The sequence below is a fragment of the Streptomyces sp. MUM 2J genome, assembly GCF_022414535.1.
Classification (GTDB): Bacteria; Actinomycetota; Actinomycetes; order Streptomycetales; family Streptomycetaceae; genus Streptomyces.
This window is the reverse complement of record NZ_JADWYM010000024.1, coordinates 1-57671: the sequence shown is the minus strand read 5'-3', so window position 1 is coordinate 57671 and position 57671 is coordinate 1. Positions and strand designations below refer to the sequence as shown.

The following is a 57671-nucleotide window of genomic DNA, read 5'->3' as shown; positions in this document are numbered from 1 at the left end:
GGGCACCACCCCCCAGACCTGCGACATGTGCCGTGGCCGCGGTGAGGTCTCCCAGGTCACCCGGTCCTTCCTGGGCCAGGTCATGACCTCGCGGCCCTGCCCGCAGTGCCAGGGCTTCGGCACCGTGGTGCCCACGCCCTGCCCGGAGTGCGCCGGCGACGGACGGGTGCGGTCGCGGCGGACGCTGACCGTGAAGATCCCCGCCGGTGTCGACAACGGCACGCGGATCCAGCTCTCGGGCGAGGGCGAGGTGGGCCCGGGCGGCGGCCCCGCCGGTGACCTGTACGTCGAGATCCACGAGCTGCCGCACGCGGTGTTCCAGCGCCGCGGCGACGATCTGCACTGCACGGTGACGATCCCGATGACCGCGGCGGCGCTCGGCACCAAGGTGCCGTTGGAGACGCTGGACGGACTGGAGGAGGTCGACATCCGGCCCGGTACCCAGTCCGGCCAGTCCATCCCGCTGCACAACCGGGGCGTGACCCATCTGCGCGGCGGCGGCCGGGGCGACCTGATCGTCCACGTCGAGGTCCAGACGCCGAACAAGCTCGACCCGGAGCAGGAGCGGTTGCTGCGCGAACTGGCGAAGCTGCGGGGCGAGGAGCGGCCCCAGGGGCAGTTCCAGCCGGGTCAGCAGGGGTTGTTCTCCCGGCTGAAGGACGCGTTCAACGGGCGCTGACCCGCACACCGGTGGCGCCGGCCCGGAGACGGGCGGCTGCCGGCCGCGGCAACGAGGACGAAGGGGAACGGGCACCGGCCACCGGTGCCCGTTCCCTGTCCGTTCCCTGTCCGTTCCGCCGGCCGGATCCGGTCGCCTCCGGCGCCGGTCCCGCGCCCGCGGTCCCGCCCTCCGGCAGCGCTCCCGGTCCACTCCGGCGCCCGTTCCCCCGTCCGCCGCGGGGCCCATTCCGGTGTCCTATGACAAAGGACGGCCGGTTTCGGACTTGTTCGCCGCACGTGACACCATGCCGTCATGTCCTCCGCACTGACCGATCTCTTCCCCCATCCGATCGTGCAGGCCCCCATGGCGGGCGGCGTCTCCGTCCCCCAGCTCGTCGCCGCGGTCTGCGAGGCGGGCGGGCTCGGCTTCCTCGCCGCCGGCTACAAGACCGCCGACGGCATGTACCAGGAGATCAAGCAGCTGCGGAGCCTGACCGGCCGTCCCTTCGGCGTGAACCTCTTCATGCCGCAGCCCGAATACGCGGAGTCCGGGACGGTCGAGCTCTACGCCCAGCAACTGGCCGGGGAGGCCGGCTGGTACGAGACCGAACTCGGCGACCCCGAGAGCGGACGCGACGACGGCTACGACACCAAACTCGCCGTGCTGCTGGACAACCCCGTGCCGGTGGTGTCGTTCCACTTCGGCGTCCCCAGCCCCGGGGCGCTGGAGTCGCTGCGCCGGGCCGGCACCTTCACCCTCGTCACCGCGACCACGGCCGAGGAGGCGCTCGCCGTGCAGCGGGCCGGTGCCGACGCGGTGATCGTGCAGGGCGTCGAGGCCGGCGGCCTCCAGGGCGCCCACCGCGACGACCCCGAGGCGGACGCCGGTGGCATCGGCCTGCTGTCCCTGATCGCCCAGGTCCGCGAGACCGTGAGCATCCCTCTCGTCGCCACCGGCGGCATCATGCGCGGCAGCCAGATCGCCGCCGTGCTGGCCGCGGGCGCGAGTGCCGCCCAGCTCGGCACCGCGTTCCTCGTCACGCCCGAGTCCGGCGCGCCCGCCGTGCACAAGCAGGCGCTGACCAACCCGCTGTTCGCCCGCACGGAGTTGACGCGCGCGTTCTCCGGCCGCCCGGCCCGCGGACTGGTGAACCGGTTCCTGCGCGAGCACGGCCCGTACGCGCCGGCCGCCTACCCGGAGGTCCACCACCTGACCTCGCCGATCAGGAAGGCCGCCGCCAAGGCCCGCGACGCGCAGGGCATGGCGCTGTGGGCCGGACAGGGCCACCGCATGGCCCGGGAGCTGCCCGCCGGGCAGCTCGTGGACGTCCTGGCCGGCGAACTCGCCGCTGCCCGGACAGCGTTGTCGAGGGAGATCTGAGATGACCGCGCCGGTGTTCGTCGCCGACCGGCTGCCCGACGGGGCCGGTCGCGGATTCGTGCTGGACGGGCCCGAGGGGCGGCACGCCGTCTCCGTCAAGCGGCTGCGGCCGGGCGAGACCGTGGTGCTGACCGACGGGGCGGGGCGCTGGGCCGAGGGAGAAGTGGCCGCGGCCGAGGGCAAGGACCGGCTCGTCGTCGATCTCGGCGCGGTACGCGAGGAGCCGCAGGAGTCCCCGCGCATCACCGTCGTGCAGGCGCTGCCCAAGGGAGACCGGGGCGAGCTGGCCGTCGAGACGATGACCGAGGTCGGCGTCGACGCGATCGTGCCGTGGGCCGCCGCCCGCTGCATCACTCAGTGGAAGGGCGAGCGCGGGCTCAAGGCACTCGGCAAGTGGCGCTCCACCGCCCGCGAAGCGGGCAAGCAGTCCCGCCGGGTCCGGTTCCCCGAGGTCGCGGACGCGGCGGGCACCCGGCAGGTCGCCGCCCTCCTCGCGGAGGCGGACTTCGCCGCCGTCCTCCACGAGAGCGGCGACCGGCCGCTCGCCTCCGCGCCGCTGCCCGCGCTCGGCTCGATCGTGCTCGTCGTCGGGCCGGAAGGGGGCGTCGCCGAGGAGGAGTTGGCGCTGTTCGAGGAGGCCGGTGCGCTGCCGTACCGGCTGGGGCGCAGCGTGCTGCGCACGTCGACGGCCGGTACGGCCGCCGCCGCGCTGCTGCTCGGCCGCACCGGTCGCTGGGACTGACGCGCCGGGGGAGGACGAGCGGGGAGGACGAGCGTGGCACGAGGGACCGCACCACAAGGGACCGCACCACAAGGGCCGTTGTGTGCGGGCCGCCCCGTCGCGCGGCCCGCGCCGAGGACCGCAGGCCCTCTACCCCGGCGGCCCGGTCGGTGGCAGGCTGCCCTCCATGGCGGCATTCAGGCGCATTCGGCAGCGGCAGCGCGCCGCGCGGGCCGCCGCCGCGGCGGCGTTCGCCGCGGTGGCCCTCGGCGGCGCCACGGCGTGTGATCCGGGCGGGGTGAGCGCAGCGACCGTCGCGTACACCACCGACCGGACCGCGACGGCGGAACTGCAGCGGCAGCACACCGGTGTGCGCTGGCTCAACTGCACGTCCGGCTACGGCTCCCACGGTGCCACCCCCTCGGCGGGCACGGCCACCGTCGCCACCGTCGACTGCCAGGGCAGGACCGACGACGGCCGGGACATCGTCGTCACCGGCAGGGTCACGCGGGCCGTCTCCGGGTCCTGCGTGCGCGGGGACCTCGTCGCGAAGGTCGGCGGCAAGCAGGTGTTCCACGTCGGCGGGCTCGGCACGTGCGACACGACGCCCTCGCCGGTCGGTCCGCCGCCCGGCGGCGGTCAGCCGGGGCGGCCGGGGCAGCCCACGGTGACGGTGACCGTCACCCGGACCCTCTGGTGCCAGCAGGACCCGCAGTGCCACCCCGTCGAGGGGAAGTGATCCGTTCCCCTGTGCACGGGCGCCTGCGCTGCATAGGGTGATCGCGTGACACAGTCGCCCGCGTCCTACCTCAGGTTTCCTCATCTGCACGGCGAGTTGGTCGCCTTCACCGCCGAGGACGACGTCTGGCTCGCGCCCGTCGCCGGCGGACGTGCCTGGCGGGTCAGCGCCGACAACGTGGCCGTGACCCTGCCGCGCATCTCGCCCGACGGAACCACCCTCGCCTGGACGTCCACCCGCGACGGCGCCCCCGAGGTGCACGTCGCCCCGGTCGACGGCGGCCCCGCCAGGAGGCTGACCCACTGGGGCAGTTGGCGCACCCAGGTGCGCGGCTGGACGCCGGACGGCCGGGTCCTGGCCCTCACCACCCACGGTCAGACCAGCCTGCGCCGCACCTGGGCGCACGCCGTGCCGTTGGACGGCGGGCCGGCCGAGCGGCTGCCGTACGGCCTCGTGGGCGACGTCGCCCACGGCCCGCACACCGTGCTGCTGTCCGCCGGCGGCCGGGAGGCCGCCCACTGGAAGCGCTACCGGGGCGGCACGGCGGGCAAACTGTGGATCGACCGGGAGGGCGAGGGGGACTTCGCCCGCCTGCACGAGGAACTCGACGGGAACCTCGAATGCCCGGTGTGGGTGGGGGAGCGGATCGCCTTCCTGTCCGACCACGAGGGCACCGGCGCGCTGTACTCGTCCCTGGCCGACGGGTCCGACCTGCGGCGGCACACCCCCCTCGACGGCTTCTACGCCCGCCACGCCTCCGGCGACGGGAGCCGCGTCGTCTACGCGTCCGCCGGCGAGCTGTGGATCCTCGACGACCTCGACGGCGCCGAGCCGCGTGTGCTGGACGTCCGGCTCGGCGGGCCCCGCGTCGACCAGCAGCCCTACCCGGTCGCCGCCGCCCGCTGGTTCTCCTCGGCGTCGCCCGACCACACCGCCCGCGGCAGCGCCGTGTGCGTGCGCGGCGGTGTCCACTGGGTCACCCACCGGTCCGGCCCGGCCCGGGCGCTCGCCGCCGAGCCCGGCGTACGCGCCCGCCGGCCCCGCGCCTTCCGCGCCGGGGGCGAGGAGTGGGTGGTGTGGGTGACCGACGCCGAGGGCGACGACGCGCTGGAGTTCGCGCCCGCCGCCGGGCTCGCCCCCGGTGCGACCCCCCGCCGGATCGCCGCCGGGCAGCTCGGCCGGGTGCTCGACCTGGCCATGGCGCCGGACGGCAGCCGGGCAGCGGTCGCCAGCCACGACGGGCGCGTCCTGCTCGTCGAGCGGGAGAGCGGCGAGGTGCGGGAGGCCGACCGCAGCGAGGACGGCGACGCCTCCGGGCTGACTTTCTCGCCCGACTCCGGATGGCTGGCCTGGGCGCACCCCGGGCCGCGTCCGCTCAGCCAGCTCAAGCTCGCCAACACCACCGACCTGTCGGTCACCGAGGCGACCCCGCTGCGGTTCCACGACTACGCTCCCGCGTTCACCCTCGACGGCAAGCACCTCGCCTTCCTGTCCTCGCGGTCCTTCGACCCGGTCTACGACGAGCACGTCTTCGACCTGGCCTTCGTCGAGACGTCCCGGCCGCACCTGATCACCCTGGCCGCCACGACGCCGTCGCCGTTCGGTCCGCAGCGGCACGGGCGGCCCTTCGACTCGCCCGACAAGGACGAGAACGCGGAGGGCGAGGGCACCCCGGCCACCCGGATCGACCTGGAGCAACTCGCCGACCGCATCGTGCCGTTCCCGGTGGAGGCCGCCCGCTACTCCAACCTGCGGGCCGCCAAGGACGGCGTGCTGTGGCTGCGGCACCCGGTGCGCGGAGTACTGGGCTCGTCCCGGGCCACCCCGCAGGACCCGGACCCCAAGACCGAGCTGGAGCGTTACGACCTCGCCCAGCAGCGCATCGAGCATCTCGCCGCCGACGCGGACCACTTCGAGGTCAGTGGCGACGGCAAGCGGCTGCTGCTGTGGGCCGACGACCGGCTGAAGGTCGTCCCCAGCGACCGGCGGGCCTCCGGCGACGAGGACAGCGACACCAACATCACCGTCGACCTCGGCCGCGTCCGCCACCTCCTCGACCCGGCCGCCGAGTGGCGGCAGATGTTCGAGGAGACCGGGCGGATCATGCGGGACAACTTCTGGCGCGCCGACATGGGCGGCGTCGACTGGGACGGCGTCCTCGACCGCTACCGGCCGGTGCTGGCGCGCGTCGCCACCCACGACGACCTCGTCGACCTGCTGTGGGAGGTGCAGGGCGAACTCGGCACCTCGCACGCCTACGTCATCCCGCGCGGCAGCACCGGCAACGGCCCCCGGCAGGGGCTGCTCGGCGCCGACATATCCCGGCACGAGGACGGTCACTGGCGCATCGACCGGATCCTGCCCGCGGAGACCTCCGACCCCGACGCCCGCTCCCCGCTCGCCGCTCCCGGCGTCGCGGTGCGGCCGGGCGACGCGATCGTCGCGGTCGGCGGCCGGCCCGTCGACCCGGTGACCGGGCCGGGGCCGCTGCTGGTCGGTACGGCGGGCAAGCCGATCGAGCTGACCGTCTCGCCGTCCGGGGGCGGCGAGGCCCGCTACGCCGTCGTCGTGCCGGTCGCCGACGAGGAACCGCTGCGCTACCACGCCTGGGTCGCCGACCGCAGGGCCTACGTCCACGAGACGTCCGGCGGCCGGCTCGGCTACCTGCACGTGCCCGACATGCAGGCGCCCGGCTGGGCGCAGATCCACCGCGACCTGCGGGTGGAGGTGGCCCGCGAAGGGCTCGTCGTCGACGTCCGCGAGAACCGCGGTGGCCACACCTCCCAGCTCGTCGTCGAGAAGCTGGCCCGGCGGATCGTCGGCTGGGACGTGCCGCGCGGCATGCGCCCCTTCAGCTATCCGCAGGACGCGCCCCGCGGGCCGGTCGTCGCCGTCGCCAACGAGTTCTCCGGGTCCGACGGAGACATCGTCAACGCCGCGATCAAGGCGCTCGGGCTCGGCCCGGTCGTCGGCACGCGGACCTGGGGCGGCGTCATCGGCATCGACAGCCGGTACCGGCTGGTCGACGGCACGCTGGTGACCCAGCCGAAGTACGCCATCTGGCTGGAGGGCGTGCAGTGGGGCGTGGAGAACCACGGCGTGGACCCCGACGTGGAGGTCGTGCAGCGGCCCCAGGACTACGCCGCGGGGCGGGACGCGCAACTGGACGAGGCCGTGCGGCTGGCGCTGGCCGCGCTGGAGGAACGCCCGGCGAAGGTGCCGCCCGCACTGCCGTGACCGGCTCGGCCGGGCGGTGGGCCGCTGCCGATACGATGCCCCCGTCAGAGATCCGCCCCGCGTGAGGAGGCACCCGCATGGCGGGCGAGCCACAGGACGACTGCCTGTTCTGCAAGATCGTCGCAGGCACCATTCCCGCGACGATCGTGCGTGAGACGGAGACGACGGTCGCCTTCCGGGACATCAACCCCCAGGCACCGACCCACGTCCTGGTGATCCCCAAGGCGCACTACCGCAACGCCGCCGAACTCGCCGCCCACGCCCCCGAGCTCGCCGCGGACGTGCTGCGCGAGAGCGGGTCGGTCGCCGACGAGGACAAGCTGGACAGCTACCGCGTCGTCTTCAACACCGGCAGCGGCGCCGGGCAGACGGTCTGGCACGCGCACGCCCACGTCCTCGGCGGCCGTGGCCTGAACTGGCCTCCCGGGTAGGCGCCGTGTCCGTACGCGAGCTCGTGGTCCTCGGCACCGCCAGCCAGGTCCCGACCCGGCACCGCAACCACAACGGCTACCTGCTGCGCTGGGACGGCGAGGGCTTCCTGTTCGACCCCGGTGAGGGCACCCAGCGGCAGATGCTGCGGGCCGGGGTCGCCGCCCACGACATCAACCGGATCTGCGTCACGCACTTCCACGGCGACCACTCGCTCGGCCTCGCGGGCGTCATCCAGCGCATCAACCTCGACAAGGTGCCGCACCCGGTCGCCGCCCACTACCCGCTCTCCGGCCGGCGCTTCTTCGACCGGCTGCGATACGCCACCGCCTACCGTGAGACGGTGCGGATCGACGAGGCCCCGGTCGCCACGGACGGCGTGATCGCCCGGACCGGCGGGTACAGCCTCACGGCCCGCCGCCTCTCCCACCCCGTCGAGTCCTACGGCTACCGGCTCACCGAGCCCGACGGGCGCCGCATGCTGCCCGGCCGGCTCGCCGCCCACGGCATCGCGGGACCGGACGTCGGCCGTATCCAGCGCGAGGGCCGGCTGAACGGCGTCGCGCTGGAGGACGTCAGCGAGGCCCGGCGCGGACAGCGGTTCGCGTTCGTCATGGACACCCGGCTGTGCGACGGCGTGCACGAGCTGGCCGAGGGCTGCGACATGCTCGTCATCGAGTCGACGTTCCTCGACGAGGACGCCGAGCTGGCCGAGGAGTTCGGGCACCTCACCGCCGGGCAGGCCGCCGCGGTGGCACGGGAGGCGGGCGTGCGGCACCTGGTGCTCACCCACTTCAGCCAGCGCTACACGGATCCGGACGAGTTCGAGCGGCAGGCCCGGGCCGCCGGCTTCGAGGGCGATGTGACGGTGGCTCACGACCTGCTACGGGTGCCGGTACCGAAACGCAGGTGAATCGCCCGTAGCATGCTTTGATGCCCATCCCGAAAGCCGAACTGCACCTCCATGTCGAAGGCACACTGGAGCCGGAGCTGGCCTTCGAGCTGGCCGCCCGCAACGGCATGCGCCTGCGGTACGCCGACACCGGGGAACTCCGCGCGGCGTACCGGTTCGAGGACCTCCAGTCCTTCCTTGACCTGTACTACGAGCTGCTGTCCGTCCTGCGCACCGAGCAGGACTTCGCCGACCTCGCCGACGCCTACCTCGCGCGGGCCGCGGCGCAGGGGGTGCGGCACGCGGAGATCTTCTTCGACCCGCAGGCGCACACCCGGCGCGGCGTGGACATCGGCACCGTCGTCGAGGGACTGTGGCGGGCGCTGGGCGGCAGCGAGCAGAACCACGGCGTGTCCACCCGGCTCATCCTGTGCTTCCTGCGCGACGAGTCCGCCGATTCGGCCATGGAGACCCTCCTCGCGGCCCGGCCCCACCTGGACCGCATCACCGGGGTCGGGCTGGACTCGGCCGAGGCCGGGCATCCGCCGGCGACGTTCCGCGAGGTGTACGAGGCCGCCGCCGCGCTCGGGCTGCGCCGCGTGGCGCACGCCGGCGAGGAGGGCCCGCCCGCGTACATCACCGAGGCCCTGGACGTCCTCGGGGTCGAGCGCGTCGACCACGGCCTGCGCTGCCTGGAGGATCCCGCTCTGGTCGAGCGGCTGGTGCGGGAGCGGGTCCCGCTGACGCTGTGCCCGCTGTCCAACGTGCGCCTGCGCGTGGTGGACACCCTCGCCGAGCACCCCCTGCCCGCCCTGCTCGACGCGGGCCTGCTGTGCACGGTCAACTCCGACGACCCCGCCTACTTCGGCGGCTACGCGGGCGACACCTTCGACGCCGTACGGGACACCCTCCACCTCACCGAGGACCGGCTGCGCGAGCTGGCGCGCAACTCCTTCCTCGCGTCCTTCCTGGACGACGACGAGGAGCGGCGGGCCCGGTGTCTCGCCGAGGTGGAGGCGTACACGTTCTGAGGTCCTGCCGCCACGGAGCCCCGCGGGGCCCGGGGCCGCGGGCCGAGGGCGGCAGGCGGCGGCAGGGCCGTAGTCCGCCGTACGGGCGGCCTCCGCCACCCCGGTGGTGCAGACTGACTGCAACCGCACCACGCCAGGGAGCGCATCGTGACCGCGTCCGCCTCGCCCCCGGGGACCGGAAAGGACCCCGCCGCACCGGATCCCGCCCCCAGGACGGCCAGGAGCCCCGCCGCCCGTAGACCTGTCGGAAAGGGCCCCTCGCCCATCACCCGGGGACCGCACCGCCAGGCCGAGGTCGACCCCCTCGCCGCCCTGCGCACGCCCGCCGACCCGCCCTGGGACGTCTACCTGACGGGCACGGTCTTCCTCGACATCATCTTCACCGGGCTCGACTCCGCACCCGTGCGCGGGACCGAGTCCTGGGCGCGGGGCATGGGATCCAGTCCGGGCGGCGTGGCCAACATGGCGACGGCGCTCGCCCGCCTCGGCCTGCGCACGGCGCTGGCGGCGGCCTTCGGGGACGACCACTACGGCGACTACTGCCGGGATGCCCTGGAGCAGGGTGAGGGGATCGACCTGGCGCAGTCCCGCACGGTCCCCGGCTGGCACTCCCCGGTCACCGTGTCCATGGCCTACGAGGGCGAGCGCACGATGGTCTCGCACGGCCACGAACCGCCCCCCGAGGAACCGGCTCCCGACTGCCCGCCCCGCGCCCGCGCCGCCGTCGCCTCGCTGGTGCCGGGCGAGCGGGCGCCGTGGATCGCCCAGGCCGCCGCCCGGGGCACCCGCATCTTCGCCGACGTCGGCTGGGACGACACCGGGGCGTGGGACCTCGCCGGGCTCGCCGACCTCGAACACTGCGAGGCGTTCCTGCCCAACGCCGAGGAGGCGATGCGGTACACCGGGGCCGACAGCCCCCGGGCCGCCGCCCACGCCCTCACCGAGCACGTGCCGCTCGCGGTCGTCACCCTCGGCGCGGACGGCGCCTACGCGGTGGACCGGCGCACCGGCTGCACGGCCGAGGTCCCGGCGATCGCGGTCGAGGCGCTGGACCCGACGGGGGCGGGAGACGTCTTCGTCGCCGGATTCGTCACCGGTACCCTCGCGGGCTGGCCGCTGGCGGACCGGCTCGCGTTCGCCGGCCTGACCGCGGCCCTGTCGGTCCAGGAGTTCGGCGGTTCGCTGTCGGCGCCCGGCTGGTCGGAGATCGCCGCGTGGTGGCGCAAGGTGCGGTCGCTGGACCGCCAGGACCCCGCCGCCCTGCGCCGGTACGCCTTCCTGTCGGCGCTGGTGCCGCTGGAGCGGGCCCGGCCCTGGCCGCTGCGCAGGGCGGTGCCGACGATCGGCTTCCGGAGCTCGGTCTGAGCCCGCTCCTCACCGAAAAGCCCTACGGCGTTGTGGGTCCTCCGTCGTACCCTGGATAGCGCGAGGCCGCTCTCAGCTACGCGGCCGTGACGAGGAGGAAGCGCAGGCCTACAGCGCCGGCCCATGACTCAGACACCCACAGCTCACACCCCCGCGCAGGGACCGGCACGAGCCCAGATCACCGTTCCCGCCCAGCACCCCATGGTCACCGTGCTGGGTTCCGGCGACTCGCTCCTGCGCGTGATCGAGAAGGCCTTCCCGGGGGCCGACATCCATGTCCGGGGCAATGAGATCAGCGCGGTCGGCGATCCCGCGGAAGTCGCCCTCATCCAGCGCGTGTTCGACGAGATGATGCTGGTGCTCCGCACCGGGCAGCCGATGACGGAGGACGCAGTGGAACGCTCGATCGCCATGCTCAAGGCGAGCGAGAACGGGGAGGGCCCCACGGAGACACCGGCCGAGGTGCTCACGCAGAACATCCTGTCCTCGCGCGGCCGTACGATCCGCCCCAAGACCCTCAACCAGAAGCGCTACGTCGACGCGATCGACAAGCACACGGTGGTCTTCGGCATCGGCCCGGCCGGCACCGGCAAGACCTACCTGGCGATGGCCAAGGCGGTGCAGGCGCTGCAGTCCAAGCAGGTCAACCGCATCATCCTGACCCGCCCCGCGGTCGAGGCGGGTGAGCGGCTCGGCTTCCTGCCCGGGACGCTCTACGAGAAGATCGACCCGTACCTGCGCCCGCTGTACGACGCCCTGCACGACATGATCGACCCGGACTCCATCCCGCGGCTGATGGCGGCGGGGACCATCGAGGTCGCGCCGCTGGCGTACATGCGGGGCCGCTCGCTCAACGACGCCTTCATCATCCTCGACGAGGCCCAGAACACCAGCCCCGAGCAGATGAAGATGTTCCTCACCCGCCTCGGGTTCGACTCGAAGATCGTCGTCACCGGTGACGTGACGCAGGTCGACCTGCCGGGCGGCACCAGGTCCGGTCTGCGGCAGGTGCAGGAGATCCTGGAGGGCGTCGAGGACGTCCACTTCTCCCGGCTCTCGTCCCACGATGTCGTACGGCACAAGCTGGTCGGCCGTATCGTCGACGCGTACGAGAAGTACGACAGCACGCACGGCACCGAGAACGGCACGCACCAGGGCGGCCGGAGGAAGTCCGGGCACAAGGGGAAGTAGACAAGCACAGCACCATGTCGATCGACGTCAACAACGAGTCCGGTACCGAGGTCGACGAGCAGGCGATCCTCGACATCGCCCGCTACGCGCTCGCGCGCATGCGTATCCACCCCCTCTCCGAGCTGTCGGTGATCGTCGTGGACACCGGTGCCATGGAGCAGCTGCACCTGCAGTGGATGGACCTGCCCGGCCCGACCGATGTCATGTCCTTCCCGATGGACGAGCTCCGGCCGCCGTCCAAGGACGACGACGAGCCCCCGCAGGGCCTGCTCGGCGACATCGTGCTGTGCCCGGAGGTCGCCACCAAGCAGGGCGCCGACGCTCCCACGCAGCACACCATGGACGAGGAGCTGCAACTGCTCACCGTCCACGGTGTGCTGCACCTGCTGGGCTACGACCACGAGGAGCCGGACGAGAGGGCCGAGATGTTCGGCCTCCAGGCCGCCATCGTGGACGGCTGGCGCGCCGAGCGGGGCCTGACCGGCCCGTCGCCGGCACCGACCCTCTCGTAGGCCGGCCATGAGCCCGCAGATCGTTCTCGGCGCGATCGCACTGGTCGTGGTCGCCTGGCTCGCCGCCTGCGCGGAGGCGGGCCTGGCCCGCGTCTCCAGCTTCCGCGCCGAGGAGGCGGTGCGCTCCGGCCGTCGCGGCAGCGCCAAGCTCGCCCAGGTCGCCGCCGACCCCACCCGCTACCTCAACGTGGCGTTGCTGGTCCGGGTCGCCTGCGAGATGGCCGCCGCCGCGCTGGTCACCTACGCCTGCCTGCAGGAGTTCGACGGCACCACCGAGGCGCTGCTCGTCGCCATCGGCGTCATGGTGCTGGTGTCGTACGTCGCCGTCGGCGTCTCCCCGCGTACCATCGGCCGCCAGCACCCGCTGAACACCGCGACGGCGGCGGCGTACGTGCTGCTGCCGCTGGCCCGTGTGATGGGTCCCATCCCGTCGCTGCTGATCCTCATCGGCAACGCGCTCACCCCCGGCAAGGGCTTCCGCCGCGGCCCCTTCGCCTCCGAGGCGGAACTGCGCGCCCTGGTCGACCTCGCCGAGAAGGAGTCGCTGATCGAGGCCGAGGAGCGCCGCATGGTGCACTCGGTGTTCGAGCTGGGCGACACCCTGGTGCGCGAGGTGATGGTCCCGCGCACCGACCTCGTCGTCATCGAGCGGTACAAGACGATCCGGCAGGCCCTCAGCCTCGCCCTGCGCTCCGGTTTCTCCCGCGTACCGGTCACCGGCGAGAGCGAGGACGACATCGTCGGGATCGTGTACCTGAAGGACCTGGCCCGCAAGACGCACATCAGCCGGGACGCGGAGTCCGAGCTGGTGTCCACCGCCATGCGTCCGGCGTTCTTCGTGCCCGACACCAAGAACGCGGGCGACCTGCTGCGGGAGATGCAGAAGGAGCGCAACCACGTCGCCGTCGTCATCGACGAGTACGGCGGCACCGCGGGCATCGTCACCATCGAGGACATCCTGGAGGAGATCGTCGGCGAGATCACCGACGAGTACGACCGGGAGCTGCCGCCGGTGGAGAGCCTCGGCGAGAACCGCTACCGGGTCACCGCCCGCCTCGACATCGGCGACCTCGGCGAGCTGTACGGCCTGGAAGCCTATGACGACGAGGACGTGGAGACCGTGGGCGGACTCCTCGCCAAGGAGCTGGGCCGGGTGCCGATCGCCGGGGCGTCCTCGGTGGTCGAGCTGCCCGACGGGCGGGAGTTGCGGCTGACCGCGGAGGCCGCCGCCGGCCGCCGGAACAAGATCGTGACGGTGCTGGCCGAGCCGGTCGGCCCGGCCTGGGCTCCCCGCGAGGAGGTGATCGCCGAGTGACCCCCACGGAGCTGCGCGCCCTGTGCCTGTCCTTCGACGCCGCGGTGGAGGACTTCCCGTTCAACCCGAAGACCTCGGTCTTCAAGGTGCAGGGCAGGATGTTCGCCCTGGCGGACCTGGCCGCGCGGCCCCTGAAGGCCAACCTCAAGTGCGACCCCGAGGACGCGATCCGGTTGCGCTCGGTGCACCCGGACCTGATCGTCCCCGGCTGGCACATGAACAAGCGGCACTGGAACACCGTGACCGTCGACGGCGCGCTGCCGGACCTCCTGGTCCGCGAGCTCGTCGAGGACTCCTACGACCTCGTCGTGGCCGGCCTGCCCCGTGCCGACCGCCTCCGCCTGGACCGCCCCTGACCCGGCGGGCGCCGCACCGGCCGTGACCGCGCGCCGACGTCGCGGGCGGCGGGTTCGGTCACAGCACAGGAGGACGGTGCGGAGGCCGTCACGGCCGGTCGAGGCCGAAGCTGTCCGCGAGTGAGTCCATCTGGACCGTGAGCAGGGTGCCTCCGTCGTGGCCCATGCCCCGGAACTGCCCGGAGACCTCCAGGCCCACGGCACCGTGCAACTGGGTCCAGGCGAGCACGGCTCCGGCCAGGGCCGTGCCCTCGCCGCCCGCGCCCACTCCGCTGCGGGCCCACGCGCCGACCGCGGCGTCCTCGGCCGCCCACTGCGCCATCTGCCGCACCAGCGGCCGCATCGCCGCCGCCGGTTCGGCCCCCTCGAAGCAGGCCAGGAACGGCCCGAGCACCGCCCGCGCACCGTCCAGGGTGTCCGGGGGAGCCGTGTAGCCCGGCACCGGTGTGCCTTCGATCAGCAGGTAGCGGTGCGGCTCCGCCACCGCCCAGGTGCGCACCGCTACCGCCAGGGTCTGCAGGCGTGCCCGGCGCGTCCCGTCCGCGGGGTACGCGCGGGCCGCGGCGTCGACCGCGGCACCGAGATCGGCGTACGCGTCCCGGATCAGGTCGCTCAGCAGGGCGTCCCGGCTGTCGAAGTAGCGGTACAGGGCGGGGCCGGATAGGCCGACCTCCTTGGCGATCCGGGTCAGTGCCACGGCCGCCGTCCCTCCCTCGGCGAGCTGTGCCAGCGCGATCTGCTTGATCTCCGCGCGTGTCTGTTCCCGGTAGCGGGCTCTCGGGCCGGATGCGCCGGCGGCCATGGGCGTCTCCCCTCTCCTGTGCGCGACACATCCTAAGTGGACGATGAACCACCCACTGTTGCTACACATCATCCTGATAATTATAGTCTCTAACTGAAGCGATTGACCATCACCGTCCGGTCGCCGCAGCGGGGCACGCCGTGGCGAGCGAGCGGGAATCTGCCCAGGGAGTCCAGCCATGTCCTCTGCCGCCGCACACCCCCGCGCCCTGCACGCCGTCCTCGGATCCGGCCCGGCGGGAACCGCGCTCGCCCGCGAACTCGTGCGCCGTGGCCACGCCGTACGCCTCGTCGACCGCACCGCCGGAGGGACGGACATCGAGGGAGTCGAGCGCCGTGCCGCCGACGTCAGCACCGCGGACGGGGCGCGGCGGGCCGTAGCGGGGGCCGATGTCGTCCACCACTGCGTCAACGTCGGCTACCACCTCCAGGTCGAGGTGATGCCCCGCATCCAGGAGGCCGTCCTCGGCGCCGTCGTGGACGCGGGCGCCCGCCTGGTCGTGCTCGACACCCTCTACCCCTACGGCGAGACCGGGGGAGCGGTGATGACCGAGGAGAGCCCCTGGAAGGCCACCAGCGCCAAGGGCCGGATGCGGGCCGAACTCGACGAGCGGTACCTGACCGCCCACCGCGAGGGGCTCGCCCGGGTCGTCCTCGGCCGCTCCGCCGACTTCGTCGGCCCCGGCGTGCTCAACTCCAGCCTCGGAGCGGCGGTCGTCCCCGGCGCGCTGACCGGCGGGCAGGTGCTGGGCCTGGGCGACATCGACCTGCGGCACAGCTACACCTACATCGGCGACGTCGCGGCCGGCCTCGCCACCCTGGGCGAGCGTGAGGAGGGCGACGGCCGCGTGTGGCACCTGCCGACCGTCCCGGCGGTCAGCACCCGCGAGGTCTTCGGCATGATCGAGGAGCGCGTGGCCCGGCCGCTGGAGATCGTCGTCCTCGAAGAGCCCCGCCCCTTCGGCCCGTTCGACGAGCGCTTCATGGCCGAGTACGCCGAGATGTTCTACCAGCACATCGAGCCGCAGATCGTGGACTCCTCCGCCTTCGAGCGCGCCTTCGGCATCACCCCCACCCCCCTGGGGACGGCGCTGGACGCCACGCTGGCCTGGTACCGCACATGGCTCACCGAACGCTGACGGCCCGTCCCCACCGGCGCCCCGGAGGAGCGGGGCCGACGCTCGGCCCCCGGGCCCCTGCCGTGGCCGGGACGTGGCCCGTGGCGCCGCCGACGGCGGCTGCACCGCGCTCCGTCCGGCCTCCGTATGCTCGGATCATGACCGACAGCAACGCGCTCGACCCCGAGGACCGCAAGATCGTCACCCTGGCCCGTTCGGCCCGTGCCCGCAACGGTGTGCCCGAGGGGGCGGCCGTGCGCGACGACACCGGCCGCACCTACGTCGCCGGCACCGTCGCCCTGGACTCGCTCCGGCTCAGCGCGCTCCGCACGGCGGTCGCCATGGCGGTGGCGTCCGGGGCGCAGTCGCTGGAGGCGGCGGCCGTGGTCACGGAGGCGGAGTCGGTGCCCGCGGACGACCTGGCGGCCGTGGCGGACCTGGGCGGGACCGCCACGCCGGTGCTGGTGGCCGGGCCGGACGGACAGGTACGGCAGACCCGCACGGCCGGCTGACCGACGGCCGGCCGATCCGCCGTCCCGCACCGCGCGGACGGCGGACCCGAAAGGCGCGGCTCCTACAGGGCGTCGGGGCCGCGCTCGCCCGTCCGGACCCGGACGACCGTCTCGACCGGCAGCGCCCACACCTTCCCGTCGCCGATCTTGCCGGTCTGCGCGGCCTTCACGATCGCGTCGATGACGTCGTCGGCCCGTGCGTCCTCCACCACGACCTCGATGCGCACCTTGGGCACCAGGTCCACCCGGTACTCGGCACCGCGGTACACCTCGGTGTGGCCGCGCTGACGGCCGTAGCCGCTGGCCTCCGTGACGGTCAGGCCGTTCACGCCGAGGTCCTGGAGTGCCGTCTTCACCCCGTCGAGACGGTGCGGCTTCACGATCGCGGTGATGAGCTTCATGCCTGGGCGTCGACCTTTCCGTTTCCGGGCCGCGTGGGGACCTTCTGCGCGGTGGCGAGGGCGGAGGAGCTGACCGGGACGCCGTGATCGTATGCCGTCTCGGCGTGCACCGTAAGGTCCGGGCCGGTCTGCTCCGCCTCCTCGCTCGCGCGGAAGCCGCACACCCTGTCGACGAGCCTGCCGGGGCCGTAGGTGACGGAGAAGGCGTAGACCCCCACCACGGCCACCGCCACCAGCTGCTTGCCCGGCTGGGCGAGCCCGCCGCCGTGGAGGAGGCCCGCGGCGTCGCCGCGTACGGGTTACCGGAACCTCACAGCGGGGGCCGGCGGGGTCCGTGGTGCGGCGCGGGCTCGGGGATCAGGGAGAATGGGCGGCATGAGCGTTCGTACCCAGTCATCCGAGCAGCCCGCCGAGGGCCGGGGCTCCTCCCGCGCCGTCGACGCTGCGGGGGAGCACCGCGCCGGCTTCGCCTGCTTCGTCGGTCGCCCCAACGCGGGCAAGTCCACCCTCACGAATGCTCTGGTCGGGCAGAAGGTGGCGATCACCTCCAACCGGCCGCAGACGACCCGGCACACGGTGCGGGGCATCGTGCACCGGCCGGACGCCCAGCTGATCCTGGTGGACACCCCGGGGCTGCACAAGCCGCGGACGCTGCTGGGCGAGCGTCTCAACGACGTCGTGCGCACCACGTGGGCCGAGGTGGACGTGATCGGCTTCTGCCTGCCCGCCGACCAGAAGATCGGGCCCGGCGACCGGTTCATCGCCAAGGAGCTCGCCGGGATCAGGAAGACCCCGAAGGTGGCCGTCGTCACCAAGACGGACCTGGTGGACTCCAAGGCGCTCGCCGAGCAGCTCATCGCGATCGACCAGCTGGGCAAGGAACTGGGCATCGACTGGGCGGAGATCGTCCCGGTGTCGGCGGTCGGGGACAAGCAGGTGGAGCTGCTGGCCGACCTGCTGGTCCCGCTGCTGCCCGAGGGGCCGACGCTCTACCCCGAGGGCGATCTGACCGACGAGCCCGAGCAGGTCATGGTGGCCGAGCTGATCCGGGAGGCGGCGCTGGAGGGGGTGCGGGACGAGCTGCCGCACTCCATCGCGGTCGTCGTCGAGGAGATGCTGCCGCGGGAGGACCGCCCGGCGGACAAGCCCCTCCTGGACATCCACGCCAACGTCTACATCGAACGCTCCAGCCAGAAGGGCATCATCATCGGCCCCAAGGGCAAGCGCCTGAAGGAGGTCGGGATCAAGTCCCGCCGCCACATCGAGGCGCTGCTGGGCACCCCCGTCTTCCTGGACCTCCATGTGAAGGTGGCCAAGGACTGGCAGCGGGACCCGAAGCAGCTGCGGAAGCTGGGCTTCTGACCCTCGGGGCGCGCCCGCAGCCGTCCGGCACGCGGGCGCCCCGCCCGGGGCCGCGTCCCCCGCCCGGGGCGGACGGCTGCGGCCGGGCGGGCCCTCAGGCCGTACCCTGCCTGCCGCACCTCTTCACGCCTGGGCCCGCAGCACCTCCCGCAGCCAGGTGTACGACGCCTTGGGGGTGCGCTCCTGGGTGCCGTGGTCGACGTGCACGAGTCCGAAACGCCGCGCGTACCCCTCCGCCCACTCGAAGTTGTCCATCAGCGACCAGACGAAGTAGCCGCGCACGTCGACACCGGCCGCCATCGCCCGGTGCAGGGCGCGCAGGTGTCCGTCGAGGTAGGCGATGCGGTCCTGGTCGTCGATGCCCTCGCCGCTGCAGCCGTTCTCGGTGATCACCACGGGCGGCAGGCGGTCGCCGTAGCGCTCAGCGAGGCCGGTGAGCAGTTCGGTGAGTGCCTCCGGCACCACCGGCCAGCCGAAGTCGGTGACCGGGACGCCCTCGATCTCCCGGACCGTGAAGGGGAGTTCGGCCGGCATCCGGACCCCGCCGAAGTCCGTCTCGGTGCCCTGCGGGGCACCCACCCGCGTCGGTGCGTAGTAGTTGACGCCGTACCAGTCGATCGGCTCGGCGATGACCTCCAGGTCCGCCTGTACGTCGCCGGGCATGAGTTCGCCGATGCCCTCCGGGTACGCGCCGAGGATCAGCGGCTCGGCGAACAGGCGGTTGAGCAGGACGTCGTAGAAGGCCGCCGCCTCGACGTCCGCCGCCTCGCCGGACGCCGGCCAGGTCGGCCCGTGCGAGTTGGCGATCCCGATCTCCGCGGCCCCGGCGGCGCGCAGCGCCCGTACCGCCAGGCCGTGGGCCAGCAGCTGGTGGTGGGCGACCGGCAGTGCGTCGAACAGCAGACGCTTGCCGGGCGCGTGCACGCCGAGGGCGTGGCCCAGCAGGGTGTGCTCGGCGGGCTCGTTGAGGGTGATCCACTGCGGCACGCGGTCGCCGAGCCGGGCGGCCACCGCCGTCACGTGGTCGGCGAACCGGGACGCGGTGTCCCGCTCCAGCCAGTCCAGTTCGGCGGGCAGCTCCCAGTGGAAGAGCGTCGGCGTCGGGCGGACGCCCGCCGCGCACAGCTCGTCGACCAGGCGGTCGTAGAAGTCCAGGCCGCCCGGGGAGGCGGCCCGAGCCCAGGAGACGGAGAAACGGTAGGCGTTCACGCCCAGGTCGGCGAGCAGCGCGACGTCCTCGCGGTAGCGGTGGAAGTGGTCGCAGGCGACGGCGGCCGTCGAGCCGTCCTTCACCCGGCCCGGTACGGCCGTGAAGACGTCCCACACGGACGGGGCGCGCCGGTCCGCGGCCCCTTCGATCTGGTGGGCCGAGGTCGACACACCCCACAGGAAGCCGGGCGGGAACTGAGGCATCGGATCCATGCGCGGATCATCCGTACCGACGGTAACCCGCGTCAACGCCCGTGCGTGAAAACCCCGTCGGCTGCCGGCCTACGCCCCTTCCCGGAGCACCCGCGAGATCAGCGTGCGCTGTTCCTCCGTCAGGCCCGGGTCGGCGGTGTACACCGTCCGCCCGTCCACCGTGATCTCGTAGCCGAAGCCGTCCGGTACCCCGGCCGGCGGCGTGCCCCGGCCGGCGGCGAGGGCCTTCTCCGCCAGGGCCTGCCACTCGGGGGCGTCGGGGCGGCCGGAGGTGTCCACCTCGGCGCACCGCTCGATGCCCGCGAACCCGCCCGTGCGCTTCACCTGAATCCGCATGGGTCCCTGTCTAGTACCGAACGGCGTCCGGCGCACCCCGCCTACAGGGCGGGCACCCCGACCTGCTCCCAGGCCTTGCGCACCGCCTCGTGCTCCGCACCGCCGTCGCCGTAGGCCTCGCGCGCGGCCTTGAGGGTGAGCGTGGCGAAGTCGGCGAACATCGCCTGCGGGGGCAGTTCGCCGCCGGTGAGGACGTCGTACCAGATCTTCCCCGCCCGCTCCCAGGCGTGGCCGCCGAGCCGCGAGGCGACGAGGTAGAAGGCGTGGTTGGGGATGCCGGAGTTGATGTGGACGCCGCCGTTGTCGCGACCGGTGTGCACGTAGCCGTCCATCGTCGCGGGCTGCGGGTCCTTGCCGAGGACGTCGTCGTCGTACGCCGTGCCCGGCTCCTTCATCGAGCGCAGCGCCCTGCCGGTGACGCGCGGGGCGAGCAGGCCGGCGCCGATGAGCCAGTCGGCCTCGGCGGCGGTCTGGCCCAGCGAGTACTGCTTGATCAGTGAGCCGAAGACGTCGGACATCGACTCGTTCAGGGCGCCGGGCTGGCCGTAGTAGGTGAGGTTGGCGGTGTACTGGGTGACGCCGTGGGTCAGCTCGTGGCCGATGACGTCGATCGGCAGGGTGAAGTCGAGGAAGATCTCGCCGTCGCCGTCGCCGAAGACCATCTGCTCGCCGTTCCAGAAGGCGTTGTCGTACCCCTCGTCGTAGTGGACCGTGGCGTCCAGGGGCAGGCCGTCGCCGTCGATGGAGTGGCGGCCGTAGGCCGTGAGGAAGAGGTCGAACGTGGCGCCGAGGCCGGCGTAGGCCCGGTTGACCGTGGCGTCCTGGCCGGGTTCGTCGCCCTCGCCGCGGACCCTGGTACCGGGCAGCCCGGTGCGGTGCTCCGCGTCGTAGACCGTGCGCAGCGGACGGTCGGACGGTGCCTTCGCCGCCGGTGCGGCGGCGAGGGTGAACTCGGCGGTGACGCGGCGCCGGCCGCGCAGCTCGCTGTCGCGCATCAGGGTCCGCCGGGCGGGACCGGAGAGTGCGGTGTCGTCGTGCCGGGCCAGTCTGTCGAGGACGTGCGGCGGGACGACGGTGCAGAAGACGGGCTCGAAGCCCCCGTGAGTCGTCATGCCCGGCACCTTTGCACTGCGTGATGACACTGTCACTACCTGGCACCATGATTGGTGAAATACCGGGACAGCGGGCGCCACGCTCCGTGATGATGTGGTATTGCGCACCTTTTGTCCGGTATGGGTGTCCGGTCCCGCATACTGATACAGCCCCCCGCATCCGGGACGGCTCGGCTAGCATGCGGAGCATCATGCGTTACGGGCTGCTTCTTCTTAGCTGCCGCGGCGAGGGCCTGTAGACGAGGCCGACTCCCTCCCCGCGGAGCTTGGCGTTGCGTCGTCGGCCGTCCACTCGGACACCTGAGGAGCCTTCGCACCATGGCGAACCGCCAGCAGCCCAGCCCGATGCCGGTCCACAAGTACGGCCGCTACGAGCAGGTCGACATCCCCGAGCGCACCTGGCCGAACCGGCGGGTCACCGCAGCCCCCCGCTGGCTGTCGACCGACCTGCGCGACGGCAACCAGGCCCTGATCGACCCGATGTCCCCCGAGCGCAAGCGCCGGATGTTCGACCAGCTGGTCAAGATGGGGTACAAGGAGATCGAGGTCGGCTTCCCCGCCTCCGGCCAGACCGACTTCGACTTCGTGCGCTCCATCATCGAGGAGGAGGGCGCGATCCCGGAGGACGTGACGATCTCCGTCCTCACCCAGGCACGCGAGGACCTGATCGAGCGGACCGTGGAGTCCCTGAAGGGCGCCCGCCGCGCCACCGTCCACCTGTACAACGCCACCGCACCGGTCTTCCGCCGGGTGGTCTTCCGTGGCTCCAAGGACGACATCAAGCAGATCGCCGTCGACGGCACCCGCCTGGTGATGGAGTACGCCGAGAAGCTGCTGGGCCCGGGGGCCGATGGCACGACGTTCGGCTACCAGTACTCGCCGGAGATCTTCACCGACACCGAGCTGGACTTCGCGCTGGAGGTCTGCGAGGCGGTCATGGACGTCTACGAGCCCGGTCCGGGCCGCGAGATCATCCTCAACCTGCCCGCCACCGTGGAGCGTTCGACGCCGTCCACGCACGCGGACCGCTTCGAGTGGATGCACCGCAACCTCTCCCGCCGCGAGTACGTCTGCCTGTCCGTCCACCCGCACAACGACCGCGGCACGGCCGTCGCCGCCGCGGAACTGGCGCTGATGGCCGGCGCCGACCGCATCGAGGGCTGCCTGTTCGGGCAGGGTGAGCGCACCGGCAACGTCGACCTGGTCACCCTGGGCATGAACCTGTTCTCGCAGGGCGTCGACCCGCAGATCGACTTCTCCGACATCGACGAGATCCGCCGTACGTGGGAGTACTGCAACCAGATGGAGGTCCACCCGCGCCACCCGTACGTGGGCGACCTGGTCTACACGTCCTTCTCCGGCTCCCACCAGGACGCCATCAAGAAGGGTTTCGACGCCATGGAGGCCGAGGCGGAGGCCAAGGGCGTCACCGTGGACGACATCGAGTGGGCCGTGCCGTACCTGCCCATCGACCCCAAGGACGTCGGCCGCTCCTACGAGGCCGTCATCCGCGTCAACTCCCAGTCCGGCAAGGGCGGCATCTCCTACGTCCTGAAGAACGACCACAAGCTGGACCTGCCGCGCCGGATGCAGATCGAGTTCTCCCGGATCATCCAGGCGAAGACGGACGCCGAGGGCGGCGAGATCACGCCGAAGGAGATCTGGGCGGTCTTCCAGGACGAGTACCTGCCCAACCCGGACAACCCGTGGGGCCGCATCCAGGTGAGGACGGGTCAGTCCACCACCGACACCGACGGCGTGGACACCCTCACCGTCGAGGCCACCGTCGACGGTGAGGACACCGTCCTGACCGGCACCGGCAACGGTCCGATCTCGGCCTTCTTCGACGCGCTGGAGTCCGTCGGCGTCGACGTACGCCTGCTGGACTACCAGGAGCACACGATGAGCGAGGGCGCCTCCGCGCTCGCCGCCTCCTACATCGAGTGCGTCGTCGACGACAAGGTGCTGTGGGGCATCGGCATCGACGCCAACACCACGCGTGCCTCGCTGAAGGCGGTCGTCTCCGCCGTCAACCGCGCGGCCCGCTGACCGCGCCGCCCCGGAGTTCCGGTGCCCCGGCTGCCGGTCGCGGCGGCCGGGGCACCCCCGTGCGGGTGCCCCGCGGCGCCGGGCGGAGCGCCGTTTCTCGGCCACCCGGCACCGCAGGTCACGAACAGGTCTCGTCCGGGGTGCTGACTCGCCCTCGCAGATGTGGCTAACATCACGCAAGCGCGGCGATGTTGCCGCCACGTTTCGCGGGAGGTGCGACGTGCTGCCAGGACGGGGACGAAACGGCCGTGCCGCCAGGTTTTCGCGCATCCTGGGCACCCGTACCGCGTGGACGCCCCTGGGCGACGGCGAGTTCTTCTGCCCCGGCTGCGGAGGTGACCGCAACTACCAGCGGCTCACCGGACGCCGGCGCCTGACCTTCCTGGGCGTACCCGTGCTCCCGCGCGGCGAGACCGGGCCGGTCGTCGAGTGCGCCTCCTGCCACCGCCACTTCAGGCCCGACGCCCTCGACCACCCCACCACCACCCGCTTCTCCGCCATGCTCCGCGACGCCGTCCACACCGTCGCCCTCGCCGTGCTCGCCGCGGGCGGTACGTGCTCGCCCGCGGCCCTGGAGGTCGCCGCGAGCGCGGTCCGCGCCGCCGGCTTCGGCGACTGCACCCGTCAGCAGCTGGCCGCGCTCGTCGAGGCGCTGGCCGCGGACACCGGCCGGGTCCTCGGCTCCTCCTGCGGCGCCGGACTGGCCATAGAGCTCCACGAGGCCCTCGACCCGCTCGCCCCGCACCTCGCCCCCGTCGGCCGCGAATCGATCCTGCTCCAGGGGGCCCGCATCGCCCTCGCCGACGGCCCCTACACCCCCGCCGAACGCGAGGTCCTCGCCACCGTCGGCACCGCCCTCACCATCCGCGCCGACGACGTCCCCCGCCTGCTGGAAGCCGCGCGGACCCCGTCGTAGCCGTCCGTCGGCCGCCCGCCGCGGTGGCGGCGCACCCGCCCGTCGGCGTGAGACGTGCCGAGCCCCGGCGGTGCCCGCCGGCGTCCTTGCGCGCCCCTGCCGCCCGAACAGCACGGAGACCGCCAGGGCCGGGGCCCGGGCCCGCTCACCGCCGGGGCCCACGCCATCCGCATCACGGCGGACTCCGGGCCGGGAGCCCGACCAGCCGGTGCTCCTGGCCCACGAGTCGGGGCCGGTGCCCCGGGCGGCGCCCAGAGTGCCGCGCAGGTCCCCTTCGCGCGAACGCCTACGCGTGCGGGCGGTCCCGGAGGACGGTCAGGGCAGGGTCTTCTCGTAGCTCTCGTCCTGGTCGGAGTCGTAGACGAGCTTGCCCGCCGTGTCGTAGCCCTTGACGTGCGGGGCCCGGGTGACCTGCCGGCCGAGCGTGCCGGCCGCCACGAACCAGCCGTGGTCGAGTGCGGCGTCGCTGCTGCCGTCGCCGTAGTCCACCGTCACCTTGGCCACCGACGGCTCCACCGTGCCGATGAGCCCCCAGCGGAACGGCAGCTTCCAGTGACCCTTGTCCAGGACGGACTGCTGGTAGAGCTTGCCGCTGTTGATGTCGGCGTGGACCGGCTGGGCGGTGTCGCCGGCCGTGCCGCCGACACTGGTGTTCAGGCCCTGCGCCGCACCGTCGCGGATGGTGCAGATCAGCCGGGTCTGCCGGGGCTGCTCCTTCACGGCGACGACGAAGAAGCCGTCGCCCGGTGCGTTGGAGTCGCCGGTGCTGTGCATCGCCAGGATGATCCGGTAGTCGGACGCCTTGCCGAGGCCGTCGTCCGCGGGGGCGGCGCTGCCCATGGGCAGCGCCTTCTCCCTCTTCTCGTCGTAGTCCAGGCACTGCTGCAACCCGTGCGCGGCCTGCGCGAAGCCGATCCCGTCCAGCAACTGCCCGTCGGTGGCGGGCCGCGCCGGCCCGGCCGGTGCCGCGGGCGTGGCCGGGGGCGCGGAGGTCGCCGTGCGCTGCGCGGCGCCGGCCGTCGGCCGGGGTGCGGCGGTGTCCGAGCCGCCCCGTTCCGCACCGCCCAGCGCATACGCCCCCACCGGCAGCGCACCGAGGGCGACCAGCGCCGCGCCCGCGATCGCCACGCGCCGCCTCCGCTCGGAGACGCCCCGCCGCCGGATCGCCGGATACGGCACCGGCGAGGGCTGGATCGTGTACGCGTCCTCGGCGAGCAGGTCGCGCATCCGCTCCTCCACGTCCCACTCCTGCTCCCCGCTCACCTGGTACCTCCCCGTCCGCTCGCCACGGCCCCGCCCGTCAACTGGACGAGCCCCGGATACGTACGCAACTTCGCCAGCCCCTTCGAGGCCTGGCTCTTCACCGTCCCCGGCGAGCAGCCGAGCACGCCGGCGACCTCCGCCTCGGACAGGTCCTCCCAGTACCGCATCACCACCACGGCCCGCTGCCGCGGCGGCAGCCCGGCCAGTGCCGTCATCAGCGCACTGCGCTCGGCGGCCCACGAGGTCGCCTCGTCGTTCCCCGCCCTGTCCGGCGGAGCCGCGGTCAGCGACTCCTGGACCCGCCGCTTGCGGAAGCGGTCGCTGTTGCAGCTGACGAGCATCCGGCGCACGTACGCCTCGGGGTTGTCGGCGCGCGCCACCCGCCGCCACGACCGGTACGCCTTCGCCAGCGCCGTCTGCGTCAGATCCTCGGCGTGGTGGGCGTCGCCCGTGAGCAGATAGGCGGTCCGCACCAGGTGCGACCAGCGCGCCTGGACGAATTCCTGGAATCGAGTCTCCAGTTCGGCCTGCATCAAGAACCCTCCTCGCCCCCCAGACCACCGGTCGCGCCGATTCGGTTGCCCGGATCGCGGGACCGGTTCCGGCCGCAGGACGAGCCGGCGCGCCCCGGCGGCCGTGTCCGCGAGTCGGTACGGGTTCCCGGCCACGGTGGCCCGGCGGCGGTGCCGGGGCCCGTTCCATGGACTGCGGTGCTCTTCGGGAGCGGGTGTCCGGGCATCCGCCGCACGGCGCAGGTCGGTGCCCCGCCGTGAGAGAGGAAGCGTTCAGGGGCACAGCTCGCATACCGCATCCTTTCGTCCGGACGGGCAGGGGAGGCGGTGCGGTACGGGAGAATGGGGTCATGAGCCTGTTCCGCGACGACGGCATCGTGCTGCGCACCCAGAAGCTGGGTGAGGCGGACCGGATCATCACGCTGCTCACACGCGGGCACGGGCGGGTGCGGGCCGTGGCCCGGGGAGTGCGGCGCACCAAGTCCAAGTTCGGGGCGCGGCTGGAGCCGTTCTCCCACGTGGACGTGCAGTTCTTCGCGCGCGGCAGCGAGCTGGTCGGACGCGGGCTCCCGCTGTGCACGCAGAGCGAGACCATCGCTCCCTACGGTGGCGGGATCGTGGCGGACTACGCGCGGTACACCGCCGGCACGGCCATGCTGGAGACCGCGGAGCGGTTCACCGACCACGAGGGGGAACCCGCGGTCCAGCAGTACCTGCTGCTCGTGGGCGGTCTGCGCACCCTCTCCCGTGGGGAGCACGCGCCGCACCTCGTGCTCGACGCGTTCCTGCTGCGGTCGCTCGCGGTCAACGGGTACGCCCCCAGCTTCAGCGGCTGCGCGAAGTGCGGTATGCCCGGACCCAACCGGTTCTTCTCGGTGGCCTCGGGAGGCTCCCTGTGCGTGGACTGCCGGGTGCCCGGTAGCGTCGTACCGTCGCCGCAGACGCTCGAACTGCTCGGCGCGCTGCTCACGGGGGACTGGGAGACCGCGGACGCGTGCGAGCCGCGGTACGTCAGGGAGGGGAGCGGACTGGTGTCCGCGTACCTGCACTGGCACCTGGAGCGCGGGCTGCGGTCGCTTCGGTACGTGGAGAAGTAAGGCACGAGGGAGACGAGAACGACATGGTCGTACGCCAGTTCCTGGGACGGCAGCGCCGGGAGTACAGGACGCCGGAGCCGCACCCGTCCGGCGCGCGGGCGCCCAAGCTCCCCGGTGAGCTGGTCCCCAGCCACGTGGCGATCGTCATGGACGGCAACGGCCGCTGGGCCAAGGAGCGCGGTCTTCCGCGCACCGAGGGGCACAAGGTCGGCGCCGAGCGCGTGCTGGACGTGCTGCAGGGCGCGATCGAGATCGGTGTCGGGGCGATCTCGCTGTACGCCTTCTCCACCGAGAACTGGAAGCGGTCGCCGGACGAGGTGCGCTTCCTGATGAACTTCAACCGCGACTTCATCCGCAAGACCCGCGACCAGCTCGACGAGCTCGGCATCCGGGTGCGCTGGGTGGGCCGGATGCCCCGGCTGTGGAAGTCGGTCGCCAAGGAACTGCAGATCGCGCAGGAGCAGACCAAGGACAATGACCGGCTCACCCTGTACTTCTGCATGAACTACGGAGGGCGCGCGGAGATCGCCGACGCGGCGCAGGCGCTCGCGGAGGACGTGAAGGCAGGGCGCCTCGACCCCTCCAAGGTGAACGAGAAGACGTTCGCGAAGTACCTCTACTACCCGGACATGCCGGACGTCGACCTGTTCCTGCGGCCGAGCGGCGAGCAGCGCACGTCCAACTACCTGCTGTGGCAGAGCGCCTACGCCGAGATGGTGTTCCAGGACGTGCTGTGGCCCGACTTCGACCGCCGTGACCTGTGGCGGGCGTGTGTGGAGTTCGCCTCGCGCGACCGGCGGTTCGGCGGGGCGATCCCCAACGAGGAGCTGCTGGCGATGGAGGGCGGGCCCACCGGCTGAGCCGCCCGCCCGGCGGCCCGTCCCACCGGGCGTCCGCCGGTACCCGGCGGTTCAGCCCCGGCGGGCGTCCGTGCAGTTCGCGCAGTCCGCGCAGGTGCCGAAGATCTCCACGGTGTGGGCCACGTTGACGTACCCGTGCTCCGCCGCGATGGCCTCCGCCCACTTCTCCACCGCCGGGCCCTCGACCTCGACGGCCTTGCCGCAGCTGCGGCAGACCAGGTGGTGGTGGTGCTCGCCGGTGGAGCAGCGGCGGTACACGGACTCGCCCTCGGAGGTGCGCAGGACGTCGACCTCACCGGCCTCGGCGAGGGACTGCAGCGTGCGGTAGACCGTCGTCAGACCGACCGAGTCGCCCTTGTGCTTGAGCATGTCGTGGAGTTCCTGCGCGCTGCGGAACTCGTCGACCTCGTCGAGGGCTGCCGCCACGGCGGCACGCTGCCGAGTGGCGCGGCCCTTCACGGGCGGTCCAGCGGTCGTCACCGGTTGCCTCCTCACATGTCTGCGCCTGCCGGGCCATTGTGCCAGTCCGGCTCAGGCCCGGTCAGGCACCGACCTCGTCACCCGCGCTCCGGGTGGCCGGAATCGCGCACTCCGCCGCTTCCCGTGCGGGTGGTGCGGCGGATGCGGCCCGGGCGCGGCGGCGCGCCAGCGGGGCGGCCAGTGCGCTGAGGGCGACGAACGCGGCGATCGTCAGCAGCACGATCGTCGCGCCGGGCGGCACGTCCTGGTAGTACGACGTGACGGTGCCGCCGATGGTCACCGTGACGCCGAGGGCCACGGCGATGACGAAGGTGGCGGCGAAGCTGCGGGTGAGCTGCTGGGCGGCGGCGACCGGGACCACCATCAGCGCGGACACCAGGATCAGGCCGACGACCCGCATGGCGACGGTGACGGTGACGGCCGCGGTGACCGCGACGAGCAGGTTCAGTGCCCGCACCGGCAGGCCGGTGACCCGGGCGAACTCCTCGTCCTGGCTCACCGCGAACAGTTGCCGCCGCAGTCCCAGGGTGACCACGATCACGAACGCGGCCAGGATCGAGATGGCCGTCACGTCCGAGGGCGAGACGGTGGACAGCGAGCCGAACAGGTACGAACTGAGGTTGGCGTTGGACCCGCCCGGCGTGAGGTTGACCAGCATCACGCCGCCGGCCATGCCGCCGTAGAAGAGCATGGCGAGGGCGATGTCGCCGCGGGTCCTGCCGTACCAGCGGATCAGCTCCATGAGGACGGCGCCGAACGCGGAGACGGCGGTCGCCATCCACACCGGCGAGGTGTTCAGCAGAAAGCCGAGGCCGACGCCGGTCATGGCGACGTGGCCGATGCCGTCGCCCATCAGCGGCTGGCGGCGCTGCACGAGGTAGATGCCGATCGCGGGGGCGGTGACGCCGACGAGCACGGCGGCCAGCAGCGCCCGCTGCATGAAGGCGTAGTCGAGGAGTTCCATCAGCTCAGCAGTCCCGTGCGGAGGGGTTCGGCGCCGGCCGGCGCGTGCGGGTGGACGTGGTCGTGGCCGGGCAGCGCGTGCTGGCCGACGGCCTTCGGCGGCGGCCCGTCGTGCACGACGCAGCCGTCGCGCAGAACCACCGCACGGTCGATCAAGGGCTCCAGCGGGCCCAGCTCGTGCAGGACGAGCAGGACGGTCGCGCCCGCGGCGACCTGCTCGCGCAGCGTCCGGGCGAGCACCTCCTGGCTGGCCAGGTCGACGCCGGCCATCGGTTCGTCCATGATCAACAGTTCGGGCTCGGCGGCGAGCGCGCGGGCGATGAGCACGCGCTGGTGCTGGCCGCCGGACAGGGCGTCGACGGGGTCCTTCGCCCGGTCCGTCATGTCCACCAGTTCCAGGGCGCGCCGGACCGCGTCCTGGTCGGCCCTGCGGAACAGCCCGAACCGGGTGCGCGACAGGCGGCCCGAGGAGACGATCTCGGTCACCGTCGCCGGGACGCCGCCGGAGGCGGTGGTGCGCTGCGGGACGTAGCCCACGCGCGCCCAGTCGCGGAACCGGTGCCGCGGGGTGCCGAACAGGTCGATCTCGCCGCCGCTCACCGGCACTTGGCCGATGACGCTGCGCACGGCCGTCGACTTGCCGGAACCGTTCGCGCCGAGCAGTGCGACGACCTCGCCGCGGGAGACCGTGAGGTCGATGCCGCGCAGGACGGGGCGTGAGCCCAGTTCGGCGCGGACGCCTTGCAGGCGTATGACGGGCTCGCTCACGCGGTCCTCCTTGCGGTCGGCGTTGTGCTCCCTGTGGTCCCTCTGGTCCCTGCGGCCCCCGTGCTCCACCGTGATCTCCGTGGAGGTCACTTGGCGCCCAGGGCGGTCTGCAGGGCCTTGAGGTTGGCCTGCATGACCTCGATGTAGTCGTCGCCGCGGGACGCGTCGGTGATGCCCTCGACCGGGTCGAGGACGTCGGTCCTCAGGTCCGTGTCCTCGGCGATGGTCCGGGCGGTCTTGTCGCTGACGAGGGTCTCGTAGAAGACGGTGGAGACACCGTCGGCCTTCGCCATGCTCTCCAGGTCCTTCACGCGCGCGGCGCTCGGCTCGGACTCGGGGTCGAGGCCGGAGATGGCCTCCTCGGTGAGGCCGTAGCGCTCGGCGAGGTAGCCGAAGGCGGCGTGGGTGGTGACGAAGACCTTGGTGCGGGTGTTCGCCAGTCCGGTCCGGAAGCTCGTGTCGAGGTCCGCCAGCTTCCGGAGCAGCACGGAGGTGTTCTTCCGGTAGTCGGCCGCGTGGTCGGGGTCGGCCTTCTCGAAGGCGCTGCCGACGCCCTTGGCGACCTCCGCGTACTTCACCGGGTCGAGCCAGATGTGCGGGTCCTCGCGTCCCTCTTCGTCGCCGTGCTCGTGGTCGTGTGCGGCGGCGTGACCGCCGACCTCGTTGCCGTGCTGCTCCAGTGTGGTCAGGGTCGCCGCGTCGATCTTCGTGCCGGTGCCGGACTGGGCGACGGCCTTGTCGACGGCGGGCTGCAGGCCCCGGAGGTAGAGGACGGCGTCGGCCTTCTCCAGCCGCACGATCTGCCGGGCGCTGATCTCCAGGTCGTGCGGCTCCTGGCCGGGCTCGGTGAGGCTGGTGACGTGCACGTGGCTGCCGCCGATCTGCTCGGCGAGGTAGGCCATCGGGTAGAACGACGCGACGACGTCGAACGTGCCCGCGGTGCCGGCGGCTGCGCTGTCGGTGGAGCAGGCGGTGAGCGTGGTCGCGCCGAGGGCGGCGACGGCGGCGGTGGCCAGTGCGGGTATGAGGCGTCGTCGAGCGTTCATGACACTCATTTTCAACGAAACTGGAAACCGTTGTCAACAAGCTTCGGGGTGCGGCCCGGTTCGCAGGGGCGATTTGGTTGAGGGGGAGCATGCGCCGGTACCCTGAAGCATTCGCTCTGAAGCGTCTCGCTTCAACGCCCGTCGTCGTAATGAAGAGAGCACCGTGGCCGCCGACAAGATCGACACCATCGTCAGCCTGAGCAAGCGCCGTGGCTTCGTATTCCCCTGCAGTGAGATCTACGGCGGACAGCGCGCCGCCTGGGACTACGGTCCGCTGGGTGTCGAGCTCAAGGAGAACATCAAGCGCCAGTGGTGGCGCTACATGGTGACGTCGCGCGAGGACGTCGTCGGTATCGACTCGTCCGTCGTCCTGGCCCCCGAGGTCTGGGTCGCCTCCGGCCATGTCGCCACGTTCACCGACCCCCTCACCGAGTGCACCTCCTGCCACAAGCGGTTCCGCGCTGACCACTTGGAGGAGGCCTACGAGGAGAAGAAGGGCCGCGCCCCCGAGAACGGCCTGGCCGACATCAACTGCCCCAACTGCGGCAACAAGGGGCAGTTCACCGAGCCCAAGCAGTTCTCCGGCCTGCTCTCCACCCACCTCGGCCCCACTCAGGACTCCGGCTCCATCGCCTACCTGCGGCCCGAGACCGCACAGGGCATCTTCACCAACTTCGCCCAGGTGCAGACCACTTCGCGCCGCAAGCCGCCGTTCGGCATCGCGCAGATGGGCAAGTCGTTCCGCAACGAGATCACGCCGGGCAACTTCATCTTCCGCACCCGCGAGTTCGAGCAGATGGAGATGGAGTTCTTCGTCAAGCCCGGCGAGGACGAGACGTGGCACGAGTACTGGATGGAGCAGCGCTGGAACTGGTACACGGGCCTGGGCCTGCGCACTGAGAACATGCGCTGGTACGACCACCCGAAGGAGAAGCTCTCCCACTACTCCAAGCGCACCGCCGACATCGAGTACCGCTTCCAGTTCGGCGGCAGCGAGTGGGGCGAGCTGGAGGGCGTCGCCAACCGCACCGACTACGACCTCTCCTCCCACGCCAAGGCCTCGGGCCAGGACCTGTCCTACTTCGACCAGGAGGCCGGCGAGCGCTGGACTCCGTACGTCATCGAGCCCGCGGCGGGCGTCGGCCGCACCATGCTGGCCTTCCTCCTCGACGCCTACGTCGAGGACGAGGCGCCCAACGCCAAGGGCAAGATGGAGAAGCGCACCGTGCTGCGCCTGGACCACCGCCTGGCCCCGGTGAAGGTGGCGGTGCTGCCGCTGTCCCGCAACCCGGAGCTGTCGCCGAAGGCCAAGGGCCTCGCGCAGGCGCTGCGCCAGCACTGGAACATCGAGTTCGACGACGCCGGCGCCATCGGCCGCCGCTACCGCCGCCAGGACGAGATCGGCACGCCGTACTGCGTCACCGTCGACTTCGACACCCTGGACGACAACGCCGTGACCGTGCGTGAGCGTGACTCGATGAAGCAGGAGCGGGTCTCGCTGGACCAGATCGAGGCCTACCTGGCCGGGCGCCTGATCGGCGCCTAGTCCCGCCCGCCGGTCGGCCCCCGGTACGGGATCCGCTGTGGATCCCGTACCGGGGGCCGCGGTGTGTCCGGGGTGGTCCGGCTCTTCGTCCCGGCCCTCCTCCGCGCGCCCCGCCCCGGACCGTGCGTCTCCCGGGGCCGAGGCGGACGGGCCGCCCCCTGCGGAACGCGGACGGGCCGCCCCCCTGTGGAAAGGGAGCGGCCCGTCCCGGTGTTCTCCGTGCGGCGGAGTCCGGGGGTCAGAACAGCAGGCGGTAGGTGTTCCAGCCGCCGTTGCCGATCTTCACGCGGGACTGGAACGGGGCGGCGGCGTTGCCGGTGCCCTTGTAGAGCCACAGCGCGCCGTCCTTGTCGCGGGCGATGAGGTCGGTGATGCCGTCGATGTCGATGTCACCGACCGAAACGATCCCGTTGTAGACCCACCAGCCACCGCCGATGCGGGTGCGGGACTCGAACGGCGCCTTGTAGTCGCCGGTGCCCTTGTAGAGCCACAGGACGCCGGAGGTGTCCTCGGCGACGATGTCGTCCTTGCCGTCGCCGGTGAGGTCGCCCTTGCCCGCGATGCGGCTGTAGGTGTTCCAGCCGCCGCCGACCCGGTAGCGGCTGGTCACCTTGCCGTTTCCGTAGCCGAGGTACAGCCACAGCACGCCGTCGTCGTCGCGGGCGATCAGGTCGTCCGCGACGGCGCCGCCGAGGTTGCCGGCCGAGAGCAGGCGGTTGTAGATGTTCCAGCCGTGGCCCACCTGGACGGGGTCGACGTCCGTGTCGAGCCAGCTGTAGAGGTTGCCGTTGGTGACGTGCCAGATGCCGTCGGCCGAGCCGTCGTTGTCGTGGTCGACCTGAGTGATGAAGCGGGTGTACTTCCAACCGTCGCCCACGTCGACGCGGGCCGTGAGGCCGCCGTTGCCGTCCAGGCCGTAGGCCCACATGTCGCCGTTGTTGTCGACCCCGTACAACGGGTTGACCTGGGCGTCCTCGGCGGTGGCCGCGGTGGTGGACGTGCTGAACCGCTCGGGGCCGGACGTCTTGCCCTGGGTGCCGAGGGGGTGGAAGGAGGGCCCGGTGCCGTCGGCGGCGAAGGCGCTGGTCCCGGTCACCGCGAGAGCGGCGGTCAGCGCCGCAGCCGTGACGCGCGCCAGCGTCTGACGCACGTTCGTGCCGGAGCTCTTGGCCACGTGTGTCTCCAGATGGTTCGAGGAACGGACCGAGGGCCGGGGGTGCCCCGCCCTCAAGATCCACTGATGCTCCATCATCCCCGCAGGTGTCCATTACATGTCAATTGCATTTACGTTCGGCATACGAAGCGGTACGGAAGCGGGACGAAGGCGCAACGAGGGCGCGTACAACCTTTTCGGCCGTCATGTGTCCTGGGCGCCGAGAGGGTTGACAAGGGACGGCTGACAGCTATGGAAATCTGTCACCCCGGCTGGAGGCCCTGTTCCGGGCCGAGCGGAGCGAGGCCGGCGAGGGTCCGGAGCTGTTCGCCACGTACATGGTCCCGGTCGGGGAGAACGGCACGGCCGTCGCCAACAGATCGCCGGCCTGATCGCCCAGCTGACCCGGGTCGTCCGCGCGGGCGTCGACGCCGGTGCCTTTGCCACCGCCGACCCCGACCGGACGACCCGGGCCGTCTTCCGCGCCGCCGGACGTTTCCACGACCCCTGCCGTGCGCGTGTGGGGGAGAGGCCGGACGTGTCGATCTGCGGCATGACGCCTCCCGCGGCCGTCGTGCGACTGCCGATGTGCGCAGCAAGGAGTGTGCAGCAAGCCCGCCGCCGGCGGGCCCGGTTCGGCCGGGCGGTGTCCGGGCCGCGCCCCGTGTCAGCCGATGGCGCGCGGCAGCCGCAGACTGAGCAACCCCGTCAGGACCACCCCGGCCAGCTGCACGCACAGGGCCGTCAGCAGGGCGTCCCGCATCCCGATGTGCGGGGTCAGGGAGAGGAAGAGGGTGCCGACGGTCGCCACGCCCAGGGCGAGTGCGGCCTGCTGCGTGGTGCTCATCACGCCGCTGCCGACGCCTGCCCGGGCGGGCGGCACCTCGGACAGGACGACCCGGTAGAGGACGGGCAGTTGCAGCGCCTGCCCGGCGCCCGCCACGGCTCCGCCGGGCAGCAGCGCGACGACCCCCAGGTCCGGCCAGGACCACCGGGCGGCCAGCGCGATCAGCGCCAGGCCGGCGCCGTGGAGCACCGCACCCGCGGTGATCACCCGGGTCCCGTGGCGGGCGACCAGACGGGGCCCGGCCAGCGAGACGAGGAAGAAGGCGACGGCGAGCGGTGCCAGGGCGAGACCGGCCCGGACCGGGCCGAGGCCCGCGCCCTGCTGGAGGGCGACGGCCATCACGAACATGAAGCCGCTGAAGCCGATCGAGAACGGCAGGATCATCACCAGCCCGCGGCGCAGCGTCAGCAGTGCCAGCAGCCTCGGCGGCACCAGCGGAGTCCGTCCGGCGCGGTCGGCCCGGCGCTCCACCGCGAAGAACGCGCCCGTCGCCAGGGGGAACGCGGCCAGCGACAGCCACGTCCACAGCGGCCAGCCCGCGGCCCGCCCCTCGGTGAGCGGGGCCAGCAGGACCAGCAGGGCCACGGCCAGCAGCACGGTGCCGGGACCGTCGACCGGCTCCGGCGCCTGCGAGCGGGTCTCCGGAACGGTCCGGGCGGCGAGCACCAGCCCGAGCAGCACGACCGGCACGTTGACCAGGAACACCAGCCGCCAGCCGTTGCCCCACAGGTCGGCGGCGACCAGCAGCCCGCCCAGGATCTGGCCCGCCACCATGGACAGGCCGGCCGTCGCTCCGTAGAGGCCCATGGCCTTGGCGCGGCGCTGCCCTGACGTCGCCGCCTGGATGGTGGCGAGGACCTGCGGCAGCATCGCGGCGGCCGTGGCGCCCTGCGCGACGCGGGCCGCGACCAGGCTCCAGGCGTTCGGGGCGAGCCCGCAGGCCAGCGAGGCCAGGCCGAAGGCGGCCATGCCGCCCAGGAAGAGCCGGCGCCGCCCGAACAGGTCGCCGAGGCGCCCGCCGAGGACGAGCAGGACGGCGTAGGCGACGCCGTACCCGGCGACGACGAGTTCCAGGACGCTCTCGCCGGTCCCCAGGTCCCGGCCGATGGTGGGCAGGGCGACGTTGACGATGAAGAAGTCGACGAGGGGGAGTGCTGCGCCGAGCAGCACGGTGAACAGCCCGGGGCCGCCCAGTTCCGGTGGCGACGGGTGCGGGCGGACGGGACGTGAGGTGGCAGTTTCGGTCACGGCTTCGAGCCTGCTCCGCCGCCGAAGGGGGTACCAGAGTGCCGTTGTCCTGGTACAAGAAGTACCTGGCAACAGGATGCGGGCGGCGGCACCCTGGAGACATGACGATCCTGGCCCAGGAGACGCAGCCCGACGGCGCGGCGTCCCACAGCACCGAGATCCGCCGCCACGAGCTGGCCGCCTTCCTGCGCAGCCGCCGTGAACGGATCGCCCCCGAGCAGGTCGGCCTGCCTCGCGGGCGCCGGCGCCGCACGCCCGGGCTGCGGCGCGAGGAGGTCGCCCAGCTCTCCGCGGTCGGCGTCACCTGGTACACCTGGCTCGAACAGGCCCGGGACATCCAGGTCTCCGTCCAGGTCCTGGACGCCCTGGCCCGCGCGCTGATGCTGGACGGCGGCGAACGCGCCCACCTGTTCCAGCTGGCGGGGGCGGTGGACCCCACTCCGGCGCGCAGCTGCCCGTCGGTGACGCCGGCGGTGCGGGCGGTGCTGGAGCAGCTGGAGCCGTTGCCGGCCCTGGTCCAGAACAGCCGGTACGACATCGTCGCCTACAACCGCACGTTCAGCCTGCTGCTGTGCGACCTGGACGCGGTGCCGCCGGAGGACCGGAACTGCCTGATCCTGTCCTACACCGACGACGACTGGCGCTCCTCGCTCGTGCACCTGGAGGAGACCCAGCGGCTGATGGCCGCCCGCTTCCGCGCCGCGATGGCGGGCCATCTCGGCGAACCGGGCTGGAAGATGCTGCTGAAGCGGCTGCGCGAGCAGTCCGCCGACTTCCGCGAGTACTGGGACCGCCACGAGATAGCCGTCCACCGCTCCCGGCTGAAGGAGTTCCGCAACCGCTACGTCGGGCGCGTCACCGTCGACCACACCGACCTGTGGCTCAACCCCGAGCTGGGCGCGCGGATGGTGACCTACGTCCCCGCGGACGAGGAGTCGCGACGCAGGCTGGAGAGGCTGCACGCGATCGCCCTGGAGAGGGAGGAGTCCGGTGGTCGACGCCCCGGCACGGGCACGGGCCCACGCACTACTCTCCACAGTGCGACTAACTAATGGCTCGTCCAGGGTCGTGGTCGTGGGGCGTGGGACCGATGGGTCAGAATGGGGGGATGCCCGCGACCGCCTCGCCCCTGAAGATCGGCCCCCACTCCGTCCGGCCCCCCGTCGTGCTCGCGCCGATGGCGGGGATCACCAACGCGCCCTTCCGCACCCTGTGCCGGTCGTTCGCCGAAGGCGGATCGTTCGGCGGACGCGCAGCGCAGCACGGCGCCGGCGGCGGCAAGGGCCTCTTCGTCAGCGAGATGATCACCACCCGGGCGCTGGTCGAGCGCAACGACAAGACCATGCAGCTGATCAGGTTCGACGCCGCCGAGCAGCCGCGCTCGATCCAGCTCTACGGCGTCGACCCGGCCACGGTCGGCAAGGCCGTCCGCATGATCGTCGAGGAGGACCTCGCCGACCACATCGACCTGAACTTCGGCTGCCCGGTACCGAAGGTGACCCGCAAGGGCGGCGGCTCGGCCCTGCCGTACAAGCGCAACCTGCTGCGGGCCATCCTGCGCGAGGCCGTGGGCGGGGCCGGCGACCTGCCGGTGACGATGAAGATGCGCAAGGGCATCGACGACGACCACCTCACCTACCTCGACGCCGGCCGCATCGCCGTCGAGGAGGGCGTCACCGCCGTCGCCCTGCACGGCCGCACCACCGCCCAGCACTACGGCGGCACCGCCGACTGGGACGCCATCGCGCGGCTGAAGGAGCACGTGCCGGAGATCCCGGTGCTCGGCAACGGCGACATCTGGTCGGCCGACGACGCGCTCAGGATGGTCCGCGAGACCGGTTGCGACGGCGTCGTCGTCGGCCGCGGCTGCCTGGGCCGGCCGTGGCTGTTCGCCGACCTGGTCGCCGCCTTCGAGGGCCGCACCGGGGAGTACGCGCGGCCCACCCTGCGCGAGGTCGCCGACGTCATGGTCCGGCACGCCACGCTGCTCGGCGAGTGGATCGGCGACGAGTCCCGCGGTGTCATCGACTTCCGCAAGCACGTCGCCTGGTACCTCAAGGGCTTCGCCGTCGGCTCCGAGATGCGCAAGCGGCTCGCGGTCACCTCCGGCCTGGAGGAGCTGCGGGCCGGCCTGGACGCACTCGACCTCGACCAGCCCTGGCCGACCGGCGCCGACGGGCCCCGCGGCCGTACGTCCGGCAACAACCGGGTGGTGCTGCCGGACGGCTGGCTGAAGGACCCCTACGACTGCGCCGGCGTCGCGGAGGACGCGGAGCTGGACACCTCCGGGGGCTGATCAGCCCCCGGACGGATGCGGCACGGAGCCGTACGCCGTCAGGAAGCGGTCGCGGAAGGCGTTCATCTTCCACACCGGGGCGTCATGGGCCGGACGCAGGCCGTCCGTCCAGTTCCACCCGGCGATCTTCTCCAGCACCTTCGGATCCTTGGCGACGATCGACACCGGCACGTCCCGGCTGGCGTGGTTGCCGCTGACCCGCGCGATCGGCTGGTGGTCGCCCAGGAAGACCAGGACGGTGTCGTCGGTGCCGTAGCGCTGGATCCACTGCACCAGGCTGGTCACCGAGTACTCGATCGACTTGCCGTACTCCTCCTTGGAGCGCTGCGAGTCGGTGATGATGTCCTTCGGGTCGTTGCCCGCCTTCGCCATGGGGCCGAAGATCCGGCCGTCACCGAGTTCGTCCCAGCCGACCAGCTTCGGGATCGGCGCCCACGGCTGGTGGCTGGAGGTCAGGATGAGTTCCGACATCAGCGGCTTGTCGCGCTTGCGGCCGTGCTCCAGCTGCTGGAACCGTTCCAGCGCGTACTGGTCCGGCATCGTCGACCAGCTGAACTTCGGGCCGTGGTAGCCCAGGTGGAAGGCGTCGTAGACCTTCTGCAGGCCGTAGAACTTCTGCTCCGGCCACCCCTTCTGCACGCCCGGCATCACGCCGACGGTGTCCCACGCACCGGTCTTCTGGAAGGCCTTCGTCAGGGTCAGATGGTCGCCCGCGGTGACGGTGCGGTAGCGGCTCTGGTTGTCGATCCACAGACCCGACAGGAACGTCGAGTGCCCCAGCCAGCTGCTGCCGCCGTATGTCGCCGACGTCAGCCAGCCGCTCTTGGCGTGGAAGCCCGCCTCCGCCAGGGCCTGCGTCTGTGCGTCGAGGGTGCGGTCGACGCCCGGGGCCGTCACCGGGTCCTCGATGGCGCTGCGGCCGTAGCTCTCGATGAACGTGAAGATCATGTCCTTGCCGCGCAGGTCCGGCACGAGCTGGTCGGGAGGGGTGGCGCCGAAGACGTCGGCCTTGGCCTCCCTCGCGAACGCCCGCTCGTCGCGGATCGTCGCGCGCACCGCCTGCTCGCGGGAGCGGACCATCTCCACGGTGTGATCGGAGGCCACCGGGACCCCGGAGAGCTGCACGTCCAGCGCCGAGCAGGTCATCCACACCGTGCTGCACAGCAGCAGCAAGCGCGTCGAGCGTGACGGGTGACGGCCGATCAGGCCGCCGATGCGGACGACCGCCAGTGCCATCAGCACGAGCAGCACGCCGACGAGCACGACCACCGCGACGGTGGCGAGCCGGGCCGGCGTGCCCCCGATCGTGTCGGCGACGTAGGACTCGGCGTCGCCCAGCAGCGGCCAGTCCAGGACCACGTTGAAGCCGCGGCCCAGGTACGAGTTGAAGCCCATGTCCAGCAGGTCCAGCACCGTCACCAGGCCCAGTACCAGCCCCGCCAGCGCCGCCACCACCGCCCGCGGCCTGCGCGGCAGCGCGAGCAGCACGGCCGCCGCGAGCAGCCCTTCCACCGGGATCCGGGCGAACGCCGCCGGCTCGAACTGCTCGCTCCGGTTCGGCATCAGCAGCCCGGCGAGGACGAGCGCGAGCGCCAGCACGGTGACCGTCAGCGACAGGGCCCGCGCGGGGACGGGATGCCCGGACTTCCAGCGCCGCACGGCCCGGCGCAGGCGGCGGACGGGCCGGGTGACGGCACGGAAGGCGGCCACGGCCAGCGCGGGACGCGAGGGAGCCGCCCGGTCGTCCTCGGGCGACGGGGCGGTTTCGGCGGAGGGCGGCGGGTCGGCCTCCGCCGCGGGCGCGGCGGGTTCGGCGTCGGGTGCCGGGCCCTCTGTGCCGGGGGACGCGGTGGCCCCGGGCGCCGGGACGGCGTCGTCCGGGGGCGGGGCGGCTCCGGTCCGGGTCCCGGGCGGCTCGGCTTCGCCCCTGGGGGAGGGGAGGGTTGGGGTACCGGGTGCCTCGGAGGTGTCCTCGCGCGCCGCGGCCGGTGCCTCCGCGTCGGTGTGGACTGTCTCGGCCGGTTCCGTTGCCTGGCGTGTGCTCGTGTCCTGGGGCACCCCGGGGTCCTTCCGTGCGCGACGTGACGAAGTGGCGGGCCCACGCTGGGGGGAGGCGGTGCCCACCGCCCTCCCGTACGGGGTGGCCGGAGTCCGTGTTCAGCCGCTTCACTCAGAGTCCGGCAAACACCGGGCAAACGCCTCGCCAACCTGCCGGGCGGACCACCGCGGCACCCACGCCCGCCCCCTGCCCGCCCCGCCCGTCCGGTGGCCATCGCACCACGCCCGTTTGGCGCCCCGTCACGCCGGCCGGCACTCGTCACCGGGCCCGCCCGGGCCCGTCACCCCGTCCGGCCCGCGCCCGTCACCGCACCCGGAAGGAGGACCGGGCGCCCGGATCGGCGCATCCCCCCTGCCGCGCCGTCCGGGTGCCCGGTGGTTGCCGGCCCGGGCTGCCGCCGGCCTACGCCCCGCCCACCGCGGCGAGCAGGGCCAGCGGCGCCGCCGCCGACCTCGACTCGCGCACGCACGCGTGGGGGTACGGCACCGGCTCCGCGTGCGTGTCCCGCCCGTACCCGGCGAGCACCTCCGGCAGCCGGTGACCGGTCGCGGTGGCCGCGTCGACCAGGGCGTGGGCCACCGTGCGGGCCTCGTCGTGCAGGCCGTAGCGGGCCAGGCCCAGCGTGATCAGCGCGTTGTCGTGCGGCCACACCGAACCCCGGTGGTACGACAGCGGGTGGTACGCCTCCTGCCCCGCGGCCAGCGTGCGCACGCCCCAGCCGGAGAAGAAGTCCGGCTCCAGCAGCCGCCGGCCCACCAGCTCGCCGTACTCCTTGTCCAGCAGCCCCGACCAGAGCAGATGCCCGGCGTCCGAGGCCAGCGCGTCGACCGGGCGGCCGTCGCCGTCCAGCGCCAGCGCCGGGAAGGAGCGTTCCGGCATCCAGAAGTCCCGCTGGAAGCGGTCCCGCAGATCACCGGCCGCCTGTTCGAGCAGGGCGGCGTACACCTCGTCCTCCCACACCGTGCGCGCGAGCCACGCCGTGCGGCGCAGCGCGTCGTAGGCGTAGCCCTGGGCGCCCGCGGCCATCACCGGCCCCGTGGGCCGGGTGCCGTCGGCCGAGCAGATGGCGCCCGGGGAGTCCTTCCAGTTCTGGTTGGCGAGACCGCCGCGGTCCGCCCGGTACACCAGGTAGCCGCGGGAGGTGAGACCGCCGTGGTCGAGCATCCAGCCGATCGCGGCCCGGGCGTGCCGTTCCAGCCGGCGGGCCGTCGCCGCGTCGCCGGTCCGCTCGACATACGCGCCGAGCAGGACGAGGAAGAGCGGCGTGGCGTCGACGGAGCCGTAGTAGCGGCCGAACGGCACCTGCCCGAAGTGCGCCAGTTCGCCGTGCCGCACCTCGTGCACGATCTTGCCGGGTTGTGCCACCGACGCCGAGCCCGCCTCGGTCGCCTGGGTCGCGGCGAGCGCGGGCAGCGTCGCCGCGGCCAGCTGGGGCCGGTAGGGGAGCGCGAACAGGGAGGTGAGCAGGGCGTCGCGGCCCAGCAGCGTGAGGAACCAGGGAGCGCCGGCCGCCGGGACCCGCAGCTCCTCCCCGTCCGGTCCGGTCGCCGGGATCTGCAGCGCGGCGAGGTCGGCCAGGCCCCGCGCACAGGCGGCGGCCAGCTCCGGCCAGCCCGTCGGGAAGGCCACGCCCTCCACGAACGCGCCCTCCGCCGCCAGCAGTTGCTCGGCCATCGCAGCCGGGGAGCGGGGCACCCGCAGTGCCCGCTTCTCCCCGTGCGGGCGCGCCATCACCCGCAGGACCAGCTCCGCTGTGCCGTGCGGCTGAAGGTCCAGGGACCACACCAGGCGGCGGGCGCCGGCGCCGGTCTCCTCGACGGCGTCCGGGGCGGGCTCGGCCGTCACCGTCGTGCACGACCGCCACTCGCCGCGGCGGTAGGCGAACTCCAACCCGTGGTCGAGGACCTGACGGGAGCGCAGGGCGCCGGTCTTGACGTAGGTACGGTGGTCGGAGCGCAACTCGAACTGGTCGGCGAAGTCGGCGTCCGCGGTGATGGCGAGCCGGACCCGGGTGGCAACCGGACGGTTGCTGGTGATCCGCAGCGACTCCACGAACGAGGCGTCACCGACGGCCTGTTCACGGAAGAGGGTGCAGGCGGGCGGTTCGTTGCGACCGCCGCGCGGGACGAGCACGCAGCGCGCGGTGTCGCCGTCGGAGACGGGCGCGAGCGTCTCGGGCACCGCTCCGTCGACGGTCAGCTGCCAGCGGCTCAGATGCCGGGCGTCCCGCACGAACAGCCCGTCCGGGGCCTGGCCGCCGCCCCGTACCCCGCTGATGTCGCCGCCGTCGCCCACGGCGGCGAACGTCCCCCCGTACACGAGCAGATGATGCCGTTCCGTCATCCCCGGTCCCCTCCCCTGACTGTCCGGTCGTCGTCGACTGTTGTGTCGTGGTGCGTGGCGTGCAGAAGGTCGAGTGCGAGGGCCGCGGTCCAGCTGAAGCCGGTGGCCCCGCAGGCGGTGCCGGTGTACGGGTCGACGTACTCGGCGAACCCGGAGCCGGCGGCTGTGGTGAGGACCGCCTCGGCGAGGGCGTCGGCCCGGTCGCGCTCGCCGTGCAGCCGCAGTCCCCGCTCCACCAGCCACGCGGTGTTGAACCAGGCCGGTCCCCGCCAGTAGCGGTGCGGGTCGAAGGCCTCGCCGAGCAGGTCGTAGCTGGGCACCAGCCGGGTGGAGCCGCCCAGCCCGAAGTGCGGGCCGGTGAGCGTGCCGACCATCGCGGTCGTGATGCCGCGGGGCAGACCCGGCAGCAGCAGCGGGATCAGCCCGGACACGCTGCGCTCGCCGATCAGCCGCCCGTCGCACACGTCCCGGCACAGGAACATGCCCGCCGACGGATCCCACAGCCGGTCGACGAGCACGCCGGTCAGCCGCTCCGCCCGCGCGTGGCGCGCCGTCCCCGTCGCTCCCAGCTCGTGCGCGATCCGGGCGAGCGCGTGTTCGGAGGCGATGAGCAGGGCGTTGAAGGCGGGGTCCTCGACGGCGAAGTCGCCCGCCCCGTCGGCGTAGTGGCCGTCCCGGTAGTCGGCGGCCAGCCGCACGTAGCGCCCGTAGTCCAGATCGGTCGGCCGGTCCTGCGCGGCCCCGTGGTCGAGGTCGGCGCGCCGGAAGGAGCGGGCGGGGGCCGGGTCGACACGAGCGAGCGGCAGGTCCCAGCAGGGGCTGTTGTCCATGCCCTGTTCCCACGGGTGCACCACGGAGGCCAGGCCGGTGCCGCCGAGGTCGCGGCGGTGCAGCAGGTACCGGTGCCAGGCGGCCAGCCGGGGGTGGACCCGGGCGAGGAAGCCGCGCGCCCGGGACAGTCCGGGGTCGGCGCAGTGCACCAGCCAGGCGGCCAGCGCGTGCACCGGTGGCTGCACGATGCCCGACGTCTGTACGGTGCGCGGGGCGCCCGCGGTGTGCCCGGTGGTGGAGGAGCGCCAGAAGTCGGGGCTGGGGAAGTACGCGTCCAGTGGGACGGAGGGGTTGAAGACGATGTGCGGGATGCGCCCGTCGCCCCACTGTGCGGCCAGCAGCGTCTCCAGCTCCGTCTGGGCCCGTAACGGCGACAGATGCCGCAGACCGACGGCGATGAACGCCGAGTCCCACGACCACTGGTGCGGGTACAGCTCGCGGGAGGGGACCGTGGAGGCGCCCGTCCAGTTGCCCTCGAGCACCCGTGCGGCCCTGACGTGCAGCGAATCCGCCGTGGGTGGCGGATCGTATGCAATGTCGCGCTCGGCGCGGCGGGTGGTGAGCTGGGCAGTGCGATCCACTCGGGACTCCCCGAAAGACGTCCGGCCGACGGGTTCGGCCGTGGCCACCGTAGGGTTACGTCTATTTAACACGCAAAACCCAATATGTAATGCAAGCTTGAGAAACACAAGGGGGTGCGCATGACCGGACGGCCGGGCAGGACCGGACGAGGCGGAAGCCAGGCGAGCGCCGGCGATCTGCTCGAACTCGTCCGCAGTGGACGCGCGACGACCCGTGGCGCGCTCCAGCAGGTGACGGGACTGTCCCGGGCCACGGTCGGCCAGCGCCTGGAGCGGCTCTTCCGTGCGGGCTGGCTGCGTGAGGGAGCCGGCGGCCCGGTCGGCTCGCCACTGGGCGGACGCCCCTCGATCACCCTGGAGTTCGACGACGCGCACGCGGTCCTCCTCGCCGCCGACCTGGACACCCGGCACGCCCGCGCGGCTGTCCTCACCCTCACCGGCGAGATCCTCGGCGAGCGCTCCGGCACCCTGGTCGTCGAGCAGGGTCCGGACGTCGTCCTCGGCGAGCTGGGCCGCTGGTTCGCCGACCTGCTGCACGAAGCCGGGCACCACCCGGGCGAGGTGTGCGGCATCGGCCTGGCCGTCCCCGGGCCCGTCGACAGCGAGACCGGCCGGGTCGTCCAGCCGCCGATCATGCCCGGCTGGGACGGCTACGACATACGGGGCAGGCTGGCCAGGGCCTTCGGCGAGCACACGGGCGCCGGCCCGGTCCCGGTCCTGGTGGACAACGACGCCAACCTCATGGCGTACGGCGAGCAGCGCTCCTCCTACCCGGGCTGCTCGGCGTTCGTGCTGGTGAAGGTGTCCACCGGCATAGGCGCGGGCGTCGTGGTCGACGGCTCCATCTACCGCGGCATCGACGGCGGCGCCGGCGACATCGGCCACATCCGCGTCCCGGAGGGTGCGGAGACGCTGTGCCGGTGCGGCTCCTACGGCTGCCTGGCCGCGATCGCCAGCGGAGGCGCCGTGGCCCGGCGGCTGGTGGAAGCGGGCGTCCCGGCGGCGTCCGGCTCCGACGTGCGGCAGCTGCTCGCGTCCGGGCACCCGGAGGCGACCGGGCTGGCACGGGAGGCCGGGCGCCGGGTCGGGGACGTGCTGGCGACGGTGGTGACCCTGCTCAATCCGGGCGTCCTCATGATCGCCGGGGATCTGGCCGGAACGCCCTTCCTGACAGGGGTGCGGGAGCTGCTGTACCAGCGGGCGCTGCCGCGTTCGACCGCCCACCTGGACGTGGTGACCTCGCGGCTGGGGGAGCGGGCCGCCCTGGTGGGGGCCGGGGCGCTGGTGGTGGAGTACCTGTACGCGCCGGAGCGGGTCGAGGAGCGGCTGCGGGCGCTGGGCGTCTGACCGGCGCCTTCGGGGTTGAGGCAGGGGTGGAAGCGGGGGAGGGGCGGCTGCGCCGGGTCGGCTGGGGGGCCGTGTGCCGGGCGGCCGGCGGGCGCCCGACCGCGGGTTTCGTGAAGGGGATGTTTCGGTCCGGGTACTCGTCCGCATGGTGAAACCCCGGCCGGTGTGGCAGCGTGATTCTCGCCACCCTTGATAGGGGTAGCGCTCAGATGAGCGATTTGCGGGCGGCTGCACTTCTGAAAGGGGTGGCACTGAGTGCCATCCTTTGATCGTTCATCGAGCAAAAACAGACGTGCCGAATGCCGCTCAAATGAGCACGCTGGAAGGTCTACGGGGGTTGATGTCTTCAAGAAGTGAACACAAGATCGGCAGGTGACGTGCTCCGCCTTGACTTTCGATCTACCGGCCGACGCCTGGTTACAGGCACATGACGCACAAGTGGACGTACCCAGGCGCCTTCGATCTGGGTATGTTCCTCGCCGTCAGGGCAGCCACCGCGTCCTCGAGGAGTCGAGACCCGTGTCGGAAAACAAAGATCCCCAGGTAGCCGAGCAGGGCGAGAGCGTTGAGGGCGTGAAGTCCGTCTACGACTTCACCGAGGGCAACAAGGACCTCAAGGACCTCCTCGGTGGCAAGGGCGCGAACCTCGCCGAGATGACCAACCTGGGCCTTCCGGTCCCGCCCGGCTTCACGATCACCACGGAGGCGTGCAAGGTCTACCTGGAGAGCGGCGCCGAGCCCGCGGCACTGCGTGACGAGGTGAGTGCGCACCTCGACGCGCTGGAGACCCGCATGGCCAAGAAGCTGGGCCAGCCCGACAACCCCCTCCTGGTCTCGGTCCGCTCCGGCGCCAAGTTCTCCATGCCCGGCATGATGGACACCGTCCTGAACATCGGCCTCTCCGACAAGTCGGTGAAGGGCCTCGCCGACCAGGCCGGCGACGAGCGCTTCGCCTGGGACTCCTACCGCCGCCTCATCCAGATGTTCGGCAAGACCGTCCTCGGGGTCGACGGCGACCTCTTCGAGGAGGCCCTCGACCGCGCCAAGGAGGCCAAGAAGGTCACGGTCGACACCGACCTGGCGGCGGCCGACCTGAAGAAGCTGGTCACCACCTTCAAGAAGATCGTCAAGAAGGAGACCGGCCGGGACTTCCCCCAGGACCCGCGCGAGCAGATGGACCTCGCCATCCGCGCCGTCTTCGACTCCTGGAACGGCGACCGCGCCAAGCTCTACCGCCGCCAGGAGCGCATCCCGCACGACCTCGGCACGGCCGTCAACGTCTGCTCGATGGTCTTCGGCAACCTGGGCCCGGACTCCGGCACCGGTGTCGCCTTCACCCGCGACCCCGCCTCCGGACACCAGGGCGTCTACGGCGACTACCTGCAGAACGCCCAGGGCGAGGACGTCGTCGCGGGCATCCGCAACACCGTCCCGCTGGCGGAGCTGGAGACGATCGACAAGAAGTCGTACGACCAGCTGATGCAGATCATGGAGACGCTGGAGAACCACTACAAGGACCTCTGCGACATCGAGTTCACGATCGAGCGCGGTCAGCTGTGGATGCTCCAGACGCGGGTCGGCAAGCGCACCGCCGGTGCCGCCTTCCGCATCGCCACGCAGCTGGTCGACCAGGGCCTCATCGACGAGACCGAGGCCCTCAAGCGGGTGACGGGCGCCCAGCTCGCCCAGCTGATGTTCCCCCGCTTCGACGAGGAGGCGAAGGCCGGCCAGGTCGCGCGCGGCATCGCCGCATCGCCCGGTGCGGCGGTCGGCAAGGCCGTCTTCGACTCGTACACCGCCGTCAAGTGGTCCCGCTCGGGCGAGAAGGTCATCCTGGTCCGCCGCGAGACCAACCCCGACGACCTCGACGGCATGATCGCGGCGGAGGGCATCCTCACCAGCCGCGGCGGCAAGACCTCGCACGCGGCCGTGGTGGCCCGCGGCATGGGCAAGACCTGCGTCTGCGGCGCGGAGGAGCTGGAGGTCGACACCAAGCGCCGCCGGATGACGGTCCCGGGCGGCCACGTCGTCGAAGAGGGCGACGTCGTCTCCATCGACGGCTCGTCGGGCAAGGTCTACCTCGGCGAGGTCCCGGTGGTCCCCTCCCCGGTGGTGGAGTACTTCGAGGGCCGCATGCACCCGGGTGCCGACGACGCCGACGAACTCGTCGAGGCGGTCCACCGGATGATGGCCTTCGCCGACCGCAAGCGCCGGCTCCGCGTCCGGGCGAACGCGGACAACGCCGAGGACGCGCTGCGGGCCCGCCGGTTCGGCGCCCAGGGCATCGGCCTGTGCCGCACCGAGCACATGTTCCTCGGCGACCGGCGCGAACTCGTGGAGCGCCTGATCCTGGCGGACACCCAGGCCGAGCGGGAGGAGAGCCTGAAGGAACTCCTCCCGCTCCAGAAGAAGGACTTCGTCGAGCTGTTCGAGGCGATGGACGGCCTCCCGGTCACCATCCGCCTCCTCGACCCCCCGCTGCACGAGTTCCTCCCCGACATCACGGAGCTGTCGGTCCGCGTCGCCCTGGCGGAGTCCCGCCAGGAGCCGCACGAGAACGAACTCCGCCTGCTCCAGGCCGTGCACCGCCTGCACGAGCAGAACCCGATGCTCGGCCTGCGGGGCGTCCGGCTCGGCCTGGTCATCCCGGGCCTGTTCACCATGCAGGTCCGCGCGATCGCGGAGGCCGCCGCCGAGCGCAAGACGGCGAAGGGCGACCCGCGCGCCGAGATCATGATCCCGCTCGTCGGTACCGTGCAGGAGCTGGAGATCGTCCGCGAGGAGGCCGACAAGGTCGTCGCGGAGGTCGAGGCGGCGACCGGCACACGGCTGAAGCTGGCGATCGGCACGATGATCGAGCTGCCGCGCGCCGCCCTGACGGCCGGTCAGATCGCGGAGGCCGCCGAGTTCTTCTCCTTCGGCACCAACGACCTGACCCAGACGGTGTGGGGCTTCAGCCGCGATGACGTCGAGGCGTCCTTCTTCACCGCCTACCTGGAAAAGGGCATCTTCGGCGTCTCCCCCTTCGAGACGATCGACAGGGACGGCGTCGGCTCGCTGGTGAGGTCCGCGGCGGAGGCCGGCCGGCGCACCCGCCCCGACCTGAAGCTCGGCGTCTGCGGTGAGCACGGCGGCGACCCGGAGTCGGTCCACTTCTTCCACGAGGTCGGCCTCGACTACGTCTCCTGCTCCCCGTTCCGCATCCCCGTCGCCCGCCTGGAGGCGGGCCGCGCGGCGACCCGGTCGCAGGGCAGCGACCACCGCTAGGCGGTCCGCGGGAAGGGGCCGTGCTGCGCCGTGGGCATCCGCGGCGCCGTCGCGGCCGGCCGCGCAGGTCCCGGCGCCCTTCGGGGCATGGCCGGTCCGGGGCGGCCATCACCCCACCTCGGCCTGGCCCGCGGAGGACGGGCCCTGCGCACCCGGCCTTCCCGGCCACCCGAACCCCGGAGCCGCTGTCTGTCACCCGACCCTCAACCGATCGGCAGCGGCTCCGGTACATCAAGAGAGGGCGGCACCCTGTGCGGGGGTGCCGCCCTCTTGCGCGTGATCTACGGAGAGTGTCAAGACGCGACGTTGACCAGGCCAAACGGCGTTTTGCCCACGATGGTTGCCCCTGAACGAGTGTGAAGCCGTTGTGCCCTCGCAGAGCCATGAGGGCACTGCTGGTGCCGGTGCTGGGCTTCGGCCGCCTCGGCCGCGGTCCTGGCGAGTGCGGCGGCGCCGCGAACCTTGCGGTTGCGCAGCCACGTCTCGATCCGTCTGGCGCCGCTGCGGCGGATCGCCGCCGGGGTCTGGTAGCCCGTCAGCAGCACCACAGGACCCTTGCTGGTCGGCTCCAGCGCACGCTCCAGCGCCGGGAAGGTCTCCAGCAGTTGAGCCCGGAGCCGGTTGATCTGGCGGGTGCGGTCGCAGACCAGGTCGGTGCGGTCAGTGGTCAGCGTGCGCAGGTCCACGGCGACCTCGTCACCCGGCCGCGGCAGGCCCAGGTCCCGGCGCATACGGGCCTGGTCGGCGATGACGAAGGCGTCCTTGGCGTCGGTCTTGCCCCAATGCCGGGAACTTTAGGTCCTCCATCTCCGTGTCCGGTCAGTGGCTGTAGTGATGGTGATGGCGATCTGCGCGTTTGTGATCGGGGTGTTCTTCCTGGTCATGTTGTAGGCGAAGGTCGAGATCGGGCGTTTGACGCGTCGGGGCAGGATCCTGGTCGGGCGGTGCGGTGGCGCCAACTCGCGTGGGTGCAGAATCGCACGGCGGATGGCAGGGGTGGGCTGGCACCCGTGATGTGTGGTGGTACCGGTCGCGGTGATCACGGTGTGGCGGGCGGTCCGGATAGTGACGGTCAGTGAGATTCGGGACGGATTGACCCCTGCGTGAATGGCGGCGCCGACGGCAATCTGGCGTGCGACCTGGTAGACGACGAGCAGGCCAAGTAGTTCTTGGCGGGCGTCGTCGGTGTGGTGCGAGCGTAGTACGCGGTCCGGCCCGCGCAGCGTGACCTTCAGCCCGGAGTACGCGGTCTCGGCCTGCCACCTTCGGTGGTAGAGCTCGGCGAGTTCGGCAGCGGGGTAGCGCCGATGGTCCAGCAGGGTGGTGAACAGCCGAAGGAGCGTGGTCGTTGTTGTGCCGTCGGCCGCGCGGACCGCCACCGTGGCCTCGATTACGCGGATGGCGACGCCGGCGATCTGTGGTGGTGGCGTGCGCTTGTGGCGGCTCCACCGGCGTAGCCGGTCGCGTTCGTTGGTCCCGGTGGACATCGACAGGTAGGTGCCGTCGGGGAGAGCGTGGAGCACTGGAGGCTGCAGGTCGGCGCTCATCCGCCACAACAGTTGCGCTCCGGTGGCTGCGGCGGACCGGGCGAGCGCGAAGCCCTTGCTGCCCCGGTCGGCCAGCACCAGCATTCCTGGCCTCAGAGCCCGGCACAGCGTCGTGCACTGAAACTCCTCGGACTGGGTCCACGGCCCGAGTACAGCGTCGATCAGTGCCCTGGTGCCGCACTCGACCAACGCGGACAGCCGGATCATGGGGAAGCCGCAGACCCCGTTCCTTCCCGAGGGGCGACCGCAGTACGACCGGTTGGCCTCACTGTCCGCGACCAGGATGCCCGTGCTGTCCCAGGCCACCGTGCGAAGTCCACGCCACCATGATCCAGCCGTGTCCTCAGCCGCTAATGTCCCCTTCACCTGGTCGAACAGTGCGGACAACGGCGCTGAGCCGAGCCGGCGCCGTGCCTGGCGCAGGGCCGCCGCGGAGGGGTCGACGTCCGGCATGCCCGGCGCAGCGACCAGCGCGGCCCACACACCCCGATACCCGCACTCCCCGAACAGCGCCATGGCCAGCACGAAGTACACCATCACCCGCGCGGGCAGCTTCCGCACCCGCACCTGCACACGCTCGGTCCTGGCCAGTACCTCGTCCACCAGCGATGGTGTGATGACCTGGGTCAGCTCTCCCAAATGCCCAGCCGCGAAAGCTGTTCCACCAGCATCGGCGTCTGCGGGCATGCCAGACTGAACCAACGGGGCTCTTCGTAGTAACGGCGTCTTGGTCGACTTCCGTCCTACGCGGAGCCCTGTCCCTCTACATCAACTTCGCCGAACCGCTTGACAGCAGCCCCGCACCACAAACTTCCTGGCATTGGGTCTTGCCCTCGCCCCGGTAGGTGGCCGAGGCGCGGTGCACGGTCAGTCCGGTGATGTAGACCATCGGCTGGTCATGGCCGAGGAGCAGGCCGATCAGCAGCGCGGCACCGCCGTGGTTGGGGTCGACGGCCCACAGAACGTCGGTGTCGAGGGCCAGAACGTCCCCGATCAGTTCCAGCAGGGCCGTCTCGTCGTTCAGGACCCGGCGGGAGAGCAGACGTCCGCCGTCCGCGTCGATCACCACGCAGTGGTGATGTTCCTTGCCGATGTCCACTCCGGCCCAGATCCGGGGCACGGTCACCTCCGCCAGCTCGTCGCGTTGTCACAGCCCAGCAGACGACCTCGCCGACGTTGCCGTACACAGTGATCGAGTCGCATCTCCCCATGGGCGGTTGTGAACCGTCGCGCTGCGACCAGCTTCGCCCTGCTCGCAGTCCTGCAAGCCGTAATCGGCACCGCTCCCTCAGCCCTCCCACGCCGCCGGCGGTCGTCGTCAGTGTGCCGGCACCGAGGCGGAACGCTGCTCGGCGATGCGGGAGAAGGGGGCGGCCCGTGGTCGAGGACGCGGACGGGCCGGAGCGCCGCACGACTCCGGTGGGGTTGGCGGCCCGGCGGCGGGCCCGCGGGCAGGCGTACGGCGGCGGGCCCGGCCGTCGTCCCGTTCGGCCGGGCCCACCGCCCGTCGTGCTGCGGAGCGTCCGCCCCGGGCGGACCCCCCCCGGGCGTACGGTCCGCGTCCGGTGCGCTGCCGCCCTTGTCAGGCGGTCCGCACGCGTACCCTGTCAGGCGGTCCGCACCTCGTACGTCGCCACCTGCACGTCCTCGTCGTCCAGGCACCGGCCGGAGGCCAGGTCGAAGCGCTGCTTGAGCAGCGGGCTGGCGACGAACGGGTTGCCCTCGTGGGCGCCCGTCAGGCCCCGGGACAGGACCGCCGCGCCGCTGAACGGGTCACGGTTGTCGATGGCGTACAGCCGGCCCCCGCGGTCGCGGAACAGGGCGACCTGGCGGCCGTCCGGCAGGAGGGCGGCCACGCCCCGGCCCGGCAGCAGCCGGAGCAGGTCACAGACCGTGAACCAGTCGTCTGCCCCTGGTTCCAGGCGCAGTTGGACCTTCAGGTCGGTCGTCTCGGGTGCCAGGGTCATCGCTGGGCGCTCCCTTCCAGGACTTCTTCGGCAGGCCGCAGGCCGATCGCCAGCAGCGGCAGGTCGGGCTTGATCTGGTCGCGCTCGGGGACGAATCCGACGACCGGGTCGGGGATGTCGGGCGCGTTGACGAAGGAGACGAAGCGGGCCAGCTTCTCGGGGTCGTTGACGGTCTCCGCCCATTCGTCGCGGTAGTGGGCGACGTGCGCGGCCATCAGCTGCTCCAGTTCCCCGCAGATGCCGAGGGAGTCCTCGACGACCACCTCGCGCACGTGGTCCAGGCCGCCGGGGATCCGCTCCAGCCATGTCGAGGTGCGCTCCAGGCGATCGGCGGTGCGGATGTAGAACATGAGGAACCGGTCGATCAGGCGGATCAGTTCGGCGTCCGACAGGTCCTGGGCGAGCAGGTCGGCGTGGCGCGGGGTGGCGCCGCCGTTGCCGCCGACGTACAGGTTCCAGCCGTTGGCGGTGGCGATCACGCCGAAGTCCTTCGACCGGGCCTCGGCGCATTCGCGCTGGCAGCCGGAGACCGCCGACTTCAGCTTGTGGGGCGAGCGCAGGCCGCGGTAGCGCAGCTCCAGGTCGATCGCCATGCGGACCGAGTCCTGGACGCCGTAGCGGCACCAGGTCTGTCCCACGCAGGACTTCACCGTGCGCAGCGCCTTGCCGTAGGCGTGGCCCGACTCGAAGCCCGCATCCACCAGACGGGCCCAGATCAGGGGGAGCTGTTCGACCCGCGCACCGAACATGTCGATGCGCTGACCGCCGGTGATCTTCGTGTAGAGCCCGAAGTCACGGGCGATCTCCCCGATGGCGATCAGCTTCCCGGGGGTGATCTCACCGCCGGGGATGCGTGGTACGACGGAGTACGAGCCGTTCCGTTGCAGGTTGGCGAGGAAGTGGTCGTTGCTGTCCTGGAGGGCCGCCTGCTCGCCCTCCAGGACGTAGCCGCTCGCACCGATCGCCGGGGCGAGGGAGGCGATGACGGACGCCACCGTCGGCTTGCAGACCTCGCAGCCGTCACCGCCGCGGGCGCCCTCGCGGCCGTACCGGTCCAGCAGCTCCTGGTAGGTGTTGATGCGCAGCGCCAGGACGATCTCGTAGAGCTCCTCGCGGGTCTGCGCGAAGCAGCCGCACAGCCCCTTGTCGACCTCGACGCCGCTCGCCTCCAGCTCGGCGGTGACCAGCTGGCCCAGCACCTTGACGCAACTCCCGCACCCGGTACCGGCCTTGGTGCACTTCTTCACCTCGGGCACGGTGGTGCACCTGTGGTCGGTGACCGCGCCGCGGATCGTGCCCTTGCTGACGTTGTGGCAGGAGCAGATGATCGCCTCGTCGGGCAGGGCGGACGGGCCGAGCTGGGCCGGCGCACCGGCGCCCGCGGGCAGGACCAGCGACTCGGGGGAGACGGGCGGGACCGAGCCGGTCAGCGCCCGGAGGGTGCCGTACGCCTCCGCGTCGCCGACCAGGATGCCGCCCAGCAGGGTGCCGTCGCGGCCGATGACCAGCTTCTTGTACAGGCCCGCGCGGGAGTCGGCGTAGACGACGTCCAGGCAGTCCTCCGCGGTGCCGTGCGCGTCGCCGAAGGACGCCACGTCCACGCCGAGCAGCTTCAGCTTCGTCGACAGGTCGGCACCCGTGAAGGACGCCTCGCCGGCGGCGATGGTCGCGGCGGCCGTCTGGGCCTGCTCGTAGCCCGGCGCGACCAGGCCGTAGACCCGGCCGTCGGTGGCCAGTGCGCACTCACCGATCGCGAACACCTGCGGGTCGGTGACCGTGCGGCACTGCGCGTCGACGGCGACGCCGCCGCGTTCGCCCACCTGGAGGCCGCAGTCGCGGGCCAGCTGGTCGCGGGGGCGGACGCCCGCGGAGAACACCACCAGGTCGGTGGTGACGGTGGAGCCGTCGGACAGTTTCATGCCGGTCACCCGGCCGTCGTCGCCGGTGACGATCTCCTGGGTCCCGGTGCCGGTGTGCACGGTCAGGCCCATGTCCTCGATGGTGCGCAGCAGCGCGGCGCCGCCGCCGTCGTCGACCTGCACGGGCATCAGCCGCGGCGCGAACTCCACGATGTGCGTCTCGACGCCGAGGCCCTGCAGCGCGCCCGCGGCCTCCAGGCCGAGCAGTCCGCCGCCGACCACGGCTCCCACCCGGGCGTTCTTCGCGTACTCCTCGATCGCGAGCAGGTCCTCGATCGTGCGGTAGACGAAACAGCCGTCGGCGTCCTTGCCGGGCACCGGCGGGACGAACGGGTAGGAGCCGGTGGCCAGGACGAGGGTGTCGTAGGCGAAGGTCCGCCCGGAGCGGGCGGTGACCGTGCGCGCGTCACGGTCGACGGCCTCCGCGGGGTCGCCGATGTGCAGCTCGATGCCGTGGTCCGCGATGAACCGCGGGTCCGTCACGGACAGGTCCTCGGGCGTCCGGCCCGAGAAGTACGAGGTGAGCTGGACGCGGTCGTAGGCGGGGCGTGGCTCCTCGCACAGTACGACCACGCGGTGCGTGGCGGTCAGGCCGCGCTCGGCGAGCGCCTCGAGGAAGCGCTGACCGACCATGCCGTGGCCGACGAGCACGATCGTGGGCCGGGGGCCGGTGCCCACGGAATCGGTCGACATCAGGAGCCTCCATCGTTGGTGAGCAGGTGGAGCAGGGGGCCGCCGTCGGCGGGGAGCGGCTCCGCCCCCTCCCAGGCGCGGGCGAGTGCGCCGACGGTGCCGAGTTCGCCGACGAGGACCCCGCCGACCAGGCGGTCGTCGCGGACGACGACCTTGCGGTAGGTGCCGCGGGTGGCGTCGGTGAGCTGCACGACGTCGTCACCCGGCTGCGGGACCGTGTCGCCGAACGCGGCGAGGTCGAGAGAGTCCTGACCGGTCAGGGTGAGCCGGGTCAGGGACCGGGTGCCGGTGTAGCGGGCGGCGGTGTTCCCGCTCAGCAGTTCGGCGAGGGCGTCGGCCTGCTCCAGCGCGGGCGCCGCCAGGCCGTACACCGTGCCGTCGTGCTGGGCGCAGTCGCCGATCGCCCGGATGTGCGGGTCGGAGGTGCGCAGTTCGTCGTCGACGAGGATGCCCTTGTGCACGGCGAGACCGGCGTCCCCGGCGAGGCCCGTCCTCGGGTGCACCCCGCAGGCCAGGACGACCAGGTCGGCGTCGAGGGCGTACCCGTCGGCCATCTCCACCGAGCGGACGGACCCGCCCACGCAGCGCACGTCGCGCACCCGGCACTCGGTGTGGACCTCCACGCCCAGGGCGGTCAGGTGCCGCTCGACGAGCCGGGAGGCGCTCGGGTCGAGCTGGCGCTCCATGAGCCGCTCCGACTGCTGCGCGAGCACGACCTGCGTCCCTCGCCGGGCGAGCGCGCGGGCGGCGGACACGCCGAGCAGGCCGCCGCCGATGACGACGGCCCGCAGGCCCGGCCGTACGGCCTTGGACAGGCCCAGGCAGTCGTCCATCGTGCGGAACGCGTGCACGCCCTCCGGCAGCACGTGGTCCGGTGTGAACAGGCCGCGCAGCGGCGGCAGCACCGGGTTGGAGCCGGTGGCCAGGACCAGCGTGCCGTAGCCGATCCGTGAACCGTCGGCGCAGTGCACGGTCCGTGCCACGCGGTCGATGCGGGTCACCCGGGCCCGGACCGGCCCGGTCCGCCCGGCCGGTGCGGGCAGGGCGATCACCTCCGGGCTGTAACGGCCGGCCAGCACCTCGGCGAGCAGGACCCGGTTGTACGGGTGGTGCTCCTCCTCGCCGACGAGCAGCGCGGGCACGCCGAGCTCATCGAGCCGCCGGGCGAGCCGGGCGCCCGCGAGGCCGGCGCCGATCACCACCACACGCGTATTCGAGGTCATGCCCAGGAGCGTGCGATGCCGGTGTTTCCCGATGGGTTCGCAGCTGTTTCCCGTGCGGAACGCTGCCCTCAGCAGGGCCGGCGGACGGGTGTGAGGCTTCGGAGCGGGCCGGTCGGGCTGTCTGTGAGGTGGGGCGGGGCGGCTGCGTACCGGTCGGGAGCAGGACCGGCCGAACCCGCGGGATCCGTGGCGGCACCATCGTCTACAACGGCCCGGCCGGGGGTCCGGGCGGGCCGGTGCCCGTCCCGGGGACCGGATCAGCGGTGGGACGCCGCGCACTCGTCGTCCGGCCGGCGGCCCCGTACCAGCCCGCCCCGGTTGGGCGCCGACGCCGGCTCAGCGGGTGCTGCCGGTGAGGTGGGCGAAGACGACCACGTTCCCCTGGTAGCCCGTCGACCGCGCGTAGCCTCCACCGCAGGTGATGACCCGCAGTTCGGGGCGGTCCGCCGCACCGTAGACCTTCTCGTCGGGGAAGCTCTTCGCCGGGTACGCCTCGACCGCGTCGACGGTGAAGACGGCCGTGCCGCCGTCGTGGCGGTCGACCTCGATGGCGGCGCCCTTCCTCAGTGCGCCGAGGTCGTAGAAGACGGCCGGGCCGTCGGCGTTGTCGACGTGGCCGGCGACGATCGCGGTGCCCGTCTCGCCGGGGGCGGTGCCGGCCTCGTACCAGCCGGCGAGGTTCTTCTTCCGGGCGGGCGGTACGTCGAGGCTGCCGGAGGGGGTGAGCCCGAGGCCCGTCAGGGGGGCGTTCACGTGGATCGCCGGAATGCGGATGCGGTCGGGCGGTGAGTGCGGCAGCGCGCGGGCCGCTCGGCGGCCGGTGCCGCCCGTGCCCTGTGCGCCGTCGGTGCCGTGCATGCGGCTCTCGGCGGGCGACGGCTGCGGCGGGGCGTGACTCCCGGCGCCGCCGTGCAGCAGCCAGGCGCCGGTGCACAGGGCCGTGACGGTGACGGCGGCTATCGCGGTGTTGCCGACCCTGCGCATGCCTTCCCCTTTCGGCAGGTGGCCCCCGTGCCCCCCTCCCGGGCCGCGAGGGGCGTCGGACCCGGAAGGGGGAGGGGACATGCGGTACCGGCGGACGGACAGCGGAGGGTGCCCGTCAGATCCCGTCGCCTCTCGCCCGGCGATGCAGGAGCCAGGTACCGCCCGCGGCGGCGACGGCGAGCGCCGCCACGCCGGCCGCGGTCTGCACGGGGTCGGGGCCCAGGGCGCCGCCGACCCCCGTCTTCACACTTCCGTGCGGCTGGACCTGGCCGCGGACGCCCGTACCCAGCGCCACCACCAGGTCGCCGCGCACCTCACGCCCGTCGGCGGCGCACCGCGCGACGATCTCGTACGTCCCCGGCTGTGCGCTCGGCGGTACCCGGAACCGCCCGGCCGCGCCGCCCCGAGGGCCACCCGGCGCCAGCGTGAACCGGCCCGCGCCGACCGCGCCGGCGTCACCCGCCGCGGAGCCGCCGTCGCCGCACGCCGCCGTGCCGGCCGCGACCTCGCCGCCCGGTACCACGGTGGAGGGGCGCAGCTCCAGCCCCCCGGGGTCCGCGCCGTACGCGGGCGCCGCGATCTGGCCCGCGACGGCTACGGCGAGCGCGGTACCGGTCAGCAGGCGGACGGTGGGTCGCATGGTGCTCCCTGGAGCGTTTCGTTGGCCCGTGTCCCTACCGAGGTAAGTGGCACCGGAGCCCGACCGCTTCCTGAGGGGGCGTCAGAAATGGCGTGAACGGGTGGCCCGTCGTGCCCGCCTCGCGCTGTTTCAGCAGGTCACGCGTGCCGTGCGGGCGTGACACGGAAGAGCACCCGAAGAGCGGAAGGCGCGCGGGTGAACGGGTGACCCGGCCGGCGCCCGCAGCGGGCCGCGCCGCGCCGCCGCGCGGCCGCGGCCGTACGGCCACGCAGGTCCGGGTGTGCGGCCGCGTGGTGGCGCCCGGGACCCGGTCCCGGGCGTGCGGACGCGCGG

Annotated in this window: 47 protein-coding genes and 4 pseudogenes (1 of these 51 running past the window's edge); 26 read left to right on the top strand and 25 right to left on the bottom strand. The window is 72.6% G+C overall.

Going from position 1 to position 57671, the window contains the following annotated elements:
- From dnaJ to I3F54_RS19895, 13 genes are all read left to right on the top strand, one after another.
- A protein-coding gene (gene dnaJ, locus I3F54_RS19955) for a molecular chaperone DnaJ (RefSeq protein ID WP_240120187.1) crosses the window boundary here: on the top strand, window positions 1–679 show its 3' portion. Its footprint begins 458 nt before the window's first position; the window shows 679 of its 1137 coding nt (coding positions 459–1137); its start codon lies off the left edge, out of view; its stop codon occupies window positions 677–679.
- A 294-nt stretch (window positions 680–973) separates the two neighbouring features.
- On the top strand, window positions 974–2041 hold the full coding sequence (locus I3F54_RS19950) for a nitronate monooxygenase (protein WP_240120186.1): 1068 nt from the start codon (window positions 974–976) through the stop codon (window positions 2039–2041).
- A 1-nt stretch (window position 2042) separates the two neighbouring features.
- On the top strand, window positions 2043–2783 hold the full coding sequence (locus I3F54_RS19945) for a 16S rRNA (uracil(1498)-N(3))-methyltransferase (RefSeq protein WP_240120185.1): 741 nt from the start codon (window positions 2043–2045) through the stop codon (window positions 2781–2783).
- Window positions 2784–2949: 166 nt separating this feature from the next.
- Window positions 2950–3501, top strand: coding sequence for a hypothetical protein (locus I3F54_RS19940; RefSeq protein ID WP_240120184.1), 552 nt, complete (start codon window positions 2950–2952; stop codon window positions 3499–3501).
- A 45-nt stretch (window positions 3502–3546) separates the two neighbouring features.
- On the top strand, window positions 3547–6738 hold the full coding sequence (locus I3F54_RS19935; RefSeq protein WP_240120183.1) for a S41 family peptidase: 3192 nt from the start codon (window positions 3547–3549) through the stop codon (window positions 6736–6738).
- Window positions 6739–6815: 77 nt separating this feature from the next.
- The gene (locus I3F54_RS19930) at window positions 6816–7169 is read left to right on the top strand and encodes a histidine triad nucleotide-binding protein (protein WP_240120182.1); all 354 of its coding nucleotides are present in this window, start codon (window positions 6816–6818) and stop codon (window positions 7167–7169) included.
- Window positions 7170–7174: 5 nt separating this feature from the next.
- Window positions 7175–8080, top strand: coding sequence for a ribonuclease Z (locus I3F54_RS19925; protein WP_240120181.1), 906 nt, complete (start codon window positions 7175–7177; stop codon window positions 8078–8080).
- Window positions 8081–8100: 20 nt separating this feature from the next.
- Window positions 8101–9090 carry an adenosine deaminase gene (locus tag I3F54_RS19920; RefSeq protein ID WP_240120180.1) on the top strand — a complete coding sequence of 330 codons (990 nt, stop codon included), beginning with the start codon at window positions 8101–8103 and terminating at the stop codon, window positions 9088–9090.
- A gap of 264 nt (window positions 9091–9354) precedes the next feature.
- Entirely contained in the window at window positions 9355–10455 is a 1101-nt protein-coding gene (locus I3F54_RS19915; protein WP_240120221.1) for a PfkB family carbohydrate kinase, read from the top strand.
- 123 nt (window positions 10456–10578) lie between these two features.
- Window positions 10579–11646, top strand: coding sequence for a PhoH family protein (locus I3F54_RS19910; protein ID WP_240120179.1), 1068 nt, complete (start codon window positions 10579–10581; stop codon window positions 11644–11646).
- 14 nt (window positions 11647–11660) lie between these two features.
- Window positions 11661–12158 carry an rRNA maturation RNase YbeY gene (gene ybeY, locus I3F54_RS19905; RefSeq protein WP_240120178.1) on the top strand — a complete coding sequence of 166 codons (498 nt, stop codon included), beginning with the start codon at window positions 11661–11663 and terminating at the stop codon, window positions 12156–12158.
- A 7-nt stretch (window positions 12159–12165) separates the two neighbouring features.
- The gene (locus I3F54_RS19900; protein WP_240120177.1) at window positions 12166–13473 is read left to right on the top strand and encodes a hemolysin family protein; all 1308 of its coding nucleotides are present in this window, start codon (window positions 12166–12168) and stop codon (window positions 13471–13473) included.
- The gene (locus I3F54_RS19895; protein WP_240120176.1) at window positions 13470–13829 is read left to right on the top strand and encodes an MmcQ/YjbR family DNA-binding protein; all 360 of its coding nucleotides are present in this window, start codon (window positions 13470–13472) and stop codon (window positions 13827–13829) included. The genes I3F54_RS19900 and I3F54_RS19895 overlap by 4 nt, the downstream gene beginning before the upstream one ends.
- Window positions 13830–13917: 88 nt before the next feature.
- Here the strand turns inward: I3F54_RS19895 and I3F54_RS19890 are convergent, their stop codons facing one another.
- Complete coding sequence (locus tag I3F54_RS19890; protein WP_240120175.1) at window positions 13918–14631, bottom strand: TetR/AcrR family transcriptional regulator; 714 nt, start codon at window positions 14629–14631, stop codon at window positions 13918–13920.
- A gap of 178 nt (window positions 14632–14809) precedes the next feature.
- Between I3F54_RS19890 and I3F54_RS19885 the strand changes: the two genes are divergently transcribed.
- Window positions 14810–15769, top strand: coding sequence for an NAD-dependent epimerase/dehydratase family protein (locus I3F54_RS19885; RefSeq protein WP_240120174.1), 960 nt, complete (start codon window positions 14810–14812; stop codon window positions 15767–15769).
- A 137-nt stretch (window positions 15770–15906) separates the two neighbouring features.
- Window positions 15907–16260 (top strand): cytidine deaminase, encoded by a 354-nt coding sequence (locus I3F54_RS19880; protein ID WP_240120173.1) that lies wholly within the window; start codon window positions 15907–15909, stop codon window positions 16258–16260.
- Window positions 16261–16322: 62 nt separating this feature from the next.
- Here the strand turns inward: I3F54_RS19880 and I3F54_RS19875 are convergent, their stop codons facing one another.
- Window positions 16323–16661 (bottom strand): P-II family nitrogen regulator, encoded by a 339-nt coding sequence (locus tag I3F54_RS19875; RefSeq protein WP_240120172.1) that lies wholly within the window; start codon window positions 16659–16661, stop codon window positions 16323–16325.
- Window positions 16658–16951 (bottom strand): annotated as a pseudogene (locus I3F54_RS19870) (ammonia channel protein); the annotation flags it as partial. The gene I3F54_RS19875 and the pseudogene I3F54_RS19870, both read right to left, overlap by 4 nt.
- 76 nt (window positions 16952–17027) lie before the next feature.
- On the opposite strand from I3F54_RS19870, the gene era reads away from it, so the two are divergent.
- Window positions 17028–18023, top strand: coding sequence for a GTPase Era (gene era / locus I3F54_RS19865; RefSeq protein ID WP_240120171.1), 996 nt, complete (start codon window positions 17028–17030; stop codon window positions 18021–18023).
- Between the two features lie 123 nt (window positions 18024–18146).
- Here the strand turns inward: era and I3F54_RS19860 are convergent, their stop codons facing one another.
- The 3 genes from I3F54_RS19860 to I3F54_RS19850 all read right to left on the bottom strand — a co-directional run bounded on the left by I3F54_RS19860 (window position 18147) and on the right by I3F54_RS19850 (window position 20893).
- On the bottom strand, window positions 18147–19445 hold the full coding sequence (locus I3F54_RS19860; protein WP_240120170.1) for a GH1 family beta-glucosidase: 1299 nt from the start codon (window positions 19443–19445) through the stop codon (window positions 18147–18149).
- 69 nt (window positions 19446–19514) lie between these two features.
- Window positions 19515–19781, bottom strand: coding sequence for a protealysin inhibitor emfourin (locus I3F54_RS19855; RefSeq protein ID WP_240120169.1), 267 nt, complete (start codon window positions 19779–19781; stop codon window positions 19515–19517).
- A 41-nt stretch (window positions 19782–19822) separates the two neighbouring features.
- Complete coding sequence (locus I3F54_RS19850; RefSeq protein ID WP_240120168.1) at window positions 19823–20893, bottom strand: M4 family metallopeptidase; 1071 nt, start codon at window positions 20891–20893, stop codon at window positions 19823–19825.
- Window positions 20894–21211: 318 nt separating this feature from the next.
- Here I3F54_RS19850 and leuA point away from each other — a divergent pair, with 318 nt between their 5' ends.
- Window positions 21212–22942 (top strand): 2-isopropylmalate synthase, encoded by a 1731-nt coding sequence (leuA, locus tag I3F54_RS19845; protein ID WP_240120167.1) that lies wholly within the window; start codon window positions 21212–21214, stop codon window positions 22940–22942.
- A gap of 220 nt (window positions 22943–23162) precedes the next feature.
- Window positions 23163–23858: a TerB family tellurite resistance protein gene (locus tag I3F54_RS19840; RefSeq protein ID WP_240120166.1), complete on the top strand. Its 696-nt coding sequence runs from the start codon at window positions 23163–23165 to the stop codon at window positions 23856–23858.
- Window positions 23859–24173: 315 nt separating this feature from the next.
- Here I3F54_RS19840 and I3F54_RS19835 read toward each other — a convergent pair whose 3' ends face one another.
- Both I3F54_RS19835 and I3F54_RS19830 read right to left on the bottom strand, forming a co-directional pair.
- Window positions 24174–25121, bottom strand: a complete 948-nt coding sequence (locus tag I3F54_RS19835) for a hypothetical protein (RefSeq protein WP_240120165.1) — start codon at window positions 25119–25121, stop codon at window positions 24174–24176.
- Window positions 25118–25654 (bottom strand): SigE family RNA polymerase sigma factor, encoded by a 537-nt coding sequence (locus I3F54_RS19830; protein ID WP_240120164.1) that lies wholly within the window; start codon window positions 25652–25654, stop codon window positions 25118–25120. Before I3F54_RS19830 ends, I3F54_RS19835 begins: the two co-directional genes overlap by 4 nt.
- A gap of 329 nt (window positions 25655–25983) precedes the next feature.
- Between I3F54_RS19830 and recO the strand changes: the two genes are divergently transcribed.
- The gene (gene recO / locus I3F54_RS19825) at window positions 25984–26730 is read left to right on the top strand and encodes a DNA repair protein RecO (protein ID WP_240120163.1); all 747 of its coding nucleotides are present in this window, start codon (window positions 25984–25986) and stop codon (window positions 26728–26730) included.
- 23 nt (window positions 26731–26753) lie between these two features.
- The gene (locus tag I3F54_RS19820; protein ID WP_240120162.1) at window positions 26754–27590 is read left to right on the top strand and encodes an isoprenyl transferase; all 837 of its coding nucleotides are present in this window, start codon (window positions 26754–26756) and stop codon (window positions 27588–27590) included.
- 51 nt (window positions 27591–27641) lie between these two features.
- Here the strand turns inward: I3F54_RS19820 and I3F54_RS19815 are convergent, their stop codons facing one another.
- The 4 genes from I3F54_RS19815 to I3F54_RS19800 all read right to left on the bottom strand — a co-directional run bounded on the left by I3F54_RS19815 (window position 27642) and on the right by I3F54_RS19800 (window position 30847).
- On the bottom strand, window positions 27642–28070 hold the full coding sequence (locus I3F54_RS19815; protein ID WP_240120161.1) for a Fur family transcriptional regulator: 429 nt from the start codon (window positions 28068–28070) through the stop codon (window positions 27642–27644).
- Between the two features lie 61 nt (window positions 28071–28131).
- A complete protein-coding gene (locus tag I3F54_RS19810; protein WP_240120160.1) occupies window positions 28132–29034 on the bottom strand; it encodes a metal ABC transporter permease in 903 nt (300 codons plus the stop codon).
- On the bottom strand, window positions 29034–29801 hold the full coding sequence (locus I3F54_RS19805; RefSeq protein WP_240120159.1) for a metal ABC transporter ATP-binding protein: 768 nt from the start codon (window positions 29799–29801) through the stop codon (window positions 29034–29036). The genes I3F54_RS19810 and I3F54_RS19805 overlap by 1 nt, the downstream gene beginning before the upstream one ends.
- A gap of 86 nt (window positions 29802–29887) precedes the next feature.
- On the bottom strand, window positions 29888–30847 hold the full coding sequence (locus tag I3F54_RS19800) for a metal ABC transporter substrate-binding protein (protein WP_240120158.1): 960 nt from the start codon (window positions 30845–30847) through the stop codon (window positions 29888–29890).
- 163 nt (window positions 30848–31010) lie between these two features.
- On the opposite strand from I3F54_RS19800, the gene I3F54_RS19795 reads away from it, so the two are divergent.
- Window positions 31011–32393: a glycine--tRNA ligase gene (locus I3F54_RS19795; protein WP_240120157.1), complete on the top strand. Its 1383-nt coding sequence runs from the start codon at window positions 31011–31013 to the stop codon at window positions 32391–32393.
- 238 nt (window positions 32394–32631) lie between these two features.
- On the opposite strand, the gene I3F54_RS19790 is transcribed toward I3F54_RS19795, so the two are convergent.
- Window positions 32632–33567, bottom strand: coding sequence for a VCBS repeat-containing protein (locus I3F54_RS19790; protein ID WP_240120156.1), 936 nt, complete (start codon window positions 33565–33567; stop codon window positions 32632–32634).
- A gap of 358 nt (window positions 33568–33925) precedes the next feature.
- On the opposite strand from I3F54_RS19790, the pseudogene I3F54_RS19785 reads away from it, so the two are divergent.
- Window positions 33926–34021 (top strand): annotated as a pseudogene (locus I3F54_RS19785) (TetR/AcrR family transcriptional regulator); the annotation flags it as partial.
- A gap of 192 nt (window positions 34022–34213) precedes the next feature.
- Here the strand turns inward: I3F54_RS19785 and I3F54_RS19780 are convergent.
- Window positions 34214–35641: an MFS transporter gene (locus I3F54_RS19780; RefSeq protein WP_240120155.1), complete on the bottom strand. Its 1428-nt coding sequence runs from the start codon at window positions 35639–35641 to the stop codon at window positions 34214–34216.
- Window positions 35642–35742: 101 nt separating this feature from the next.
- On the opposite strand from I3F54_RS19780, the gene I3F54_RS19775 reads away from it, so the two are divergent.
- The gene (locus I3F54_RS19775) at window positions 35743–36693 is read left to right on the top strand and encodes a helix-turn-helix transcriptional regulator (RefSeq protein ID WP_240120154.1); all 951 of its coding nucleotides are present in this window, start codon (window positions 35743–35745) and stop codon (window positions 36691–36693) included.
- A gap of 56 nt (window positions 36694–36749) precedes the next feature.
- A complete protein-coding gene (gene dusB / locus I3F54_RS19770; RefSeq protein ID WP_240120153.1) occupies window positions 36750–37937 on the top strand; it encodes a tRNA dihydrouridine synthase DusB in 1188 nt (395 codons plus the stop codon).
- Here the strand turns inward: dusB and I3F54_RS19765 are convergent, their stop codons facing one another.
- The 3 genes from I3F54_RS19765 to I3F54_RS19755 all read right to left on the bottom strand — a co-directional run bounded on the left by I3F54_RS19765 (window position 37938) and on the right by I3F54_RS19755 (window position 43751).
- Window positions 37938–39995, bottom strand: a complete 2058-nt coding sequence (locus tag I3F54_RS19765; RefSeq protein WP_374205942.1) for a CDP-alcohol phosphatidyltransferase — start codon at window positions 39993–39995, stop codon at window positions 37938–37940. It lies immediately after the preceding gene.
- A gap of 403 nt (window positions 39996–40398) precedes the next feature.
- Complete coding sequence (locus I3F54_RS19760) at window positions 40399–42339, bottom strand: glycogen debranching N-terminal domain-containing protein (RefSeq protein WP_240120152.1); 1941 nt, start codon at window positions 42337–42339, stop codon at window positions 40399–40401.
- Window positions 42336–43751 (bottom strand): hypothetical protein, encoded by a 1416-nt coding sequence (locus I3F54_RS19755; protein ID WP_240120151.1) that lies wholly within the window; start codon window positions 43749–43751, stop codon window positions 42336–42338. The genes I3F54_RS19760 and I3F54_RS19755 overlap by 4 nt, the downstream gene beginning before the upstream one ends.
- A 120-nt stretch (window positions 43752–43871) precedes the next feature.
- Here I3F54_RS19755 and I3F54_RS19750 point away from each other — a divergent pair, with 120 nt between their 5' ends.
- Both I3F54_RS19750 and ppdK read left to right on the top strand, forming a co-directional pair.
- Window positions 43872–45098, top strand: coding sequence for an ROK family protein (locus I3F54_RS19750; RefSeq protein ID WP_240120150.1), 1227 nt, complete (start codon window positions 43872–43874; stop codon window positions 45096–45098).
- Between the two features lie 519 nt (window positions 45099–45617).
- On the top strand, window positions 45618–48365 hold the full coding sequence (ppdK, locus tag I3F54_RS19745) for a pyruvate, phosphate dikinase (RefSeq protein WP_374205941.1): 2748 nt from the start codon (window positions 45618–45620) through the stop codon (window positions 48363–48365).
- Between the two features lie 404 nt (window positions 48366–48769).
- Here the strand turns inward: ppdK and I3F54_RS19740 are convergent.
- The 8 genes and pseudogenes from I3F54_RS19740 to I3F54_RS19705 all read right to left on the bottom strand — a co-directional run.
- Window positions 48770–49144, bottom strand: a pseudogene (locus I3F54_RS19740) (transposase); the annotation flags it as partial.
- Between the two features lie 15 nt (window positions 49145–49159).
- Window positions 49160–50551, bottom strand: a complete 1392-nt coding sequence (locus I3F54_RS19735) for an IS4 family transposase (RefSeq protein ID WP_240120149.1) — start codon at window positions 50549–50551, stop codon at window positions 49160–49162.
- 172 nt (window positions 50552–50723) lie between these two features.
- Window positions 50724–51032 (bottom strand): annotated as a pseudogene (locus I3F54_RS19730) (transposase); the annotation flags it as partial.
- A 487-nt stretch (window positions 51033–51519) separates the two neighbouring features.
- A complete protein-coding gene (gene nirD, locus I3F54_RS19725) occupies window positions 51520–51879 on the bottom strand; it encodes a nitrite reductase small subunit NirD (protein ID WP_240120148.1) in 360 nt (119 codons plus the stop codon).
- A complete protein-coding gene (nirB, locus tag I3F54_RS19720; protein ID WP_240120147.1) occupies window positions 51876–54491 on the bottom strand; it encodes a nitrite reductase large subunit NirB in 2616 nt (871 codons plus the stop codon). The genes nirD and nirB overlap by 4 nt, the downstream gene beginning before the upstream one ends.
- Complete coding sequence (locus tag I3F54_RS19715; protein ID WP_240120146.1) at window positions 54491–55714, bottom strand: NAD(P)/FAD-dependent oxidoreductase; 1224 nt, start codon at window positions 55712–55714, stop codon at window positions 54491–54493. Before I3F54_RS19715 ends, nirB begins: the two co-directional genes overlap by 1 nt.
- Before the next feature lie 336 nt (window positions 55715–56050).
- Window positions 56051–56698: a class F sortase gene (locus I3F54_RS19710; RefSeq protein WP_240120145.1), complete on the bottom strand. Its 648-nt coding sequence runs from the start codon at window positions 56696–56698 to the stop codon at window positions 56051–56053.
- A 115-nt stretch (window positions 56699–56813) separates the two neighbouring features.
- Complete coding sequence (locus I3F54_RS19705) at window positions 56814–57338, bottom strand: hypothetical protein (RefSeq protein WP_240120144.1); 525 nt, start codon at window positions 57336–57338, stop codon at window positions 56814–56816.
- Between the last annotated feature and the right edge of the window lie 333 nt (window positions 57339–57671).

What these genes read in the sequence shown, in the direction of transcription:
- I3F54_RS19880 (WP_240120173.1), top strand. Translation starts at nt 15,907, where the DNA reads ATGACCGACAGCAACGCGCTCGACCCCGAGGACCGCAAGATCGTCACC.
- I3F54_RS19920 (WP_240120180.1), top strand. Translation starts at nt 8,101, where the DNA reads ATGCCCATCCCGAAAGCCGAACTGCACCTCCATGTCGAAGGCACACTG.
- dusB (WP_240120153.1), top strand. Translation starts at nt 36,750, where the DNA reads ATGCCCGCGACCGCCTCGCCCCTGAAGATCGGCCCCCACTCCGTCCGG.
- nirD (WP_240120148.1), bottom strand. Translation starts at nt 51,879, where the DNA reads ATGACCCTGGCACCCGAGACGACCGACCTGAAGGTCCAACTGCGCCTG.
- I3F54_RS19945 (WP_240120185.1), top strand. Translation starts at nt 2,043, where the DNA reads ATGACCGCGCCGGTGTTCGTCGCCGACCGGCTGCCCGACGGGGCCGGT.
- I3F54_RS19910 (WP_240120179.1), top strand. Translation starts at nt 10,579, where the DNA reads ATGACTCAGACACCCACAGCTCACACCCCCGCGCAGGGACCGGCACGA.
- I3F54_RS19810 (WP_240120160.1), bottom strand. Translation starts at nt 29,034, where the DNA reads ATGGAACTCCTCGACTACGCCTTCATGCAGCGGGCGCTGCTGGCCGCC.
- I3F54_RS19750 (WP_240120150.1), top strand. Translation starts at nt 43,872, where the DNA reads ATGACCGGACGGCCGGGCAGGACCGGACGAGGCGGAAGCCAGGCGAGC.
- recO (WP_240120163.1), top strand. Translation starts at nt 25,984, where the DNA reads ATGAGCCTGTTCCGCGACGACGGCATCGTGCTGCGCACCCAGAAGCTG.
- I3F54_RS19830 (WP_240120164.1), bottom strand. Translation starts at nt 25,654, where the DNA reads ATGCAGGCCGAACTGGAGACTCGATTCCAGGAATTCGTCCAGGCGCGC.
- I3F54_RS19715 (WP_240120146.1), bottom strand. Translation starts at nt 55,714, where the DNA reads ATGACCTCGAATACGCGTGTGGTGGTGATCGGCGCCGGCCTCGCGGGC.
- I3F54_RS19710 (WP_240120145.1), bottom strand. Translation starts at nt 56,698, where the DNA reads ATGCGCAGGGTCGGCAACACCGCGATAGCCGCCGTCACCGTCACGGCC.
- I3F54_RS19940 (WP_240120184.1), top strand. Translation starts at nt 2,950, where the DNA reads ATGGCGGCATTCAGGCGCATTCGGCAGCGGCAGCGCGCCGCGCGGGCC.
- I3F54_RS19950 (WP_240120186.1), top strand. Translation starts at nt 974, where the DNA reads ATGTCCTCCGCACTGACCGATCTCTTCCCCCATCCGATCGTGCAGGCC.
- nirB (WP_240120147.1), bottom strand. Translation starts at nt 54,491, where the DNA reads ATGTCGACCGATTCCGTGGGCACCGGCCCCCGGCCCACGATCGTGCTC.
- I3F54_RS19860 (WP_240120170.1), bottom strand. Translation starts at nt 19,445, where the DNA reads ATGGATCCGATGCCTCAGTTCCCGCCCGGCTTCCTGTGGGGTGTGTCG.
- I3F54_RS19930 (WP_240120182.1), top strand. Translation starts at nt 6,816, where the DNA reads ATGGCGGGCGAGCCACAGGACGACTGCCTGTTCTGCAAGATCGTCGCA.
- I3F54_RS19900 (WP_240120177.1), top strand. Translation starts at nt 12,166, where the DNA reads ATGAGCCCGCAGATCGTTCTCGGCGCGATCGCACTGGTCGTGGTCGCC.
- I3F54_RS19705 (WP_240120144.1), bottom strand. Translation starts at nt 57,338, where the DNA reads ATGCGACCCACCGTCCGCCTGCTGACCGGTACCGCGCTCGCCGTAGCC.
- I3F54_RS19890 (WP_240120175.1), bottom strand. Translation starts at nt 14,631, where the DNA reads ATGGCCGCCGGCGCATCCGGCCCGAGAGCCCGCTACCGGGAACAGACA.
- I3F54_RS19875 (WP_240120172.1), bottom strand. Translation starts at nt 16,661, where the DNA reads ATGAAGCTCATCACCGCGATCGTGAAGCCGCACCGTCTCGACGGGGTG.
- I3F54_RS19800 (WP_240120158.1), bottom strand. Translation starts at nt 30,847, where the DNA reads ATGAACGCTCGACGACGCCTCATACCCGCACTGGCCACCGCCGCCGTC.
- era (WP_240120171.1), top strand. Translation starts at nt 17,028, where the DNA reads ATGGGCGGCATGAGCGTTCGTACCCAGTCATCCGAGCAGCCCGCCGAG.
- leuA (WP_240120167.1), top strand. Translation starts at nt 21,212, where the DNA reads ATGGCGAACCGCCAGCAGCCCAGCCCGATGCCGGTCCACAAGTACGGC.
- I3F54_RS19820 (WP_240120162.1), top strand. Translation starts at nt 26,754, where the DNA reads ATGGTCGTACGCCAGTTCCTGGGACGGCAGCGCCGGGAGTACAGGACG.
- I3F54_RS19885 (WP_240120174.1), top strand. Translation starts at nt 14,810, where the DNA reads ATGTCCTCTGCCGCCGCACACCCCCGCGCCCTGCACGCCGTCCTCGGA.
- I3F54_RS19850 (WP_240120168.1), bottom strand. Translation starts at nt 20,893, where the DNA reads ATGACGACTCACGGGGGCTTCGAGCCCGTCTTCTGCACCGTCGTCCCG.
- I3F54_RS19760 (WP_240120152.1), bottom strand. Translation starts at nt 42,339, where the DNA reads ATGACGGAACGGCATCATCTGCTCGTGTACGGGGGGACGTTCGCCGCC.
- I3F54_RS19775 (WP_240120154.1), top strand. Translation starts at nt 35,743, where the DNA reads ATGACGATCCTGGCCCAGGAGACGCAGCCCGACGGCGCGGCGTCCCAC.
- I3F54_RS19855 (WP_240120169.1), bottom strand. Translation starts at nt 19,781, where the DNA reads ATGCGGATTCAGGTGAAGCGCACGGGCGGGTTCGCGGGCATCGAGCGG.
- ybeY (WP_240120178.1), top strand. Translation starts at nt 11,661, where the DNA reads ATGTCGATCGACGTCAACAACGAGTCCGGTACCGAGGTCGACGAGCAG.